Below are 57671 nucleotides of genomic sequence, written 5' to 3' on the forward strand. Positions count from 1 at the left end.
CAGCAAAATATCTGCCAAATTATTTAGAAAAAAAAGAAACGCCGGGGCGTTTCCTTAAGTGATTTAACTGTAACAACACTATTTGACGTAGAACCAATTAAATTAACCCTTTACTGCATCTTTCAATGCTTTACCTGGTTTGAATGCTGGAACTTTACTTGCAGCGATTTGAATTTCTTCACCAGTTTGAGGATTACGTCCTTTACGGGCTGCACGTTCACGGACTTCGAAGTTACCGAAGCCAACTACTTGAACTTTTTCACCTTTTTTAAGAGACTCTTGGATTACTTCGAAAAGAGCATCAACAGTTGTTGTAACATCTTTTTTAGTTAAACCAGTTTTTTCACTAACTTGTTCTACTAATTCTGCTTTATTTGCCATAGGTATTTCACCTCCTCAAATATGGTATTTTATAACCATATAAACTCTATTTGAGTGGTCCAAATAGACTTTTAGATGAATCTATCAATACAAGATTCGTTACTACTTTAGCACAAAAACACCGTTCTGACAATCATTTTCGTCATCTGTCATCCCTTTTTAAAAATAGTAAGATTATTATTAAAATTGTATGAGTATAACTATGACAATTCGTTTTAAAAGTAACAGTTATGTTCTTTCTCTTGTAATAACTTTAAGAGGAGTCCCGACAAAATCAAATGCTTGGCGTAGCTGATTCTCTAAAAAGCGCTCATAGGAGAAGTGCATTAATTCAATATCATTTACAAATACAACAAAGGTTGGCGGGTTAATCGCAACTTGCGACATGTAAAAGATTTTTAGCCGTCTTCCCTTATCAGTTGGTCCAGGATTAGTAGCAACTGCGTCTTGAACAACTTCGTTCAACACACTAGACTTCACTCGTTTCTTACGATTGTTAGCAATTTGAGTAATCAAAGGCAAAATCATTTTGACGCGTTGACCACTTACAGCGGAAACATAGACAATCGGAGCATATTTTAAATATTGAAAGTTCGTTCTGATGTCTTCTTCAAAGTTTTTCATCGTGTGATTGTCTTTTTCCAAAGTGTCCCATTTGTTGACAACGATGACGACTCCTTTGCCTTCTTCATGTGCAAGACCTGCTACTTTCTTATCCTGCTCTTGAATACCTTCTTCGGCATTCAGCACGATAAGGACAACATCAGATTTTTCAATGGCTCTTTTAGCCCGCAAAACACTATACTTCTCAGTTGTTTCTCTGATTTTTCCCCGTTTTCGAATCCCAGCAGTATCAATGATTTTAAACTTATCACCATCAGGAGTCTCAAAATCAGTATCGATAGCGTCTCTAGTTGTGCCTGCTATGTCAGAAACTATCACACGATTTTGTCCTAACAATTCATTAACTAAACTAGACTTCCCAACATTTGGTCTTCCAATAAGAGAGAAGGCAATCCTATCATCATTATCAGTTTCATCATCTTCTTTTGGAAGAGCAGCAAAAACGGCATCAAGTAAATCCCCGAGCCCTATCCCATGACTTCCAGAAATTGGAAAAGGTTCACCTAATCCCAATTGATAAAAATCATAGATATCCATTCGTCGCTCAGGATTATCTACTTTATTGACTGCAAGAATAATGGGCTTCTTTGTTTTCTTCAATAGACTAGCAATCATCTGATCATCGTTTGTTACACCAGATTGAGAATCAGTCAACATGATGATGACATTAGCTTCCTCGATAGCCACCTCTGCTTGAAATCTAATTTGAGCCATAAAGGGGGCATCTGAAAGCTCTATTCCACCTGTATCGATTACATTGAATTTCTTATCTAGCCAGGATCCTTCAGCATAGATTCTGTCTCTCGTAATACCTGGAATATCTTCAACAATAGCAATTCTTTCTCCAGATAAACGATTAAAAATCGTTGATTTTCCGACATTCGGTCGCCCAACGATTGCAATTGTAGGTGTCGACATATAAGTTCCTCACTTCTATTCTAATTAAAGAGAAAAGCTTGGAACTATAGTCCCAAGCTTTCGAATAATCAGTATGATTAATCTTCTGATTTAAAATCAGATAATTGACTACCTAATAAATCACCTAACGTAAATCCAGATTCGTCATCAGAAGCTTGTTCAACTTTCTTTTGAGTGTCACGCTTTACCTTTGGTGCTTTCGATGCAGCCGGTTCTTCTGGTTTATCTTCTAAAGCTTTGATGCTTAGAGATAAGCGTTGATCATCAGGGTTGATATCTAGAACTTTCACTTTGATATCTTGGCCTTCAGACAGTTTTTCATGAGGAGTAGCAATATGTTCATGAGATATTTGTGAAATATGAACTAAACCTTCAACTCCAGGTAACACCTCTACGAAAGCTCCGAATGAAGTCAAGCGTTTGACTTTACCATCAAGTACGTCATCAACGTGAATTTTGTCTTCTATATCATCCCAAGGTCCAGGAAGAGTATCCTTAATAGATAGTGATACACGACCTTTCTCTTGATCAACAGACAATACCTTTACTTTAACAGTTTGGCCAATTTCTAGTTCGTCAGCTGGACTATTAACATGATGATGTGCTATTTGTGAGATATGAACAAGGCCGTCAACATCTCCTAAGTCGATAAAGGCACCAAAATTGGTTAAACGAGCTACTTTGCCTTCAATGACGTCTCCTTCGTGAATGGATGCTAAAAATTCATCACGTTTTTTAGCTTGCTCTTTAGCAGCTAACTCTTTGCGTGATAGAATCAAGCGATTTTCACTTGGTTCGATCTCAACAATTTGAAACTCTAACTCTTTACCTTTGTAAGTTGAGAAGTCATCAACGTAGTAGTTAGCTACCATAGATGCAGGAACGAATCCACGTACACCTAAATCAACAACCAAACCACCTTTAACAACTTCTTTTACTGGTCCAGTAACAGTTTCGTTTTTGTCAAATTTCTCTTGGATTTTATCCCAAATTTTCTTTGCTTCCAAACGTTTACGGGAGAATAAGAAGCTTCCGTTCTCTTTATCTTTGTTTGGTTTGATAACGACTAATTCAAGCTCGTCGCCTTCGTTTATAATATCAGTGATATGTTCAAATGGAGTTGCAGATAGCTCATTACGAGGAACGACACCTTCTACACCACTTCCCAAAACACCTACAATGACCTGTTTGTCATCTTGTATAGAAAGCACTTCACCTGTTACAACGTCGCCAGTATTGACCTCTTGGACTTGTTCAAGTGCGGCTTCCATTGTTTGGGCATCATTTGAAGTGTCTTCAGTATTTTGTTCTAAATCTTTTGTTTCTTTGTCTGTCATTTAAAAATTCCTCCTAATAAGCAATTGCCTTGTTGAGTGACTCTATTCGAAATCAAAATGATTTTGGATAGTACCACACATGTAAATAGTTTAACATAATTCTAATGAATAGTCTAACTTTTACAAATTTTCGTCTTAAACTAGCTTTTTTGTTACTAATAGCTTTTTAATCTCAGCAACAACCTCTGGAACAGTCATATGAGAGGAATCTAATAGAATAGCATCATCAGCTTTTGTTAAAGGAGAATTTGCTCGATTCTGATCATATTCATCTCTCGTAGCAATTTGTTCTTTAATAGCCTCATAGTCACTCTTGAATCCGCGCTCTAAATTCTCTAAATGCCTTCTTTTTGCTCTTATTTCAACACTAGCGACCATAAATATTTTTAAATCTGCATTTGGCATAACAACAGTGCCGATATCTCGACCATCCATTACGATGCCCCCCTTGGTAATAAAAGCTTGTTGTTTTCTCACAAGCTCTTCCCGAACAGATTTGTAGGAACTCACTAGTGACACATTTTGACTAACAACTTCTGTTCTAATTTGTTGGGTGACATCCAAACCATTTAAAAATACCTTTTGACCATCATCACTAGTCATAAATTTGATATCTGCTGATTTAGCCAACTGCTGTAATTTAGTTTCATCCTTCAAATCAACCTTTTTACTTAACGCCAAATAAGTAATAGCGCGATACATAGCTCCTGTATCCAAATAAGTGATTCCAAGATCTTTCGCCAATAACTTGGCAACTGTACTCTTCCCAGATGATGCTGGGCCATCGATTGCAATGTTCATGGTTTCCTCCAAAAAAATATCGGAACGCTTAGTCCCGACATTCACTATTAGGTAATTTTTTATCTCTTTTTACTACTGTTTAACTTTCAGTTGCATACCAATTATCGCGTCATTTGATGATAATCCGTTAACTTGTTTGAGCTCGTCTAATGTCATGCCATGATTGACAGCGATACGATAAAGATTGTCGCCTGCCTGGACCGTATAAGAACCGAATCCAGCTGTATCTGTTGAATCGGTTGTTCCTTGATCAGTTTGATTAGATTGGTCATTAGACTGTTCATTAGGTTGATTACTAGATTGATCCTCTGTATTTGTGTCAGTAGAAGATTGATCCGCGGCATCTGTCGACCCTTGATCCGATTGTGAATCATTTGTGGCAGTCTCTTCTGATTCTTTTTGAGAATCATCAGTAGCCTTATCGGATTCATCCTCTGTCTTCGTCTCATCTGTAGTTGTATCTTCTTTATCAGACTCTGAATCGTCTGCATTTGCATCAGAATCATTATTCTGTTCGTCTTTTTCAGACTGATTGGCTTTAGAAATCAACACTGATTGATTTGATGCTGGTTTTGTCGCACTAGTGCGATCGATAACCATGGTATAAACAATCGGTGTGATAAAGATTAGTAGGAAAAACACCACCAAAATTTTTGTGATTGGTGCTGCGTCCTTTTTTTCATAATTTCTAGCTGAACGTGAAAACTGTCTGTTTTTCAGGTTCTCATCATCGCCAAAAGTCCGGGACCAAGGATTCTCTGTTTGTTTTTTATTTCGAGACAAGTGTATACCTCCCTTGCATGAATTTTCGTTATCATTTTATCATATTCAGTCTCCAAAACGTATGATAACCTAAAAGTTAAACAAATTTTAATGACTATTTTGTTATAAAAGAGCAATTTGACAACCATTAGTTGCCCTGAAATAGTAAATTAAACCTCTTTTTCCAATCATAATTTTCTAAAAATGGCTTTTGATCATTATTATCCTTCAACAGCGTTTCCAGTTTTTGAGTATTATTAACGTTTGTAGAAACTTGCCAACAGCCTGTTTTGAAATAGTCTACGAGTGTTCTATTCAGATCTGCCACTCCAGATAAAAGTGACATCATCTGTCTTAATTGCTCTAGTTTATAATCATACTGATTCTGAATGATTTTTTTTATTTCTTCATCTGCTAGACCTTCGTTCCTATAAAATTGGATGATTGTTAACAAATCTGGGACTTCCTCAATTTGATCAAGTCTAGAATGACTAGTTGATGTAATCGTTACAATATGTTCATATCGACTGATTAACCACTTGTAATAATCATTGTCGGTAAAAATCAATGCTTGGGCCTGTTTACCATCCCTTCCAGCCCTTCCTATCTCCTGGAGATAACTTTCTACGGAAGTTGGTGGGTAATAATGAATGATGGTTCGAATATCGTTTTTATCTATACCCATACCGAAAGCACTTGTTGCTACAATAACCCCTACTTGATTATTCTTAAACTGTGACTGAGTCTTATACCGGTCTTCTGCAGACATACCTCCATGGTATGGAAGTGCCCTATTATGATTTTCAGAAATGAGCGTCGCTATATACTCCGCATCCTTTCTAAAGGCCACATAAATGATGAGTGGCTTTCGAACAATTTTGACTAGAGCAAGGAGTAAGTCTATTTTCTGTGTTTTGTAAGAAGTTTTTTTTTGAAATCTATTTTCTATTATTCCATTAGATTTATCAGCTTTCTCCTGCTCTTTTAAACATGGCTCTTCTTTTTTGAGAACCTCTAATTGTTCTCCTATCATTTGAAAATTTTGTTCTTTCAAAAAGTACGGTTTGATATTTTGGGGCACCGTAAAGTAATCATCTACTTCTACTTGCTCATCCTTTTGATAAATCAGCCGAATCACATCATCTCTGACATATGGAGTTGCAGTAGCAGTAACTGCCAAGGTCTGAAGCAGGCCAAGCTCTCTTCGAAAGGTGCCTAACTTCAGATAATCTGGTCTAAATTCACGTCCCCAACCAGAGACACAATGTGCCTCGTCAATAACTAATAAAGGATTAGAAATTATTTTTAGTCGGTCAATGATCCGTTTATTTGTCAACAGCTCAGGCGTTAAAAAAATATAAGAATAATTACTCAGATTTTTCCAGATATATTTCTTCTCAATCGCTGATAAATCTGAGACAATAGCGACTGCTCTTCCGATATCTCTTTGATTAATTCGCTGTACTTGATCAAATATCAAAGACTTAAGAGGAGAAACCACTATTACTGGTCTTTTAAATGCATAACCAGCCAACTGGTAGATGAGGGACTTACCAGTACCTGTTCCCATGATTGCAAAAACGTTCATTCTTGCCTTCAATTGATTGATGATTTCTTCTTGATGTGGTCTAAATCCGTCATAAGAAAACTTTTCTTTTAAAAGTGTAATCAATGCCATGGGACACCACCTGTTAAACTTATTCTAGCAAATAATACATAACTATATGGAAGATTATCCCTTCCAATTCTCTTTTTTAAGTCACTAAAAAGCAATCGTTTCTTTGATTTTTGGCATTGTTCGATATACTGTCTGGTCTGTTTGATAAGCAAGGGATCATGATTGTTACGAAACGAAAAATCAGGGATCAATAAAGAATATAGGAAAAGATGTTCGACGATTGTACTAGCTTTCAATTGACGGAGCGTAGCTATTTTATCTAACGAATAACTCCTTTGATAAAGATCTACGCTCTTTTGATAAGTAACTGGAACTATTCCAAATACTTTGACAGCTTCAGCGAATAGGTTACTAATCAGTTGATTCTCTTGTTTTAATGATACCAATAGTTGCCAGTAGATATCTTCTAAATAAGAGGATGAGACTTTAAAATAAGTTGTCAGTTGCTCTGAAGTAGGATTGAATGTTTCTGGTCTGCCTACTAAACTAGCCATAAATATATCTGCTACTAAAGGTGGCAAGACTTCCAACTGACGATAGAGAGAAGTTAAATATTCTTGCAATCGATCAGCTGAAAGATACTTGATCCAGAAATCGCGAACGAAAGCTTGTAAAGCTTCATCCATAATATATGGCTCCGTTATTTTTACATCCGCTGAATAAGCAGAAATGTACTGATTGACCTGTACAAATGACTTCATAATAATCGATTTGAGATTATAGTATCGAGCTTGTTCATCACATCTAATCATTGGCCACTGACGACGATAAGAAGCCAAAAAACGTTTGCCTCTTTCAGTAATATCTATTAAATCACGATTATTCTTCTGACCATTCTGCTTGTTACAGGAAATCAATCCTTGCCTCTCCATGCGACTAATTTGCTGATTAAAGACATCTTGGGTCAGACTAGGGAATACAGCAAAAAAACTATACACATGAAGCTCCGCAAGCTTCACCCATTGATATGATGTGTTTTTACCCGTAACGATATGATACAATAACGATGAATTTAGCGGTGGACTTTCAGCTAGCGTCACTTGGTCTATTAATGACAAAAGTATGTATTCAGAATAATTCATCCCGTTCCCCTTCATCTAGAACTTATTGGAGTGATTAGAGTTGTATTGTAAAGTCAATCAAACTGAATGTATTGCATGTGGTATCTGTCAACTAGCTGCACCGAATCTGTTCGATTACACTAACGAAGGTATTGCCTACTTTGTACCAGATAATAATAGTGGTAGGCACCCCCTAAACCCTCAAGAACTGATCAAAATGAAAATTGCTTATCATAAATGTCCAACCGGAGCGATCAAACGATCGGTGACGCCTTTTCCAAACTCGTGAATGATAAATTGCCTTTTTTGCTTCTATAAGTTGTGTTTCAGTATAGCATAAATAGTGCTTCTATAATATTTGGTGTCGTAACTATTTGAATAACAACACCAAATATTATAGAAGCATTTAGATTTCTAGCTTTATAGTGTTGAGTTTAAGTTACTCAGTTTTGGCTATAGTTTTTTGGTTACAGGGTTTTGGTTATTAGATTTAGCATATTAGGTTTAAGATACTAGGTTTTAGACATTAGGTTTAAGATACTAGGTTTAAGATATTAGGTTTAAGAAACTAGTTTTACGTTGTTATCAGTTTAAATGACGCAAAAAGAGTGAAGGGCTGTGGTGGCAACCCCTAAAAGTTAGAGTTTTTATTATGCAGCTGATTGACTGGATTGAGTTCGGTATTCGACCGGACTCAGTCCAGTCAATTTTGTTTTTGATCGTTCGTGGTTATACCAGTAGATGTATTCTTCAATTCGTCGTTTTAACTCTTCATAGTTTACTAGTTTTTCCCCACAATACATTTCTTGCTTTAAAATGCCAAAGAAGTTTTCCATCAAAGCATTGTCTGCGCAGGTTGCTTTACGTGACATGCTTTGGAACATTTTATTTGCCTTTAATGTTTTCACCCATCGTTTGTGCTGATAATGCCATCCTTGATCCGAATGGATGGCAGTGCGGTAGGTTGCGTGATTTGTTATGATTTCTATTGTTTCCTCTAAGGGTTCCATGACGAGATTTAAAGTTGGGAATTTCTTGATTCCAAACGCAAGAATCTCTCCGTTATAAAGGTCAAGAATTGGATTTAAATACAGCTTCTCTTCACCCAAACATTTGAATTCGGTAATGTCGGTTACTAGTTTTTGAAGAGGGTTGGGTGTATTAAATCGCCGGGCTAATAGATTCTTCGCTATCTTTCCAACCTTCCCTTTATATGAATTGTATTTACGGGATTTGCGCATGAACTTTACACACTTTAATCCTAGCTCACGCATCAATCAATACACCTTTTTATGATTAATACAATATCCTAATTTTTTTAACTCATTGGTTATCCGTTTATAGCCATAACGTTCATGAAATGCCTGAAATAGGTGGGTAATGCGTTTTTTTAATTCGGTATCTGGATCCTCTTTTCCAAAGTTTTTGACATGATAGTGATAAGTTGCTTCAGGGATTCTCACAACCAAGAAAATATCCTTTAATCTGAATCCTTCTTCTTTGAGTTCGACTGCCAATTTTGTTTGTGCTTTTCGAGGAAGGCATTCGGATTTTCCCAAAAAGCTCTTAACTTTTTTAGATAAGCATTTTTTAATCTCAGTAGTTCATTCTCACGTTCCAATTCTGCTTCACGTGTTAACTTTATATCTTCTTTTTTCGTTTGTTGATTGGGTTTCTTAGACATAGAAGGTCGCCCCTTTGATTTTGGTTTCAGGCCTTCTATTCCTTGTCTATTAAACTCTTTCATCCAACGGTGAATTAATGAAGGATTATTTAATCTAAATTGATCAGCAGTTTCCTGATAAGAAGCATCCGTATCTAACTTAAATTGTATCGTATCTAATTTAAATTGAACAGAATAGACTTCCTTCACTTTTCTTCGTTTTAATCCGTTCACCCCTTGTGCTTTATAAGCCCTCTCCCAGTCTTGTAATGGTGTTTGAGAGGGTATATTGTATTTCTTAGCCAATAATTTATATCCCAGATTCCCATGCAAATACTCGATGACAAGCTTTATTTTAAATTCCTCACTATATTTAGCCATAAAAACACCCCCGAAAGTTAGATTTATTACTCTAACTTTCGGGGATCGGTACCTGTTTGCTTCACTCTTTTTGGATTATTATACCTCTTGAATTGCTTGTACTACTTATATTATTACGCCACAGTTGGCATCGGAATTGTGAGAAAAAAGAATCTACTTTGTAGGATTCGCATTCCCAGATTTTACAATTCTTTTCCGTTGTAGAACTGGAAGTAACCGCATCACTACGACTCCGCTCACTGCTGATACCAATACTCCCTTAACAAGATTGAATGGAGCTATCCCCATCAACACTAATTCATTGATTGGACCCATTTCGAAGTTCAATAGTTTTAAATACAGCGGCATAATAACGAACCAATTGGCTACTGACATAACAATTACTAAAGTTGTTGTGGCTATGATGCTAGCCCAAATATAGCGATGAAGTGTCAATTTATTTTTAATAACATAATAAAGTGGAAATATAAATGAGATAGTTGCCAGCAATGAGGCTAAATCCCCTATTGGGTAACCCATATCACCACCAGTTTGTATGTAGTGAAGAATTGTACGAATGACCGCTGCTCCCAAACCTACCCATGGTCCATAAAGCAACATCCCAACTAGTATTGGAATATCACTAAAATCAATTTTCAAAAAAGAAAATCCTGGAATGACAGGAAAGGTAATCATCATCAATAAAAACCCTGTGGCTCCCAAAATGCTCATACCGACTAATTTACGCGTGTTACTGTTATTCATTTTTCTCCTCCTGCGATTCTTCAACAGAATGGGTACAAAAAAACTCCATTTCACTTTCCAGGAAAGCAAAAATAGAGTTCACAAAAAACCCCATCTTCTTTATCCAGACTTTAACTGTCGGCATTGGAATCAAACCAATTCAGCTTACTCACGTAAGTTCGTGGGCTATACCACCGGTGGGGAATCACACCCCGCCCCTGAAGACGAATCATTTATTTTATTATGGTCATATTATAGCACAAAGTGATTGAAAATAAAATCGTTTTCACTTTTTTGAGGATAATTGCTTTAACTGTTGTACTTCATATGCTGATAATTGTCGGTAATCCCCAGGATGAGTTAATCCCTTTAACGTTAAAAAAGCCAATTTTTCTCTTTTTAATGCGTTTACCGGACAACCGATAGCCTCAAACATTTTCTTAACTTGATGATTCCATCCCTCATGTATTGTCAAAGATACAACTGCTTTTTGTTTCACTTTGTTAATTGAAATGACTTCTACAGTTGCGGGTCTTGTTTTTTTACCATCGATTACAACACCACGCTCTAACTGCTTTAATCCCTCTTCACTTGGTAATGCACTTAAAGTTGCAATGTAAGTTTTATCAATTTCGTGTTTAGGATGTGTTAATTCTTGCGTAAGATCACCATCATTGGTCAAAAGTAACACCCCTGTTGTATCAAAGTCTAACCTTCCTACAGGGTAGATTCTTCTGGTTTCAAATTGAAAAAAATCGGTCACAACTGGACGGTCACGATCATCTCTCACGGCCGATAATACATTTTTGGGTTTATAGAATAAGTAATAAACAGGAGATTCCTTGGTAATAGGGACACCATCTACCTTGACCTCATCCCCCTTTTTGACTTGAAAACCTAATTCAGTTATAAGTTCATTATTAACGGTAACTCGGCCAGCAACGATCATTTCTTCAGATTTTCTGCGAGAGGCAACACCAGCTCTTGCCATTATTTTTTGTAGTCTTTCCACGATTGAACATCATCCTATTCTTCGAGATTAAGTAGAGTCGTTTCTTCATTTTTAAGGGTAACAGATAGGCGAGGTAAATCATCTAGAGAAGATAAACCAAAGTAATCCAAAAAATAATCCGTTGTTTGATACAATTTTGGTCTCCCCGGTTGCTCTAAGCGTCCGGCTTCTTCAATCAATCCTCTTAATTCTAACTTTTGTACCATCGTTTGCGACTGTACTCCTCTGACCTGATCAATCACAACTTTAGTAACAGGCTGTTGATAGGCAATAATCATCAGAGTTTCCAATGCTGCTTGTGTTAATTTTGTCATTTTAGGGGCTTGAGCTAGCTTAGTCAAAATACCGACAAATTGTAGTTTAGTCATCAAACGATAGTGGCCTGCATAGCTATCAATAAATAGAGCTGTCTGTGTTGACTGGTATCTCTCTTTTAATGCCACTAAACATGTTTCAATCTGGCGATTATCGACTTCTAATACTTGAGACAATTCTGCTACGGTCAAGCCTTCCTCTCCAATGACAAAAAGAATCGCCTCAATCTTTAAGATCATTTCTTCTTGGTGATCCTCTACCATTGTCATTTATGTTGCTCTCCCTGTGCCTTTTGATTTTTAATCAATCGAATATCCGAAAACTGCTTCTCCTGTATGAAAAATAACTGGCCAGATTTGACCAGTTGTAACATTGCTAGGAAATAAGTGACAATCTGTGTTCGACTTGAACTCTGAATAATATCTATAAGATAGATTGGCCTATACTTACTTTCAATAGCTCGTTCAATTTTTTTGATACAGCCTTCTATTGAAACTGTTTCTCTTTCGATTGTTCTCTTGAGTGGCTGAGCCTCTTTCAATCGCTCTTCCATTTTTGCTATTGCATCTGTGAGATCGGTAAATGACAATTCACCAGGTTTTAATGGAATAACGTGTTGAAGCGGTGAAAGGTCTGCTTGCTCTCTTCCAGAAATTTGAGCTCTTTTTTCAGAGTACTCCCGCATCTTAGGAACCACTTCTTTGAAATTCTGGTAAAGTTCTAATGCATCAATCAACTGTTTCTTAGGATCAATGTCTTCATTTTCTGGATCCTCCAGCTGTACGACTGGTAATAATTCCCGAGCTTTGATTTCTAGCAACGTTGCAGCCATTACTAAATAATCACTTGCCACTTCTAGATCCATTAGTTGCATTGCCTTGAGATAATCGAGGTACTGAGCTACTATTGGGGTCATTTTCATCGTATGAATATCAATTTTGGCCGTCTTAATCAAATGAAGTAATAAATCAAGAGGACCAACAAACTGATCGATCTTGATATTCATCACATCGCTAGTTGACTCTTCTTGTTGGGACAGCTCTATAGATTCATCTGCAGATGCTTCTGAAAGCTGATCACCGTTTTTATTGCGATTTAAATAATCATCAGTCATCACTATCTTTCCCTTCCCAATGACTTAGCAATTGGCTAAGTTCAAGAGTAGCAGAAAGAGTATCTTGATGATATTTTTTTTGAATCTCGTCTAGCATCAAATGAGCAATACCTTCCGAACGAAAAGATGGTGATACTGCTAACTGGCGAATCACTGGCGTATATTCTGTCAGTTCTACTCCGATAATAGCTACAAAATTGTCAGTTTCTTCATCTTTCCATAAAAACAGCTTTCTGTTGTCCTTATCTTGATAGGAATTCCAGAGTTGCGTCAATCGATCGATATCTTTGTAATCAGGAATATAGGATAACAATCCCATCGCTATTTTTTTATGACTCTCAGTGCATTCTGCTAGCAAACGTGACACCTCTTTTTACTGTTGATTCTATCCTTTATTGCTACTCTTACTATTCATTACTAGAACATCTATAGGAGTTATCCTAACAAAACTGTCATCAGTTGACAAGACGTGTCTCCATTATCCATGTCGTATGGTGCCATTATACGATGAGCTATTTCCGATTATGGCCAAGCTATAGTCGTTATCTGGCTAGTCTACTTTTGTTAATGTTTTAACTGAAAGTCGTACCAACTTTTTGAAGATTTCTTTCACACGCTCGGTAGTTTCAACAACCTCTTCATGGTTCAAATTAAACTGCAATCCAGCCGCTAGATTGGTAATGCATGAAATTCCCAATACTTTAAGTCCTGAGTGTTTTGCAACGATTACTTCAGGGACAGTAGACATCCCCACTGCACTCGCACCAGCAATTTGAGCAAATCTAACTTCAGCTGGTGTTTCATATGTTGGCCCAGAAAAGCCCATATACACCCCTTGTTTCAGATCAATATGAGCTTTTTTAGCCTCAGTCTGAACTTTATCTAGAAACTCTCTATCATAAGCTTCACTCATATCAGGAAATCGTGTGCCAAAATCTTCCAAATTTGGTCCTATCAATGGATTTGTTCCCATAAAATTAATATGATCTGTGATTAGCATCAAGTTCCCAGGAGTAAATGTCGGATTGCATCCCCCAGCTGAGTTTGTGACGATTAGTTTTTCAATCCCAAGTTTTGCCATTACCCTTACTGGGTATGTGACAGTTGCCATATCATAACCTTCATAATAGTGAAATCGACCATCCATGATCATCACTGGAGTGCCTTCTAGTTTACCAATCAACAATCTACCATTATGACCCTTTACTGTCGATGATTTGAAATATGGAATCTCATCATAAGGAATGGCTATCTTTTCTGATAACTCATCACCCATGACACCCAAACCAGACCCTAAAATCAAACCAATCTTAGGTACTAAATCACTCTTTGACGTAATAAAATCAACACTTTCATTGATTTCTGCTGTTATCCCCATAATTGTCTCCTTAGCAAGCTTTTTTACAATATTATAACCAACTCTACTTAATTTAAATCCGCTAAAAAGCTCGTTCCATTTTCACTTTTTGGCACTCCAAAATTATCAGCAATAGTAGCTTGAAGATCTGCATAATATCCTTGTCTCAATGCAGTACCTTGTGTCAAACTCTTGCCATAAACCAGCAATGGGACATACTCTCTTGTATGATCTGTTCCCTTAAAGGTTGGATCATTGCCGTGATCTGCCGTTATAATCAAAAGATCATCTGGAGCCATTTGTTCCATAATCTCAGGCAGGCGTTTATCAAAATCTTCTAAAGCCTTTGCATAGCCCTCAGTATCTCTTCTGTGTCCATACAAAGCATCAAAATCAACCAAATTAGTAAAGCTTAGTCCAGTAAACGGTTCAGCCATTTTCTTCAACAACTGATCAACGCCGTCCATATTACTCTTCGTTCTAACGTAATCGGTGATTCCTTTACCGTTAAAAATATCATTGATTTTTCCCACTGCAATAACGTCATAGTGTGCGGCCTTCAGCTTATCTAATACAGTCTCGCCAAAAGGATCCAAGGCATAATCATGCCGATTGCTCGTCCGTGTGAAGTTTCCTGGTTGACCGATATATGGTCTTGCAATAATTCTACCAATCATATAAGGATCGTCCTTAGTTATATCTCTGACATATTGGCAGATACGGTATAATTCCTCAACTGGAATCACGTCTTCATGAGCTGCAATTTGTAGAACTGGATCTGCCGAGGTATAAACAATCAAATCTCCTGTTTCAAGTTGATGAGGCCCTAACTCGTCTATAATCGCCGTGCCACTGGCTGGTTCATTTCCCACGATACCTCTTCTGGAAAATGCTTTGATTTTATCCAATAGTTCGTCTGGGAAGCCATTTGGAAACACTCTGAAAGGTGTCTTTATTTGAAGTCCCATTAATTCCCAGTGGCCAGTCATAGTATCTTTTCCAACTGATTGTTCTTCTAATTTTGTATAGTAACTGTTTTTCGAATTCTTTGGTTCAATATGTGACAGTGGTCTAATTTTACCCAAACCTAATTCAGCAAGATTGTCCAAGGCAACAACCCTAGAATCAGTAATATGTCCTAGTGTGTCTGCGCCTACATCTCCAAAATTTGCTGCATCGGGAGCTTCACCTATTCCTACTGAATCCATTACAACGACATGTATTCTCTTAAACTTCATTCACAATTACCTCTTTCTAGATTTCCATCACATAAGTGTCTGATAGGTTTAAAAAGTAACATTTTCAGTCCTTTTCGGCTATCAAGAGTCTTTAACCCTGTGGTGATGCCCTCACTGTCTTGGGTGAGAGTTTTTATATATTTTTCTTAAATGAACTTGATCCAAGTGTGTATAAATCTCTGTTGTTGATATATCACTATGACCAAGCAGTTCTTGAATAATTCTCAAATCTGCACCATTTTGAATTAAATGGCTGGCAAAAGAATGTCTTAATACATGAGGTGAAACAACTTTTTTGATACCTGCTTTAACGACATACTTTTTTAGATTCTTCCAAATACCTTGGCGTGTAAAACCCTCGCCTCGTCTATTTAAAAAAAATATAGTCGATGGTTCACCTTTAGAACGACCCACTAAAGTTGGTCTAGAATCCTCCAAATAACGTTGTAGCCAAAACATCGCCTGATTAGCAATAGGAATTAAGCGTTCTTTGTTCCCTTTACCAATCACCCTGATAATTTGAGTATCTAAATGAACCTCACCAACTGTTAAGTGAGTTAATTCCGAAACTCGCAAACCAGTTGCATACATTAATTCAAAGATGGTGCGATCTCTTAAACCAATTAAATCACTAACATCAGGAGCCTTCAATAACGCATCAACTTCGCTTACTGTCAATTGTTTTGGTAATGGTCGTGCCTTCTTAGGAAGCTCAATCAACCGCGACGGATCATCACTTCTTATTTTTTCTTTCAAAAAATAGCGCGATAGCTGTCTCAAACTTGAAATAACTCGAGCACGAGAGTTTGGTGCTAAGTGTTTCAGTGTCAGATCAGATAAAAAAGCTTTAATGTCTAACACATCAAAAGTCATCAAATTATGGTTTGAGTTTTCAGTCAAAAAAGTTTGAAACTTTCTGATATCCCTCTCATAATTTTGGATTGTATTGACAGATAGGCCACGAACCACCTTTAAATACCGTATAAAGTCACTTAGGTAATCCTCTTCAAACTGATTCGACGATTCACTCATAGTGATTTACCTTGTTTTTTTGACAATCCTCACATATTCCATAAAAAGTTAACCGATGATCTAACACTTCAAAATGATATTTTTGTTTAATTGTATCCTCTACATTCAGCAATAAATCATCAGAAATAGTCTCAATCTTACCACATGAAAGGCATAGTAAATAACGATGAGCATGTTTGTTTTTACTTATTTTCAAATCATAACGAGCAAGTCCATCATCAAAAACAGACCTATAAGTGATACCCAATTCCGTTAAAATATCAAGTGTCCGATATACAGTTGCCAACCCTATATCTGGGTTTTTGCCTTTCAAAAGAACATATATTTCTTCAGCACTTAGGTGCTCATTTGCACGTTCAACCAACGTCATCAGAGTTAATTCTCGCTGAGGTGTCAGCTTATACCCTGCTTGTTGCAATATTTTTTTGACTGTTGTTAATGATTCACGTGTCATGCTGTCACCTCTACTATTTTTTCAATGCTATCCCATTAGGAATTTTAATCACTTGCCCTGTCTTAAGTAAATGACCGATTGCTCTTTTAAACTGTCCTTTTGAGATTCCGAAAAAGCTCTTGATATCATCTGGATCAGATTTATCGTGATAAGGCAGTTGATGAGTTGGCACATTATTCAGTAATGTCAAAATCATTTGGGCATCATCAGGAATTGCTTCAAAGGCTCTGGGCTTCAACGATATATTCAGCGATCCATCCTCTTTGACTGCAATAACTCGTCCTTTAATCAGTTCACCAAGTGTTGGCTCATTAAAGCGCTCAGATGGGTGAATAAACCCCCAATAGAACTCACTGGTTAAAACGTAAGTTCCCACTTTTTTAAGACGAACAACTGTTGCTTCAATATCCTTATTAATCATAGAATCTGGTGCTTTTTTTGCAAGCTGGTGGACTAACTGTTCATCCGCTAATTCGCCCCAGATTCGCTCCTCTTTATCCGTCGTAATGGTGATTAAGAGCTTATTCCCTTTTTTAGGCCATAAAGACGTCATTTCAGATAACAGATCCTTTGAAACCACAACATCCTTACCAGGCAGACCGATATCACAAAATACACCTAGGTCTTTTCTAACATCTTTTACAACTGCCCAACCATACTGTCCTGGTAAAATATCAGGAAGGATTGGGGTGAAAATATAGTGATGATCCATATTTTCATATAAGAATCCTTTGACCATATCACCTATCTGGTAACTGTTCTCAGTCAGTTGTTTGGGAAAATCGAATGTTCGACCTTTATATTGTACAAAGTAACTAGTGTCATTTTGATCGGTCACAAAACATGTTTCTACCGTTCCAAGCATATTTGACCTCCATTCATTTTATTAATTTTAGCTATTTCTTATTTATAGTCATTCTAGATTAATGCTTGCTTCAATCCATTTATAGATCAATCCTAGCCACTAAAATGAAAAAACATTCAAATTGCTTAACACAACTCATTTTACCACAATTATATCGTAATCACCTTATTTGATCTGGTTTCCTAGTTTATAATCATCGAACTCTCCAAAACTTTTTTCGGTCAAGAAAAAAATGGTTACAATATAAAAAGTTGGATCATTGCCCTTTAGTGGGTCGTGATCCAACTTTTCATTCAATGCATTAGCTACATTTTTGACTGACACTCTTATATGTTATTTACACAGTGTATAATCTATACACGCTATGTGTAAATGTTTTCTGTACATGCTTACCACTTTATTAGAGTAGTAGTCACTTGTATTAAAGAGCTTTAGTTGCTCCTCTATAAACGATACCACGACGTGCATCAATTGTAACAATCTCGCCATCTTCAATAACTGAGGTTGCATCTGTACTTCCAACAATCACAGGGATACCTAAATCAATGCCAACTACAGCGGCATGGCTTGTTAAACCGCCCTCTTCGGTTACAACAGCAACAGCTTGTTTCAAAGCATCAGTGTATTCAGGAGTTGTATCTCTAACAACTAGAATCTTACCTGGCTTCATTTTTTTATTAGCTTCATCAGCTGAATGAGCTACAACTGCTTCTGCAATAACGTTTTGACGGCCTATACCATTACCTCTAGTTAAGATAGTATTAATGGCTTGAACCTTCATGATATTAGTTGTACCACGTTCACCAACTGGAACACCGGCAGTAATAATGATCAAGTCGCCTTCTTTTGCATAGCCTTCATCAGTAGCTACAGTAGATCCTAGTGCAAACATTTCATCAGTAGAAGCAGGCTTTTCAGTGACATGAGGATAAACACCCCAAGAAAGAAGTAACCCACGTTTTTGACGTTGGCTGAATGTCAACGCTACGATATGCGCATTAGGACGGTATTTTGAAATCATCCGTGCAGTGTGACCAGATTCTGTAGCAGCCACGATTGTCTTAATCTTAAGATTTTTAGCCGTGTGACCAACTGAACGACCAATTGCTTCTGCAACATCGGTATCTGAGAATGCTTTTAGTCTGAAAGAATTTTCTCCAGTCAAGGCAAATTCAGTACGAACACAAATATTCGCCATTGTCCGAACTGCTTCGATAGGATAATCCCCAGCAGCTGTTTCTCCTGAAAGCATCACTGCGTCAGTACCATCAAAAATGGCATTAGCAACGTCACCAGCTTCAGCTCTTGTAGGGCGAGGATTTCGTTGCATAGAATCAAGCATTTGGGTAGCAGTGATAACTGGTTTAGCTAATTCATTACATTTTCTGATCAATGCTTTTTGAACAATAGGAACTTCCTCTGCAGGAATTTCAACACCCATGTCTCCCCGAGCAACCATCAACCCTTGAGAAACATTCAAAATATCATCGATATTATCGATTCCTTCTTGATTTTCGATTTTTGGAATGACTTGAACATGTGTCATATCATATTCTTCTAATATTTCTTTGATTTCCAAAACATCTGCTGCTTTACGTACAAAACTTGCAGCAATGAAATCGATGTCGTTCTTTAGTCCAAAGATAATATCGTTACGATCTTTTTCTGTAATACCTGGTAATTTTGTTTTAACTCCAGGAACATTGACACCTTTTTTATTTTTAATGACACCAGTATTTAAAATCTTTGTATGGATAACTTCTTTTTCAAGATCAACATCGGTAACTTGTAATTCTACTAAGCCATCATCTAATAAGATGTAGCTTCCAATATTGACATCATGGATCAATTCAGGATAGGTAATTGAAAATAGATCCTTAGTTCCTAAAACTTCTTTCATTGACACATCAACATTTTTTCCTTTTTCAAGTAAAATACTGCCATCTTTCATATCATTCGTTCTGATTTCAGGACCTTTAGTATCTAACATTAACGCAACTGTCGTTCCGGTGATTTTAGAAGCTTCGCGAATGTTCTTGATACGTTGTAAATGTTCGTCATGGTCTCCATGTGAGAAATTCAAACGTGCAACATTCATCCCAGCTTTAATCAATTCGACTAGTGTTTCAACGCTTTCACTTGCAGGACCTATCGTACATACGATTTTAGTTTTTTTCATTGTTTCACCTTTCCTATACCTAAGAATTATGAATAGACGATTCCACTTAAAACAACTATTTAGTGCCTCACTATACCATTTTATCAAAATAGTTTAGCAAATAGTCTTCTAAATTTTATCGAAGTACCATCACTACATTACCACATTTTCAGAAATAAATAAGTTATTTTCAGAAATAAGACAATTGTTCACAAAATATGAGCTTATCCCAATTTAATACGAGATTTCTTTGTTTAATTGATAAAGATTTAGTGCAGGGGTGTGTTTATTATTCTCAAGCGTTTCTATAATGTTGCCATAGGTGATTTCACCATGTTGAATCCCAACACAGACGCCACCAATGTCTTTTTTCAATAAATCAATTGCTTTAGCACCCATTAGGCTTGCCAAAACGCGATCTCTTGCCGTAGGGGCTCCACCACGTTGCATATGTCCTAAAACTGAAATACGTGTCTGATAATTTGGATCCTTTTCTTGTAGAAGTTTACCAAATTTTTCACCGCTCATTACACCTTCAGCTAACACGATAATCGTATGCTTTTTACCACGGTTACGACCAGCCTCAATTTCACTAACGATCTTATCGATGTCAAAGCGGTGTTCAGGAATAATGATTTGTTCAGCACCAGATCCAACACCTGCCCAAAGAGCGATGTCTCCAGCATTTCGTCCCATTACTTCAACAATAAACGTTCTAACATGACTCGTTGCAGTATCTCTAATACGGTCAAGTGCTTCTAAGACAGTATTGATTGCTGTATCAAATCCAATCGTAAAGTCAGTTCCAGCTATATCATTATCGATGGTTCCTGGGATCCCAACAGTTGGGAAACCATGTTTGGCAAGCGCAACAGCACCCTTGTAACTCCCATCTCCACCAATAACCACTAAACTGTCAATACCATATTTCTTTAATTGCTCAATCCCTTTGAGTTGCCCTTCTTCTTTTGCAAATTCAGGGTAACGTGCAGAGTACAAGAACGTCCCACCACGTCCAACAATATCACTCACATCGTGAATGCCTAGCTTTCTGATATCACCGGAAACTAAACCGGCAAAACCATAGTTGATGCCGTAAACCTCAAATCCTTCATAAATCCCTTTCCGAACTATTGCCCGGACAGCAGCGTTCATGCCTGGAGCATCCCCACCGCTTGTCAAGACTGCAATTTTTTTCATGTTTACCTCTCCTCACCTTGATAATGAACTTACAATAATGATACCAAAAATAGCTCACCGTGTCTGTTATTACTCAATTCTAAAAGCGTTTTCCTAATGAAATTCTTAATTTTTTATAATTTTTTCACTTGATTCAAGTGGAGAGCTAGCTACATAAAGGTTTTTTTCGCCAATTATTGCCGATATTTCACTCAATAAGACACTAGAAATAGTCACTTTTCGTATTCGACGATCATAAAACTTTCTGCGATCCGGCTGTCTAACAAATATCAGCGGACTTTCGCCACTATGTTTCTTAAATATTGCTATCAACTTTTCATAAGTAATCTTTTCAACATTATCTAAGTTTATGACCAATTTTCTCTCCCGCTCGATTGCTATCTTCTTGGCTTCATCATAGCTTATAAAGTTGGAGGCAATCACCTGTAATGCCATATCTTTGGAAAAGCTAGGCTTACCTTTTAAAACAATTTTTTTGTTTGGCTTCAAAAGACTGATATGTTGATAGTAAACCTTTGAAAAAACGACAACGGTCAGTTGCTTTGTTTCATCACTAACTGTCAAGAAAGCCATCGATTCTCCCTTTTTTGTTTTAATTTTTTCTACTGACTGGATGTAGACCAATCCTTCGAAAGACCGATCTTTATCTTTTAAGGACAGAAGAGACCTATAGCCCATCACATGAATTAAACGACGATCATTAGCTAATGGGTGGAAAGAAACAATAGTTCCTAATAACGCAATCTCATCGTTTAAGCGTTGGTCTAGTGGCATTTCTTCTGTATGCTGATAGCTAACCCCTAAATCCTGATTTAAATGATTGATTAGGTCTCCAAATAAAGAATCTTGCTCTTTAAGAACAGGAATTGTTTTCAACAAGCTTGCTCGATTGACGCCAAATGAATCAAATGCTCCTACACGAATCAATTTTTCAATCATACTGTCTGATTGTTTTTGCCCAACTCGTTGATAGAAGTCAATGAAGGAATGAAACTTTTCGTTCTTTCTTTTTGATAAAATTCGTTCTGAAAAAAGGGTTGATATCCCTTTGATTTGATCAAATCCTAAAAGCAATCCTTTTTTGTAGACGGCTATTAAATGCGTACTATTGTTAATATCTGGCCCGAATAAGTTAATTCTTTTAAAACGCATATCATTTAAGTATTGCTGTCCTTTAGTCGAATTAAGAGAAAGACTATTGATTAAGCTTGCAAAAAAAGCTGCTGGATAATGAACTTTCAAATAGGCCATACGATAAGCTAGTAATGAATAGGCCATTGCATGTGAACGATTAAATCCATAATCAGCAAATTTTTCGATATAGGCATAAACAGTTGTGGCTTCTTTAGCGTCATAACCAAGTTTTTGTGCACCAGATACAAAGCGCTTTTTTTCTTCCTCAATGATATCTTTTTTCTTTTTACTCATCGCTCTTCTCAGTATATCTGCTTGTCCTAACGTAAATCCCGCCATGGTAACTGCTACTTGCATGACTTGTTCTTGGTAGACCATGATGCCATATGTATTAGCAAGTATTTTTTTTAATGTGTCGTGTGGAAAATGAATGGGTTCCTCATGATGCTTTCGTTTAATAAAATGGTCAATCTGTTCCATCGGTCCCGGACGATAAAGGGCATTGACCGCTGTAAGATCCTCTAAACTTTGTGGCATTAGACGTTTGAGAACTTGTCTGATACCTGCTGATTCGAATTGGAATATGCCATCCGTATCGCCTTGAGAAAACAACTGATAAACGCTTTTATCGTTTAATGGGATAGCTGTTAAATCAAAATCAGGATCATCCACTTTAATAAAAGTCACAGCGTCTTGAACAATAGCTAAATTTCTAATGCCCAAAAAATCCATTTTCAATAACCCAATCTCTTCAACTGAACCCATTTGAAATTGTGTCAATGGTAACTGTTTGTTTCTCAAAAAAAGTGCTGTAAAATTAGTCAATGGTTGGTCACAAATGACGACTCCTGCAGCATGTGTTGATAAATGTCGGCTAAGGCCTTCAATTTGTTGAGCTATTTCAACAATTTTCTGACTTTCAGCTGATTGATCAACCAACTGTGCAAATTGTCGTGATTCGCGGTAAGCATCTGCTAGTTTTATTTTCAGTTTATTAGGAACCGATTTAGCTAATCGATCAACGACTGATGCTGAAGATTTTAGGACCCTACCAACATCTCTAATAGCAGATTTAGCGGCAAAAGTCCCTACCGTTGCAATTTGAGCAACATGATTCTCACCATATTTTTTGGCAACGTATTGTAATACCTCATCTCGTTTATTATCAGGTAAATCAAGATCGATATCAGGCATATTAAAACGTTCTTCATTTAAAAAGCGTTCAAATAATAAATTTTCTTTGATTGGATCTAATTCTGTAATTCCTAATAAATATGACGTCAGTGACCCAGCTGCAGACCCTCTACCTGGGCTTGTAACGATTTTCATGCTTTTAGCATAATCGATGACATCAGCTACAATCAAAAAGTAATCCGAAAAGCCCATCCGATCGATCACTGTCAATTCGTGGTCTAGTCTATCTCTATAGGCTTCGTCTTCCGTTAATGCTTTCTTCTCTAGTCCCTCATAACATAATTTCTTTAAATATTGGCTACTATCTTCATTATCCGGCGTTTTAAATTTTGGGAGATGAAGTGTTTTAAACAGAAGCGAAACTTCTACTTTTCGAGCTAAACTTTCATTTTCGTTTAAACTATCGTTTAGTATTGGATTAGTAGTAGGAAAAAATTGATTAAACTCTTTTTGAGAGGGTAGATAATAGCTTCCCGTAGATAGATCACTTTGAGACAGACCATCTTCCCTATCAATTGCTCTTAAGACACGATAGCCCTTTTGATAATGAGCGCTAGGATAGCGGACCTTTTCGCTTGCAATTGCCATAATGTCGGGATTGTGACTGAGCCAATCAGTGATAATGTTCAACTTTTCTTCCGAAAATTCTCTTGGATCAATCGCAATATAAATTTCCCAAGAAAAGTCACTAACAATCTGCTTAAGTGTCGACAAAACCTCAATAGTAAAATCATCATCCAAATGTAGAATAAAGGCTAAATGATCAGTAAGCTTTCGACTTTCTTGAAGAATAAGTCCCCATTCTTTATCTGTCGAATAAGTTGCAAGTGATAGCATCTTTTGGTAGCCAGTGTTGTCTAATGCGATAGCAGACAAAAGGATATCATACGGAGCTTTCACATTAATATGGGCTAAATTCAGATAGTGTGACACGCCCATAATAGGTTTGATTTGTTTTGCTAAACATTTTTGATAAAATTCAACTAGACCCATGGTACTGTCAAGATCGGCTAATACCAATGAAGTGTAACCAAGCTGACTTCCCAGCTCGGCATAGCGATCAATCGTTAAGGCACTACGCAAAAACGAATAGTCAGAAAAAACATTGAATGGTTGTCCCACGGAAACACTTCCTTTATCATATAGTTTGCGTTATAATAATCTGCAGAATAACAGAAAAGAGGTTCTAGAATGAAATACATTATAACTGGCATTTGGGCTTTTATTTTAACACAAATGACTTTTTTCTTGGGTTCGGCATTGATGAATTCTAAATATAGTTTCTTATCCGCATGCTTAACAGCTGTAATCGAGCTTGTTTTGGTCGTTTTGATTAGTGATATGTTAAAATTCTCAAATCACCTAAAAATTTCTGAAGATACTCCAGAAGTTTCAGATTCAAATAGTACAACTGAATGAATGAATGGATTATTGAATGACTTTTTGAATAGATAAATAAGAGAAAAATAGTAAGTCCCGAAAATTGTGTGACCTATTTTCAGAATAATCTCAAGAGTGGCCTGAAAAATGACCTATTAATAAGCTAAATGACCTTCATTAGAACTAAACTAATTTTGCTACTTCTGTAGTAGTTTTTAAGAATTAAATACAGTTAGAATAAGAATTAAATACAGTTAGAGGATGAGGCAACAGCCTCATCCTCTTTTTATGGTTACTTTTCTAAAAACATTGCGTCGCCAAAACTAAAAAAGCGATACTTTTCTTTGATAGCATGATCATAGGCCTCTAGAATAAAGGATCTTCCGGCATAGGCAGCCACTAACATGACTAATGTAGATTTTGGAAGATGAAAATTTGTAATGAAAGCATCAACAGCTTTAAACTGAAATCCGGGAGAGATGAAGATTGAAGTCCATCCACTCATTGGCTCAAGAGGTGTCGTTCTATCCTTTGTGACTGATTCTAATGTGCGAATAGAGGTGGTCCCAACAGCTACAATTCTTCTATTTTCGCTTCTGGCGCTGTTGATTACATCACAGGTTTGTTGGTCAATATGATAATACTCAGAATGCATGTGGTGATCAGAAATATTGACTGCTGACACGGGCCTGAATGTTCCTAAACCAACATGAAGTGTGACATAGCACAATTTAACACCTTTAGCTTTCAAGGCCTCTAAAATCTCAGTAGTAAAATGTAGGCCAGCTGTAGGTGCCGCAGCAGAACCTTCCTCTTTAGCATACACTGTTTGATAACGATTTTTATCTCTTAATTTTTCTTTAATATAAGGTGGCAAAGGCATCTCACCGAGTTGATCCAGAATCTCGAGGAAAACACCTTGATAGGAGAATTTAACGCGTCTTCCACCATGTTCAAGAACTTCAATGACCTCCCCAGTCAATTGTCCATCTCCAAAAGAAATCACTGTTCCAACCTTTGCTCTTTTTGCAGGTTTAACTAATGTTTCCCATACATCATCGTTTTCTTGGTGAAGGAGCAGAACTTCTAAGTGCCCACCAGTATCTTCTTTTGTGCCAAACAACCTTGCTGGCAACACTTTGGTATTATTCATCACTAAGACATCGCCACTTTTTAAAATTGATACGATATCCTTAAACGACTCATCTGTCATCGTGTGATCTGTCACGTTCAAATGTAACAGCCGAGAAGCAGAACGGTCTTTCAAAGGGACTTGCGCGATCAAATTCTCTGGCAAATTAAAATCAAAATCATTTACGGTTAATGGCAATTTATTCTCTTCTTTCTCATCAAATCAACTCTATTGGTATGATCCTTTTTATGTTTTTTATACTAGACTTATACTTTTTTATACTAGACACTAGTACTATTTTCTCGAATCGTCATCTTCCCGCTTATTTTGGTAATGGAATACCAAGATGATCATAGGCTTTTGGCGTCGCAACTCTTCCTCTAGGAGTTCTTTGGATAAAACCATTTTGAAGTAGGTAGGGTTCATACATATCTTCAATCGTTTCTCTTTCTTCTGAAACGTTTGCTGCCAATGCAGCCACACCTACTGGACCTCCTTGATAAAACTTAATCATCGTTAGTAACAAGCGACGATCTATCTCATCTAATCCCACTCGATCTACTCCGAGAATCTTAAGTGTTTTTTTCGTGACAGATTCACTAATAATCTCCTCTGTCTCAACTTGTGAAAAATCGCGAACGCGTCGTAATAATCGGTTAGCTATTCTTGGTGTTCCCCTAGATCTAAGTGCGATTTCAAGTGAAGCTTTTTGATCAATGTCGCATTCGAGCACTCTAGCAGTTCGGTTGATAATCAATTCTAAATCATCAACTGTATAGTAATCGATATGATCGATAATCCCAAAGCGGTCTCTAAGAGGTGCAGATAACGCTCCAGCACGAGTGGTCGCACCTATCAAAGTAAACGGTGGTAACGGAAAATGGATATGTTGTGCCGTAGCCCCGATGCCAGTCACGATATCGATAAAGAAGTCTTCCATGGCTGAATATAGAATTTCTTCTACAGGCTTTGGTAAGCGATGGATTTCATCAATAAAAAGAACATCTCCAGCATTCAAATCACTCAATATTGCAACTAGATCTCCGCTTCTTTCAATAGCGGGTCCACTAGTCGTCGTGATGTTTACATCAAGTTCATGAGCTATGATATGAGCTAAGGTCGTTTTTCCTAGTCCTGGGGGGCCATAAATCAAAATATGGTCCAAAGATTCCTCTCGTTGCTTTGTAGCCTTGATATAGATGTCTAGTTGGCGTTTTAGCTTTTCTTGTCCGATATACTCTCTAAGCCACTGCGGACGTAAGGAAAGCTCATTATCTCCATCATCAAACACATCTTCAGCTGAAACAATTCTTTCAGTCATTGTAAAATCCCTTTCGCTATTTTGACATGTATCTAGTAGGCCTTCCAAGATGCTAGATACATTGCCAAACTATCGTTTTTCTTCTAACAAATAGCATTATTTATCTAACAAGAGTTTGAACGCTCTCTTTAAAAGCTGTTCAGTACTTTCGTTACTCTCAGGTATCAAATTTTTCTTAATTTTGTCGATTTCTCTTTGTGAGTATCCTAAACCAGACAAAGCCAGTGCAACATCAGTAACATGTTCATCTTCTGCAGACTGCTTCTTAGTTGTCTTTTCTTCACTATCATAAGACCCAAGCTTTCCTTTTAGATCCAAAATGATTTGAGCAGCCGTTTTCTTTCCTACTCCAGGAAATCGTGTCAAGAATGTCTGATCAGCAGTTTCTACTGCCTTTATGAAGCCCTTTTGATGCTCACTAGCTAAAATTGATAAAGCACTTTTAGGACCGATACCGGATACACTAATTAATTGTTCAAACAAAGTCCTAGTTGGTTGATCTAGAAAACCAAACAATAATTCATCATCTTCTCTTACATGATGATGAACAAATAATTTGACTGTTTGATGTAGTGATGATTGTAGTTCGAAGGGATTGGCCATTAAAATTAAATACCCAATGCCATAAGATTCAATCGTGACAGACTTTGGTGTTATAGTAGTTAACTCGCCTTTAATGTAATCATACAACATATCAGTTATCCTTTTCGTTAAAAAGAACTTTGTAGTCCCCTAATCCCTCAGCATCCAGTTGATCGTAGGGAATAAATCGTAATGCAGCAGAGTTGATGCAATACCTTAATCCGCCTTGTTCCACTGGACCATCATTAAAAACATGACCTAAATGAGAGTCCGCTTTTTGACTTCGCACTTCGATTCTCTCCATCCCATGAGATTGGTCACGCTTTTCCGCTACAGCTTTTTTATCGATTGTTTTTGAGAACGACGGCCACCCACAACCAGCATCATATTTATCTGTTGAACTAAACAATGGCTCGCCACTTAGTATATCAACATAGATTCCTTTATCATAAAAGTCATCATACTCTCCCGAAAAGGGTCTTTCAGTCCCGTTATTCTGTGTCACGTCGTAAGCTACTTTAGACAGTTTGCTTTTATTTTTTTCAATCTCATTTTCATTGCTCATTGAGGTCACCCTTCTTTTACTTTATTTTATTCGTTAAATTCAGGATACTGCATGATTTTCCCTCTTTCCCCTAAATGACTAATCCAACGTCTTCAACTAGCATTTGGAACAAGGTGAAAAAGTGAGATGGTCATTACAAATCACATTATAACACGAACACACGTTCATAGTCATCGTGTTCAACTGTAACAAAATCAATGATCCTGTATTCGTTTAAATAATCTTTCCATATCATACGTTGAAAAATGAACAATGGTCGGCCTACCATGTGGACAATTGTACGGATTTTGAGTTCTAGACAAATCCTCTAACAATTTACGTGCTTCGTCTGGAGTAATATAATGATTTGCTTTGATTGATTCCTTACAACTCATCATGACTGCCGTTTTGTAACGAAGATCAATCACATTTTCAACCTCTTTTGACAGAATCAAATCGACAACTTGTTCGATATCAGATTGAACCTCCCTGCCTGTCATCCACGCTGGATAAGAATGAAAAATGATTGATCGTGGACCAAATGGTTCAAATTGCAAGCCAATTTTTTGAAATACAGATGCAAATGCTGTTATATTTTCCATTTGATCGGCACTAAGGGTGATGGTTAATGGGAGTAATAATTCTTGCTGCGATGCCTTAACTACAGACATTTTTTTTAGTAAATATTCGTAACGAATCCGTTCTTGCGCTGCATGTTGATCAATAATATAAAATCCGTCATTTCCTTGCGCGAAGAGGTAAGTCCCGTGTAATTGACCGAAATATTCTAATTCAGGAAAAGATGAATCGTGTATTGGATTATAGTCGTTTAACTTTTCGGCTACAGCTTCACTATCATTTTCAGGTCTGTCTAAGTATTCAGCCAGCTCGTAATCTTGACGTGTTGTTTGGTTCCTATTTTTAAAGATCTGCTCCGTAGCTTTTTGACCATGATCCTCTGCGACGGATTGTAGCAAATCGTTATTTTGTTTCTTACTAATGTCATGAGCAGATAAATCAGTTCCACGATCATCAGCAGATGATGGCTCATTGGCTATTTTATCCCTTTCATAACCTTTGTGATCCGTTATTTTATCATCATTTCTTAGATAAGATCGACCGAACCAATTCTTATGAGTTGGTTTACTGATTGTATCAAAAGAATCTACATCCTGTTCTTTTGGCTTTAATGGTAACTCAATTGGATGTCTCTTTTTAAGTTGTTTATCAACAACACTTTGACTATCTGGAATTCTATCTCTTTTTTGAACAGCCTTAAAAATTTCAGTTTTCAAGGCTTCTTGTAATTGTTCCGTCTTACTGAGGCGAACATCAAGCTTATTGGGATGGACATTAACATCTACCAATAAAGGATCTGCTTCAATATTCAAGGCCACTATTGGAAAGCGTTTAATCATTAAGGTACTCTTATAGCCAGCCAGAACAGCCTGTTGAATAGCAATGTTTTTAATATACCTATTATTGATAAAAATAGACATATAATGCCGATTGGCTCTCGAAAGTAGTGGCGGTGAAATGAACCCTTTGACTGAAAAATCTGCAGTTTCAAAATTTAGTGGGATCATTTGCCTTGCAATTGATGGTGAATATATTCCAGCTATTGCTTGCTGTTGGTCACCATTACCGACCGTTTTGAGCATCTGATTTCCATCATGCCATACTTCAAATCGGACAGCGGGATAGCTCATCGCAAGACGATTGAGATAATCAGTGATATGACTTAGCTCCGTAGGTAGTGATTTCATAAATCTTAAGCGTGCCGGCGTGTTGGAGAACAAATTTGTGACTGTAATTGTCGTTCCTTTGGCACGAGAAGTTGGCTTAGAACTTTCTAGATTGCCATAATGATAATGAACTTCTGTTGCCTCACTCCCATTACTAGTAGTAAGCAACACTTGACTTACAGCAGCAATACTCGGGATAGCTTCACCCCTGAAGCCTAATGTACGAATTCGGAAAAGTTCTTGTTGCTGGCTCAACTTACTCGTTGCATATCGTTTGAAACAGTTAAGAGCGTCTTCAGAATCCATGCCGTTGCCGTTATCAGCAACAGAAATACTGGTTAACCCACTTTCCTTTAGGGTAACTACAATCTCTGTACTATTAGCGTCTATAGCATTTTCCACTAATTCCTTTACAACTGAAGCAGGCCGTTCGATAACTTCACCCGCGGCAATTTGGTTGGTCAGTGCAACACTAAGTTCTTTGATTTTCGCCATCATTCTTCACCTCATTCTGTAAATCTGCTAATAGCGTAACAACCTCCAAAGGGGAATAATTCAAAACATCGATTGCTTCAACTCTAGCCTTTAGCTTTTGATAATCTACTGCTATCTCACTACTATATTCTTCATTATTGTTTTTAGTAGAATTTCTTAGCATAGACTCCTTATTTCCTGCTAAATCACTGTGATCGTCATCCATTGTTTCTTTTAACTTTTGTGCATTAGTTTCGAGTTCTTTTAGGATTACCTCCGCCCGCAGAATCACTCGTTCATCCATCTCAGCTAAACGCGCAACATGGACACCATAACTTTTATCAGCAGCTCCCGGCTTGATCAAGTGAGAAAAAACAATATCATTACCGGATTCAATTGCTTCAATATGAACATTTTTAATTGCCTCAAATTGTTGATCTAAATCAGTTAACTCATGGTAATGGGTCGAGAATAGGACATGAGCTGGAATCTGTTCTACTATAAACTCGATAATAGCTTGTGCTAGAGCCATACCATCGTAAGTAGCAGTACCTCTTCCGATTTCATCAAACAGAATTAAACTATACTGATCAGCGTGTTTAAGAGCATATTGCGTTTCCATCATTTCAACCATAAATGTGCTCTTCCCACTATAAAGATCATCCGCCGCTCCAATACGCGTAAATAACTTAGTAACGATTGGTAATTTGGCTACTTTAGCTGGTACATAAGACCCTATTTGAGCCATGATCGTGATTAAGGCAACTTGACGCATATATGTCGATTTACCAGCCATATTAGGTCCTGTGATAATTTCTACCCGATGATCACCACCTAAAGACACATCATTACTCACAAATTCACCCGGACCAAGTACTTTTTCTACTACCGGATGTCTCGAATGGGATAGCTCTAGCGTTCGGTCATGAAGTGATAAGCTAGGTTTACAATAGTCATTGTCCTCAGCAACTTTGGCTAAAGATTGAATCACATCAATTGTCGCAATGGATTTTGCAGTTTGTTGAAGTTTTTCACGGAAAGGCATAATGTCTTGCCTCAACTGTTCGTATAGTTCATGCTCTAGTACTAATGCATTCTCTTGGGCTTCTAGTATTTCCTGTTCGATTTCTTTTAGCTCAGGTGTAATATAGCGCTCTGCATTTGCCAATGTTTGTTTCCGATCAAAGCGACTCGTATCAACTTGTTGTGCTTGAGCTTTTGAAATCTCAATATAATAGCCAAATACTTTATTATACCCTACCTTAAGACTCTTTGCTTGAGTCAATTCACGTTCTTTTTGTTGAAGATCCGCAATCCATTGTTGTCCATTTTTCAAAACGTCCCTATAGTGGTCCAATTGCTCATTGTAACCATCACGAATCACACCGCCATTCTTAAAAGTGATTGGTGGATCGTCATCGATCGCCGCATCGATCAGTTGTTGCACCTGAATACTAACATTAGTGCTGACATTTTCTTCCGCAAAAATTTGGTCTTTATCTATCGCATTCAGTGTTTCTGTGATTAATGGCACTATACTGAGGGATTTTGACAACTGTTGATAGTCTCTTGGTCTGATAGTCCCCATTGCTAATTTCGTTACTAAGCGTTCAAGATCATAGACTTGATGAAGATATTCAGATAAAGCTGTTCTTTCAAGAAAGTTGTTGAGTAATAGCGAAACCCTCTCCTGCCTACTTTCAATTGTTGCTTGCTTGAGCAATGGTTTTTCTAGCCATTGTTTCAATAATCTTGATCCCATAGCGGTTTGTGTTTCATCTAGAATAGCTATTAATGCACCTTCTTTTTTGTGGCGAACTGATGTAATAAGTTCTAGATGACTTTTGGTTTCTTGGCTCATTTGTAAATAGGAAGTTGGTTCATAATAAGTGATTGCTTGAAGATGACTAAGCTGTTTTTTTTGTGTTTCAATTAAGTAACTCATTATTAGCCTATTTGCTTTATCTAATAGAATCTTCGAATTTTCTTCCAAAACGGGTAACTCATTTGACTCTATTGGAGGCAATAGCTCACTTTTTTTGGGCACAATAGTACTAAAAAATAAATCAGGAAAAATCTTTTGAAAGGACTCTTCAAATTCTGGTTCACAAACGATTTCTTGCGGGTGAAGACTAGCAATCTCAATAGCTAATTGATCTCGATCAACAACCGTAGCAGACCATTCTCCTGTGCTAACATCAACTGCACTAATTCCAAATAGCGTTACTTCTTTTGTCATTACATCAATTTTCGGATCACTTAAATAACTCGGTTTTCTGTTAGTAGTTAGTGATACTAAATAGTGGTTCGTCAACTGTTGATTAGCAGATTCATCGATATATGTCCCCGGAGTCAAGAGTTGGATAACTTCTCTTTTGACCATTCCCTTTGCTAATTTTGGGTCTTCCATTTGCTCACAAATGGCCACTTTATAACCCATTTTAATCAATGTTTTAATATAATCCTGTGCTGCATGATGCGGAACACCGCACATAGGAATCGGGTTCTTAGATTTTTTATTACGAGTGGTCAAGGTTATTTCTAATAATCGACTTGCCTTTAACGCATCATCTTCAAATAATTCATAAAAATCTCCAAGACGATAGAACAAAAAGGCATCTGGATACTGGTCTTTGATTTTATGGTACTGAATCATCATTGGTGTCTCATTGCTCATGTCCTTTTTACTCCTCTGAACACATTTTTCAATTACATCTATTCTATCAAAAAGAAGGAAGAAGTGACAAATGCCACTCCCTCCTTCTTAAGTTTATTTCGCGTATTCTACAGCTCTAGTTTCGCGAATCACTGTGATTTTAATATGTCCTGGGTATTGGAGTTCTTCTTCAATTTTATTTTTGATATCACGAGCTAAGATAATAGCTTTTGAATCATTGATCTTTTCAGGTTTGACCATCACACGTATCTCACGTCCGGCTTGGATAGCAAAGCTTTTCTTCACGCCATCCTCTTCATTAGCTAATTGCTCTAATTTCTCTAGACGATGGATATAGTTTTCAAGCGATTCACTTCGTGCACCAGGTCTCGCAGCAGATAATGCATCAGCAGCAGCAACGAGTACAGATATGATGGAAGTCGGTTCAACATCACCATGATGAGATGCGACAGCATTAATAACAACATCTGATTCATGATACTTTTGCATCAACTCAACACCTATCTCAACATGAGAACCTTCTACGTCACGATCAATTGCTTTACCAATATCATGTAATAGACCTGCTCTCTTAGCCAGTTGCGGATCTTCGCCAAACTCACTTGCCATGACGCCAGCTAATTTAGCTACTTCAATACTATGATTCAATACATTTTGACCATAGCTTGTTCTGAAATATAGACGCCCTAATAGTTTGATGATATCAGGGTGCAAAGCTTGAATGCCAACTTCAAATACTGCTTGTTCACCGACCTCACGTATACGGTTATCCATCTCTTTACGAGATTTTTCAACCATTTCTTCTATACGTGCTGGATGAATGCGGCCATCAGAAATCAATTTTTCCAAAGCCATCCGAGCGATTTCACGTCTAATTGGATCAAAGCCACTCAAAACAACAGCTTCAGGGGTCTCATCGATGATCACATCGATCCCCGTTAATGATTCAAGAGTTCTGATATTACGTCCTTCTTTACCGATAATTCTGCCTTTCATGTCATCATTAGGCAATGAAATAACAGAAACCGTTTTCTCTGCAACTATGTCTGCTGCAGACCGTTGAATAGCCTCCAAAACGATCTTTGTAGCACGTTCGTTTGCTTCTTCTTTCGTAATTTCTTCTGTTTCTTTGATTTTAATTGCTTTTTCACGTTGCAATTCTTGATCAAGCGTTGACATAATGATGTCACGAGCTTCATCTCGAGAAAGCATAGATATTCGTTCTAGTTCATCAGATTGCTTTGCGACAATTTTATCGACACTGCTTTCTTTTTCATTGACTATGTCGATCCTTTTCATCAAATCGGTCTCTTTCGTTTCCAGTAACTGCTCGCGTTTTTCTAAATTAGAATCTTTACGATCAAGTTTACTCTCACGCTGTATCAACCGTTTTTCCTGTAAGGTAATGTCTGTACGACGATCTTTTAGTTCTGATTCGATCTTGTCCCGATACTTATGATTTTGTTCTCGAGCTTCTATCAATGCATCCTTCTTTAAGCGCTTTGCATCTCGAGTTGCGTCGTTCAAAATAGTGGCTGCTGAACTCTTAGCACCCATTATTTCTTTTTCATGTTGCGATTTGCGTAACCAATATCCTAGGAGACATCCTAAAACCAAAATTATGATCGCGAAGGAAACTGACACTGGGTTGATATCCATGAAGTCACCTCCGTTTATATGATTTTAGTTGTTTTATTAAATGTCATATTATTTAATGATATGCACACTCTACATTCTATCTTTTTAGCTATGAACTGTCAATCAAGTGTATTTAATAGAAGTGACACAGTTGTTTGCTAAAAGCTATTAAAACAATGTTTATAGCATTTTAAGTAGCCATGCAAACGCTATAAAAAAACATGAATTATAACATGAGTGTTCTAAAGTGAACCCTTCAACAAAAAAAGAGCCACAATCCTTATAGATTGTAGCCCCTTTATCAAAGATCTTACTCATCACTTTCGTCGAGTAAATCCCCTTGCTCTTTATTATCGCCTTTAGCCTTAGCCGTCACTGCTTCTTTTCTCTCAACTTTTGGAATGCCATAGTGTTCTCTTACTAATCCGTCGATTTCATTAAAGACATCAGGATGGTCAACTAAATATGCTTTTGCATTTTCACGCCCTTGACCAATACGATCACTACCATAGCTATACCAAGCACCACTCTTTTTAATGATATCGAGATCACTTGCCATATCCACTAATTCTCCCGTTTGAGAGATACCTTTACCATACATGATATCTACAACTACCGTTTTGAACGGTGGAGCAACTTTATTCTTTACAACTTTGATTTTAGCTTTACTTCCTATAATATCCGTACCATCTTTGATTTGCTCAGCTCGACGAACTTCTAGTCGAACAGTGGCATAGAATTTTAAGGCGCGTCCACCAGGTGTAGTTTCGGGATTTCCAAACATAATACCAACTTTTTCTCTTATTTGGTTGATAAACAAACAAATCGTCTTCGTTTTACTGATAGAACCCGAAAGTTTCCGAAGGGCTTGAGACATCAAACGAGCTTGCAAACCAACATGGGCATCCCCCATCTCGCCATCAATTTCTGCTCGTGGTACCAATGCCGCTACTGAATCTATAACAACGATGTCAACGGCGCCTGAAGAAACGAGTGCATCTGCAATTTCCAAACCTTGCTCCCCAGTATCAGGTTGTGATAATAGCAATTCATCTATATCAACACCTAGATGCTGAGCATAGTCTGGATCTAAAGCGTGTTCGGCATCAATAAAAGCTGCCACCCCACCTTGTTTTTGAACTTCTGCTACAGCATGTAGAGCTACAGTTGTCTTACCAGATGATTCAGGTCCATAAACTTCTATGATCCTACCACGTGGATATCCACCAACACCAAGAGCTACGTCAACTTGCAAAGATCCACTTGAAATAGTTGATACTTTAGTATCAGCTTTCTCTCCGAGTTTCATTACTGCGCCTTTACCAAAGTTTCTTTCGATTCTTTTTAATGCGTCATTTAAAGCTTTTTCACGATTATCAGCTGCTGCCATAATATCCTCTTTTCTACATTTAATACAGTCAAGATACAGTCAAACACAACACAAATCTATTATTGAGTTTTGAGTATACCTCATCAGTTTTGAATATGTAATTATCAGAGTCACTCATTTAGAAATATACCCTTTTTACATATACTCATTTTTAAGTATTCGTGCTTATACATATAGTTACTTATAAATATAAGTTTTTATAAATATATGCTGTTATACACATACCCATGTATAAATATACTTACCTATAAATATACATATAGTCACTTAATTTTGTGTTCATCTTAAACTATTACAGTACATAAGTATAGTAACAGAAATCGCAGTAAAAAGCGAACATATATTCGCTTATGCGATAATGTTTTTAATCACCAAATTCAATGCCTCTTTTACTGCTTTCTTTCTTACCGCTACTCGAACTCCAGATAAATGTAATTCTTTCACTCTGACTGAATCGTCATAAGCTAATCCAATAAATACAGTCCCAACTTCTTTACCCTCTTGCGTTTCAGGTCCCGCTACTCCCGTCAATCCAACTCCAATATCACTACCCGTTTTTTCCTTCACACGTTTCGCCATTTCGGCAGCACATTCTGAACTGACGACTCCGAATGTATCAACTATTTCTTCAGGAATCCCAAGTAGTCTTTCTTTTTCAATAGTCTGATACGTCACCATACCACCTGTTAGGACTTTACTAGCCCCGGGAGCATCTGCGACCATAGCTTGAAACAAACCTGCTGTGAGACTCTCTGCTGCTGAGATAGTTAATCCTTTTTCGGTCAAATAGTAGACTACTGCATATTCTAATGATTCGAATTGATCATCGCTAAAACAGTACTCTCCAACTCTTTCCTTTATTTTTTTGCCGGTGTCACGTAATAATACTGCCGCACTAGTATCATCTGATGCATTTGCTGTGAGACGTAAGCTAACCTCATAATCATTGACATAGGAAGCAACAGTAGGGTTCACCTGTGATTCAATTATGTCCTGGATTTCGGTAGTCAGTTTTGATTCCCCAATACCATAAAAACGTAAAATCTTATTACGCATCACACCATTACTCTTGAATGTATCCTGCCAAATTGGCAGAACCTCCCTTTCAAACATCATCTTCATCTCACTTGGAGGTCCAGGTAATAAAATAACGGAGCTCCCATTATCTACAAAATAATCACCAACTGCTAACCCGTTATGGTTCTTTAGAATGCGACTGCCATCAATATATTCAGCTTGACGCCAATTGTTTTGCGTTATTTCTCTATTAAGCTTCTGATGAAATCTTCTAATATTTTCCGATGCTTCTTTGTCAACTCGAAGTTCTCTTCCTAAGCATTTTGCCACTACTTGCTTAGTGAGATCATCCTCAGTTGGCCCGAGTCCCCCTGTTAGTATGACTAAATCGCTCCGTTTCAAAGCTTGTTTGAACGTAGCAGCTAACCGCTCAGGATTATCCCCAACAATATGATGATAATATACATTTATATTATTTTCTTGACACTTTCGGGCCAAATAACTGGTATTAGTATTGACGACTTGACCCATCAATAACTCTGTCCCCACTGCAATCAATTCTGCTTGTACCATTTCTGCCTCCAATTTTATAGACGTCATTCTGGAAAAATACAACTTTTATAAATATTTTACTATCATTTTAAATCACCTTTATACTAAAATACAGGTAATTGATTGACTTCATCTGTCCATCATTGACATTTGATAATACGCATTAGTTATCAGACTCATAAACTCAACACTCCTATATAATACAGTTATAATGCAGTCGATTAATAGTCACGCAAAAACAATTAAAAAAGTGGCCGACATCGATCGACCACCACAACACTTAATCCGTTAAACTACCTATTTATTTCGTTTTACTTCTATATTTTTTGCCATTCTATAAACTATTTATCTTTCTATGCAACTTTGAAAATAATGATAATCTTCAAAAGATCTATCTCTCAAATAACCAAATTTTCAAATACGTGCTACATCGATCGACTGAATACTGACCAACTGTGCTTGAAGTATTCATAACCAGAATAAACTGTAGCAATCAATGCCAAGTATAAGAACACTTCTCCCAACGAGAACGGTAGAAATTGAAATGGCCAGTCATGAAGCAATAATAAAATGATTGAAATCATTTGGGTGACTGTTTTTAGTTTCCCTGCTTTTGCAGCAGCCATTACCTCGCCTTGTTCAACTAAAATTGTTCGTAAGCCTGTGATGGCTATTTCACGACACACAATAATAGTTACGACCCAAGCAGGAGCTTGATCCACACCAACTAGCATAATAAAAGCAGACATCACAAGCATTTTGTCAGCCATAGGATCAGCAAACTTGCCAAAATTTGTGACTAAATCATCTTTACGAGCGATATAGCCATCAAGCCAATCCGTAAAACTTGCCCCCACAAAAATAATAGTGGCAATAATTTGTAAAGCATTCAAACCCTCATTACTATTTTGAGCATTGATAGCCATCACTAAAATAAAGACTGGTATCAACAACATGCGAATGACGGTTAATTTATTCGGTAAATTCACTCTTTTATCCCCTATCATTTAGACTGATCAATCGATCTCAATATCAAAATATTGGGTGTTGATCGTTTTATAATCTTCTGGAAGTTCTAATGGTTTACCATCGATCGCAATTTCCGCACTAGGTGTAAACCCTATACTAAAGCTAATGTTCTTAGCTCCTGAAGGCAAATCTACTGATTGAGACTGTCCACTTTCTAATGTTCCTTCATAGGCTACTGCACCATCGATGCTAACACTGATCCAAGATCTGCCTCCCTCAACCGCTTTTAAGTCGACTTTGGTCGGTAACTTGATATCTGACGTTTTAAAAGACCCGCGTGTCCCATCGATACTAACGGTTGTCAAACTGATTGGCCCATCACTATTTTCTGTATCTGAGTCTTCTGAGTCAGTAGCCTCTTCTGTGTCATCTTGATTCGAATCTGAATCACTGTCGGATGGGTTCTCAGAATCAGCAGAGTCATTCTCATTATTGTTATTATCAGTCTCACCATTGTTTTGTGTCTCAGTTTGGGCAGGATCTTGCGTAATCAAATCCTCATTACTTTGAGATTTTAAATAAGCCATAACCATCAAGACTATCAAAAGGATCATAAACAACAACAAGAGAAATAATGGAAAGATGTTTTTACTCGTTTGAATCACATAATCAAATCTACTCTGCTGGCGATGTTTAGTTGATCTTGATTCATAAGTCGGTATGACACCCTCTATATCAGTTTCATTTGCAAAGGTATCGTCCAATGGATATTTTGCTAACAACCATTCTGGATCAATATCGACAGCTTCCGCATATTGGCGTACAAACGCTCGGATATAAAATTGACCTGGTAATTCCTGAAAATTATTTTGGTCGATTGCCCGTAAATAGCGCGATTGGATTTTAGTCACTTGTTCCAAGTCCGCGTAAGTATACCCTTTCTCTACACGTGCTTCTGCTAATATACTGCCAATTTTAGTCACATTATCACCCACCTAATCGATTTCATTGTATCATATTTGACGGAGAAATAGCTGGTAAAAAGGTGAGTTAATCACCCCAACCACCAGTGACTTTTATCACTTGCCCAGTTAAGTAATCGGACCTTTTATCAAAAATTGCACTGACCCAATACGAAATATCCTCTGGATCAGCTAATCGTTGCAGTGGTATCTCTTCTATAAGTTGTTGCCAGGCAGATTGATCCAGGAAATAGTTTGTCGGCGTCTTGACTGCACCGGGAGCTACACCGTTCACAGTTAAATCATTTGCAGCTACCTCCATCGCGTAACTTTTTATAAATGATTCCTGAGCTCCTTTTACCGCTGAATAAGTCGTTTCAAGGGCACTGCCATGACTAGCATATACTGAAGTAATAAATACAATCCTAGCATGTTTTGCTTTTAGAAGTTGGGCCTCAAAAAATTGAATAACTTCAATTGGACCAAATACATGGACTTTGAACAAATGATTAATATCAGTTGTTGTCTGATTTCTCAAAAAATCGTAGACCGTACCTCCCGAAGCAAAAACTAAACCACTAATAGGTAATATATTTGAAAGAATACTTTTATCTATATTAGAAAGATCAAATTGGATAATTGAAAAAAACTGATTAGGAAATTTTTCTTGAAGGCTTTGTCTCAAACTAGTTACCTGCTTTATATTGTCATTAGCATGTAAAGTGAGCGACCAGCCCACCTGTGCTAGATCTTTTGCGATTGCTCCACCAATAACCCCACTCGCTCCAATAATCAGTGCATGTTTTTCCATTTGAAATTAATATCCTTTACTTCGATTTGACATAAGTCGTGCCATTTGCAGCAGGACCTTCTGAGTTTCCGATAAACAGAACCAACACGATAATAGTTAAAAGATATGGTGCTATTTCTAACCAAACGCTAGGTATATCTTGAATAATCGGAATATAACTACCGATAACGCTCAAACTTTGTGCTAGTCCAAAGAATAGGGCCGCTCCCATGGCTCCAATCGGATTCCATTTACCAAAAATCATTGCTGCCATTGCTATAAATCCTTGCCCCGCAATCGTTGTAATCGAGAAATTAAGCGAAATAGACTGAGCAACTATCGCACCACCGATACCTCCTAATAATCCAGAAATCAAGACACCCGCATAGCGCATACCATAGACATTTATACCCAACGTATCCGCTGCTTGAGGATGCTCCCCAACAGATCTTAGTCGTAAGCCAAAAGTAGTTTTAAATAATACGATATAAGCAATTACGGCAACTACAATTGATAAATAAGCCGGTAAAGACGTTCCAGTAAAAAAGATAGGTCCGATAAATGGAATTTTGGATAGAACAGGAATAGTCGTTTTACCAAACCCATATTGGATCATAGCTGTTTGTCCATGGTTTTCATATAAAACTCTTGTCAAAAATATAGCTAAAGATGGGGCTAGCATATTGATCACAGTACCAGAAATAATATGATCAGCTCTGAAATTGACAGTGGCGAGTGCATGAATCAACGAAAATATGACTCCCGTTAGGCCACCAACTAATAATCCGAGCCACGGAGTACTTCCGCCTATGCTCTCGCCAAATGTTAGATTGAAAACGACTGATGAAAAAGCACCCATCACCATGATACCTTCTAAACCAACATTAACGATTCCAGATCGTTCTGAAAATGTGCCACCTAGCGCTGTAAAAACAAGTGGAGCAGAGTAAACAAGTGCTGAAGACACAACGATTGATAATAACGTTATGATATCCATATTAATCTCCCACCTTTGCTTTTACATTTTTTGCATTAAACTTATCGATAGCAAATCGTATCACGTAGCTACTACCAACAAAGAAGATAATTGATGCACTGACAATTCCGACAACTTCTGATGGGATTTGAGCACTTAACGGCATACTATTTCCGCCAACTCGCAATACACCAAACAACAAACCAGAAAACAAAATTCCGATTGGATTTCCAGCACCTAATAGTGAGACAGCTAATCCATCAAATCCAATACTTGGTAACGATCCGAATATAAAGATATTGCGGAAATTTCCCAATCCTTCCATAGAACCACCAAGACCAGCTAAAGCACCACTGATAAGCATGGATGTAATAATAACCTGCTTCGTGCTGATACCGGCATAGTCTGAAGCGTGCTTATTCAATCCAACTGCTTTTATTTCAAAGCCAAGGTTGGTTTTTTGCATCAGCCAGTACATGATCAATACCATCACTAAACTGATAAAAATTCCCATGTGCAAGGTTGAATTTTGAGTCATTTGAGTCAACCACTGTAATCTCATTGAGGCATTTTCTCCCACATGAGCTGTAGAATCAGCTTGTTCAGTCATTACATTCCTAACAATATAGTTGCTAACAAAAAAAGCGGTATGGTTAAGCATGATTGTAACGATAACCTCTGAGGTATTGAAATAAGCTTTCAACACACCAGCAATCCCGGCCCATATAGCGCCCGCAATCATACCAGCCATAATGGCTAGCGGTAGCAGTATGAACTTAGGTAGATCAGGAAACAAAAGGCCCACCCAAACACTAGCTAGCCAGCCACAAACAGCCTGACCTGATAGCCCTATATTGAAAAATCCTGCCGTATTAGCAACAGAAAATCCTAACGCAATGACTATCAGAGGGGCCGCGTTCCGTAAACTTTCACCGATAAAGAACGGTGTGCCAAAAGCGCCTTTTAACATAACCATATATCCATTTAAGGCATCGAACCCAAAGGAGTACATAATAATGGCTCCTAATAAGAGTCCTAATAAAACCGATAGAAGAGGTACCATAATTCGTTTTAATTGATTCACTTTAGACTGCCTCCTCTTCTGTCGCTGTCTCTTTATCCTCTTTTGAAGATCCTACCATCAGTAATCCGATCTCACTTTCATCTGTTTCAGATGCATTAAGAACCTTGACGATTTTGCCATCATACATAACAGCAATCTTATCTGATAGGTTGAAAATCTCATCCAGTTCAAAGCTCATCAATAGAACTGCTTTACCTTGATCTCTTTGCTCGATCAACCGTTTGTGGATATACTCGATTGCACCAACATCCAACCCTCTAGTAGGTTGAGCAGCAATCAAAAGGTCGGGGTTCTTATCCACCTCACGAGCAATGATTGCTTTTTGTTGATTACCACCAGATAGTGAACCAGCAATCGACTTCTCAGATGTGGTACGAACATCGAACTCATCGATCAGGCGTTTGGCATATTCTGTAATGGCTTGATCATTCAAGATACCATGTTTAGAAAACGGTGCTTTATAGTAACTTTCAAGCACCATATTTTTATCTAACGGCAACTGTAAAATCAGACCATATTTCTGTCTATCCTCTGGAATATGTCCAACACCTGACTCTGTAATAAAACGTGGGGATTGGTTTGTAATATCTATATCCTTAATTTTAATCGATCCGGTCGTCACACTTCTTAACCCTGTAATAGCTTGGATCAATTCAGATTGTCCATTACCGTCTATGCCAGCTAATCCGATAATCTCTCCACCTCTAATAGAAAGATCCAAATCATCAACCACAGTCACATTACGGCTATCTTTCACCGTTAAGTGTTCAATATCTAAAACAACTTCCTTAGGGTTACTAGGTTCTTTAACTGTCTTAAATTGAACTTGTCGTCCTACCATCATATCAGCAAGATTTTGAGTAGATACCTTATCCACATCTACTGTGTCGATAGATTTACCGCGTCTAATAACGGTACATCTGTCAGCAACTTGCTTAATTTCATCCAGCTTATGGGTAATCAAGATGATTGATTTGCCTTCTAAAGTCAATTGCCTCATGATTTGAATCAATTCATCAATCTCTTGAGGCGTCAACACTGCAGTTGGCTCATCAAAAATCAAAATATCTGCACCACGATACAAGGTTTTCAAGATTTCAACCCTTTGTTCCATCCCTACTGAGATGTCTCTTACCAAGGCATTTGGATTCACAGAAAGTTTATAATGATCAGATAATTCTTGTACTTTTTTCTGAGCCTTTTTGATATTGATATAACCAGAATGACTAATTTCTTTTCCAAGCATTATATTCTCAGTAACAGTAAACTTGCCAACTAGCATGAAATGTTGATGAACCATGCCGATTCCAAGTTGGTTAGCAACATTTGGTGAAGTGATTTTTACAGTTTCACCATTGATCTTGATTTCACCACTCGTTGGCTCTAATAATCCAGACAATATATTCATCAAGGTTGATTTACCCGCACCATTTTCACCTAATAAGGCGTGCACCTCACCTTTTCTGATTGATAAATTGATACCGTCATTCGCCTTAAAATTACCAAATTCTTTAGTAATGTCAATCATTTCAATCACGTTCTCATGATGTGTCAAAAAAGGTCGCTCCTTTTCAATTTATTAGACTAAGTATACCAAAAAATGACAAGACGCTTCTATGTTTTTTAAAAGTTCAGCCAAACAATAGCTACTATACCATTTTCAATTGTAAATTTTACGAATTGCTATCTTTGCTATTTTAGAGTATAGCAAAAGCGTCACCCCAAAGATGACGCTTTTACTCAATTTCACTATTGATTTATCTTTATGGTTTTTCTGGAACTTCTAAACTACCATCAATGATTTGTTTTTTGAAATCTTCAATTTGTGTTTTGGTGTCATCTGACAATTGCCCATCTGTCAAACCAACACCGTCATCAGCCAAACCTAATTCTTGGTGTTCTCCACCAGGAAAGTTTCCTTTAGCAGATTCTTCCGTCAAGTTTTTAACAGCAACACCAACACCCTTAGTCGTTGATGTCAGTGTAACGTTACGGTCTCCAATAACACCTTCATCAGTTTGGTCACGGTCAACACCGATAACCCAAATTTCACGAGATGGATCTGCTTTTACGATATCTTTAGCTTCTGAGAAGACTCCGTTACCCGAACCACCAGCAGCTTGATAAATAATATCTGCTCCATCAGCATACATTGCTGCTGCTAATTGTTTCCCTTTGGCTGCGTCCCCAAAGTCATTCACATATTCAACAACGATATCGATATCCGGATTAACTGCTTTAACACCAGCGACGAAGCCGGCTTCGAAACGATCGATAACAGGTGATTTAGCGCCACCGATAAATCCTACTTTATCAACTTTTGTTTCATTTGCAGCAGCTACTCCAGCTAGAAAAGCTGCTTCATTATCTTTAAATGTCACAGAAGCAACGTTATCGGCATCGATAACTTCATCGATGATTGCAAAATGTGTATCAGGATTATTACTTGCTGTTTCCTTAATAGCGTCGACTAATTTGTACCCAACACCAAATATCAGGTTGAAGCCATTACTAACTGCAGAGTTCAAATTGGTAATATAATCTGATTCAGAGTCAGATTGAATGTAGGCATAGCCAGAGTTGCCTTGTTCTTTGCCGTTTTCTTTACCCCACTCTGTAAGGCCTTCCCAAGCACCTTGGTTGAAGGATTTATCATCTACACCACCGACATCAGTTACAATAACTGCCGAAAAATTGTCTCCATCAGATTCCCCACCATCAGAGTTGTCATCAGAATCATTTCCACCATTTCCGCACGCTGCTAACAACAATGCCGCTGAAACCCCAACCGAAATTTTGCCAATCTTTTTCCAAAACGCCATGGATAAAGCCCTCCATAATTTTATTTTATTTCCTCTAATAGTTTAGCATATTCTTCATGATAAACAAATATTTTTTACACTATTTTGAAAAACGTTTGTGAATACGACAGTCATATCTACAATTATGGTTTTCCTACCTTTGTCCCACTAGTCACTAATCTCATCAGATCTTATCAACACTTTTCGTGGCTTACTCCCATCTTGAGGACCAACTACTCCATGTGCTTCTAAAGAATCAATCAATCTTGCCGCTCTGTTATAACCAATGCGGAACTTTCTTTGAATCATGGAGATGCTTGCCGTTTCTTGACCAGATACCATTTCCAAAACTTCTGGATAAAGTTCGTCTTCTGGTTCACTAGTAGTTGTCTCCGTTGGCTGATTCGGATTCATTTCTTCTACATAAGACACTTCTTCTTGTTTTTTAACGAAATCAACTATTCGCTCAACTTCTTGATCTGATAAAAAGGCGCCCTGAACTCTAATAGGTTTACTTTCCCCCATTGGAAGGTAGAGCATATCTCCTCTTCCTAACAATTTCTCTGCACCATTACTATCTATAATAGTCCTCGAATCGGTACCACTAGACACAGAAAAAGCAATTCTACTTGGAACATTGGCCTTTATGATTCCTGTGATAACATCTACAGAAGGTCTTTGTGTTGCCAATACCATATGAATCCCTGCAGCTCTAGCCATTTGTGCCAAGCGAATAATAGCGGCTTCAACCTCATTACTGGCCACCATCATTAAATCTGCTAACTCATCAACAATCACGACGATATAAGGTAGAAATTCTTGTTCTTCACCGCTCTCAGCTTCATAGGCCTTAGCTTCCTCGTTATAACTTTTCATGTTTCTGGCGCCTGAGGCAGCAAACAATTCATAGCGTCTTTCCATTTCTTCAACTACCTTATTGAGAGCTTGAGCAGCTTTTCTGGGATTAGTTACAACCGGCGTCAATAGATGTGGAATATCATTGTATACATTCAATTCAACTTTTTTGGGGTCAATCATCATCAATTTAACTTCGTTAGGTTTAGCCTTCATAAGAATGCTTGTGATTATACCGTTAATACAGACTGACTTACCACTCCCAGTAGCACCCGCAATCAATAAGTGTGGCATTTTACTTAAATCAGCCAAAATCGTATTCCCAGAAACATCGCGCCCTAATGGTATATCCAATGGTTCAAGAGACTTTAGAGCTGTCTCAACGACTTCCCTGAAACTAACCATATTGATTGATTGATTTGGTACTTCAATCCCAACGTATGGTTTTCCAGGTATAGGCGCCTCTATACGAATGTCCTTTGCCGCTAAAGCCAAAGCAATATCATCAGATAGATGAACGATCTTATTGACTTTGACACCAACAGCGGGCTTAATTTCAAATTTTGTGACAGCAGGTCCCAAATTAGCATTAACAACAGTTGCATCGACCCCAAAACTTTTGAATGTCTCTTCTAATTTAAGAATATTATGTTCAATAATATCGTACTCTCCTGTCTGGTCACTAACGACAGGAGGATTCAGTAAATCAAGACCTGGTAATTTATAGTTAATATTTTTCAGTTGTGTCGATAATGTAATATTGACTTCTTTACCGTCATCATCATCTGCTTCATTAGTTTCGTTGGTTTCACCAGATGGGCTGCCCAAATTAAACACATCATCTATAGTACCCTTACTTAAAGGGTGATCATTTCCCGAGCCATTTTCATTTTTCTGAGACAACGCTTTTTGATATGCCTCTCGGTCTTGCTTTAATTTTTCAATAGCATTCAAAGCTGTGGGACTAATCACTTCACCGTTATTGTCGACAGTTGTCCCTAACGGGAAACCGGAAACCTGTGCTTTTGAGTGCTGGGGATTATCCAGAGGTTGACCATAGTTTCCTAGATTAGCCTCATCTTCATCGATTGCACTATCCTTTTCTGATTTATCTGGAGTAATTGGTTCCACATCATCACTACTAGATAACAAACTTTTGAGCGAACGATTCAGTTTCGTTAAAACACCATTTTCAGCTTGTGCTTTATTTTTTGAGCGGCCATGATCAGAATCATTTGATTGACTAGAGCTAAACATTTTTTTAACTGCCGCGATCAATTCTTGCCAAGATATTCCTACAGTGAGCAAAACCCCAACTAGACCTATCACGGTTGCCATCATCAGTGATCCTAATGGTGCAATTAACCAAGACATTCCTTGAAAAAGTAAAGCCCCTAACACTCCAGTCCCTACACTTGGCAGTACAGTACGGGCTGCCCACATATTCCTTACGGCAGACCAAGTACTAGAAAAGCTGTTATCCCAATTAACTTGGAATTGTCGATTGACCGTATATTGCAATATAATGATTGAAGCAATAAAAAAACATAGTGCGGCATAGCTATAACGCGCATTTAGTTTTAGTTTATTTCCTTTAACAATCTTAACCAAAGAATAGCCAGTTAATGCAAGCAATGCTACCCAGTACAATTGGCCAACGACAGTCGCAATCGAAAATTGAATGATCCGACCTACAACACCTAAGCGCAACAAGCCTATAATGCTAATAATTGCTAGAACTAGTCCTAAAAATTCTGGGGACAACTTGCGGTGTTTGACAGCACTCCTCTTGGTAGTAGAAGCCTTTGTCTTCGTTTTCGGTTTTCTTTTCGCCATTCTTTCTATTCCTCTCTTCTATTAGCACAAGTATAACAGATTAATTGGTTATCGTATATTCAAAATCTCATGACACCTTGGTAATCTAAACACCCTTGATCACGACAACAATCTGCGCTTTGTGCTATGATGAATTAAAGACTAACAGTATTTTTCCATTCCAAGGAGGGATATCATGCGGTACGTAAAAATGACTGTTCACGGATTGGTACAAGGTGTTGGATTCAGATATATGGCAAAGTATCGTGCGGACGCTTTGCATATTAGTGGAACCGTAAAAAACTTAGCTGATGGGTCTGTGCAAATTTTTGCCTACGGGAAAAAAGAAGATATCGACCGCTACATTGACGTCATCAAATCATCGCCCTCACCTGCTGCAACCGTTGATGAAGTAATCATTGACGAATTGGATCCTTCAGAGGTTAAAAATCAGCAAAGCTTTCAAGTCATTTATTGAAATAGGACCTACTTTCCTTTAATATGGGAGTGTTATCTTAATTAATGGAGAGTGAACTATGAAAAAAATTAAAAAGTTCCTGAATGGAACGATCGTAAGGATTTCGCCATTCTTGATCCTTGCGCTTTTTTTGGCGGGTTGTATGCGCAGAGATGCAGATGGAAATCCTACTGGGTTTGTGTATCAGTATTTTGTCATCCCATCTGGCTATATTCTTGATCAACTAGCGTCTTTATTTGGTAGCTATGGTATCGCTATTATCGTTATAACGGTTGTTGTCCGTTTAGTATTGATGCCCTTGAACTTTAGCCAAATGAAAAAACAAATGATCCAACAAGAAAAAATGGCTTTAGTAAAACCAGAACTTGACAAAGTTCAAGCAGAAGTTAAAGCTGCTAAGACGATGGAAGAAAAAAATGCAGCATCTCTGAAAATGCAACAAGTTTATAAGAATAATGGCATTAGCATGACTGGTGGTTTGGGATGTTTACCACTTTTACTTCAAATGCCAATCTTTATCGGTTTGTACAACGCTATCGTACTTTCTGAAAGTATCTCACAAAGTACATTCTTAGGCATTAGTTTAGGAGAGCCAACATTAATTCTAACGATTCTCGTTGGTATCGTATACTTGGGACAAAGTTACCTGATGATGCAAGGAATTCCTGAAAGCCAAAGGGCTCAAATGAAAACCATGACCTATATAAACCCAGCTATAATGATCTTCCTATCCTTCTCTTCACCTGCTGGACTACAACTCTATTGGTTGATTGGTGGAGTGTTGGTTACACTGCAAACATTCTTACAAAACAAATTCATCAAACCAAAGATTAAAGCTCAACTTGATGAAGAATTCAAAAACAAACCACGTCCGGTTGTCTCAGATATTAAAGAAGCTAAGCCGGTCGTTCAATCCTCAAAAAAGCAAACAAAGAAAAAGGATACTGGAAGAAACCGCAATCAAGGAAGACAAAACCACAAGAAACACAGGTAATCATTAACAGTTGTCTTTTCTGAAAAATATCAGGATGATTGAATGATTTGATAAACCCTTGATCAACACTATGAGCACTATTTAGACTGATTCAAAAAGGACTTGGCAATCACAGCCAAGTCCTTTTTTAGATCATTTTTAAAACTCATATTCCCTATTTTCCGACTTACTACACTTACATTTACAACCTTACAACACTTACATTTACAACGCCGAGATTTAATCGCAATAATTCTTCTCCACAGAAAGCAATTTAGGAGATTCACTACATAGCAACTGATCAAACTCTGCTCTCAAAAGGGATCTTTTTCATAATAGGTAGCGACACTCTAAAAATAGAACCGTGATCTAGTACGCTTTCAACTGAGATAGTTCCACCATAACTTTCAACGAGTTGCTTTGCAATCGACAGTCCAAGTCCGTTGCCGCCCTTATCTCTAGCCCTAGCTTTATCAACGCGATAAAAGCGAGAAAAAACTTTAACCCGGTCTTCCTCAGACATACCCTCTCCAAAATCTTGGATTGCAATATTGACAGATCCATTATCTGAAGCCAAAGACACTTGAATTTCTTTTCGATCTCTTGAGTACTTTACGGCATTATCCAGAAAAATAATTAGAATCTGTTCGTAATGATTTTCGTAAATTTTGGCCTCAATCTCTGAGACTAAATCACTATCCAAGAAAATATCGAAATCTGGATAAAGCATTTTGAAGTTTTCGTAAATTCTTTTAGTTTTCTCGTATACCAATGTTGTTTTATCACGATACTGATCAACTGCCATATCGGCACGTTGCAAATCAAGCATCTCTTGAATCAATGATTTCATCCGTTGAATTTCAGCAAGGGATAGTTTGAGAGATTCATCTAAAACTTCGGGTTCGTCCTTTCCCCAACGATTCAGTAATTTCAGATGCCCTTCGACAATAGCCACCGGAGTCCTAAGTTCATGAGAAACATCTTCTACAAAGTGTTTTTGCTGATCGATATAAAAAGCGATGCGTTGTAGTAAATGATTCAAATGGTAGATGATATCTGAAAACTCATTCTCTTTATCCGGTTCTTTAATCAAAGTATTTTGGACATTTTCTTCATCCACAGCTGTGATGACCTTACTGATTCTTTCAACAGGTTCAAATAGTAATTTGCTTAAACCATAACCTAGCATGATAAAAAATAGCAATACAAACGGCATCGTCAAGAAGTATGTCAGCAATGCTTTTCGTTGCCATTTTAAAAAGCCACTCATAAAATTGACCACTTGGTAGTAGCCTAATAACTGGTTAGAATCTTTCTGGAATATTGGACCACGTATCACATAAATTTGTCGATTACCAAATTCTGTATCGACAGCCTCTGCTACCCCTGAAAAATTCATTTCTACTGGTTTAGTCAATGTTTCAAACACCACTTGTTTTGACCGATCAAATACCTGTGTTTCAATATCTTGATAGGAGATACTAGGATAAATTGTACCAGAATATGAATTTTCATTGATTAGTTTAAAATCGTCCGGTATATTTTGTGCTGTGATCTCGTTTAATTGATTAAGCATCAAATCGTTTAAATTCGCAACTTGCTTGGTTCGATCCATCTCTAATTGTCTTTTACTCGTTACTTGAAAATTGATTGCCATCGCACTAATGACTAGATAGATAAGAAAAAAAGCGACTGTTAATAACAGCCACCATTGTTTCTGTAATCTCTTCGACTTTTGGGGTTTATATTGATACCAGCGAGTTTCACTCATTGGTCATCCCTCATCACGTAGCCAGTTCCTCTAACTGTTTGAATATAACTTGGTTTCCCGGGAACATCGATTTTATTTCTTAAATATCTAATGTAGACATCAACAACATTTGTTTCAACTTCGTTTTTATAACTCCAAACCTTGTTAAGTAGAACTTCACGAGACAACACTACATTAATGTGTTCCATCAAAATCAGTAATAATTCATATTCTCGTTTCGTCAAGTCAATGACTTGATCCCCTCTTCTGACCGTCCGATTCTCTTTCTCAATCGTCAAATCTTTAAAGGTAACTAACGTTTGTTTGTTTTGACGTAAATCTTCTTCGATTTCGATTCGCCGTAATAAAGAACGCAAACGTGCTAATAATTCTTCAATAGCAAATGGTTTAACAATATAATCATCCGCTCCTTGATCAAGCCCCGAAACGCGATCAATCACTGAATCTCTAGCAGTCATTATTATAATAGGCGTATCTTTCACAGGCCTAATACGACGACAAACTTCTAACCCATTCAGCTCAGGTAGCATCAAATCAAGTAAAATAACATCCCAATCTTCGTCTAGAGCGCGTTCCAAACCAGAACGACCATTATAGCAGATTGCTGTCTCATATCCTTCATGTTGAAGTTCCAATTCGACAAATCGTGCTAAATTTTTTTCGTCTTCAATGATTAATATTTTGTGTTTATGTTCTGACATCTAGTCAACTCCTAACAAATCAATTAAAACCGAATACATCCACATAAATTATAGCATATCCTCAAAATAAATCACAACATTTTTTAATGTTATCTTCATTTTTCTAATGGATTTTGAACGTACTCATCTAAAGCCTTATGAGTAATTTTCAGCAAAAAAACACTACGGAGACTCTTATCAGTCTCAATAGTGCTTAGAGTTGCTCACTACTGTTTAGTAGTAACCTCATTAATAACAGTTACTAGCAAACGTTTCAGCATAATCATCTGAAATCAATCAGAAGAAATAGATACTATAAAGTGATTTCTTGATCATTTTGCCAGTCAAAGTGAAATGTGCCTGGTTTATCAATTCGTTCATAAGTGTGTGCTCCGAAATAATCCCGTTGCGCTTGGATCAAATTAGCTGGCAGAACAGCTGTGTGATAGCCATCGAAATATGAAATTGCAGAACTCAAGGTAGGTGCAGGAATTCCCGTCCTTACTGCTAAACTAACGACCTCACGAACTGATTCGTGGTACTTTTCTGTTATTTTTTTGAAGTAATCATCAAGTAAGAGATTGTTAAGATTAGGTTGTTCTTCGTAAGCATCAGTAATGTGTTGCAAGAATTGTGCCCGAATAATACAACCAGCACGGAATATTTTAGCAATTGCACCATAATTTAATGACCAGTCAAAATGGTCACTAGCTTGTTTCATTTGTGCAAATCCTTGGGCATAACTCATAATTTTACTGAAATACAATGCTTGGCGGATTTTTTCGACCCACTCTTTTTTCTCATCGTCAGACAATTTAATTTTAGCCAACTTAGGAGCATTGACGCTTGCTGCAACTCTCTCATCTTTTTGTGCAGATAAATAACGAGAAAATACAGACTCAGTAATCAATGTTAGTGGAACACCGAGATCAAGCGAGCTTTGAGATGTCCATTTTCCAGTTCCTTTATTGCCTGCCTTGTCTAAAATGACGTTGACGAGATGATCATGAGTATCAGGATCTTTTCGGGTCAAGATATCCGCTGTTATATCAATCAAATAACTATTAAGCTCTCCAGCTCGCCATTCGCCAAAGATATCACCAATCTCGTCAATAGTGAAGTCTAATGCTCTATGAAGCAGATCAAACGATTCAGCTATCAATTGCATATCGCCATATTCTATGCCATTATGGACCATTTTCACATAGTGTCCAGCGCCGTTTTCACCGATATAAGTTACACAAGGTTCCCCATCAGTGGCTTTAGCAGCGATTTTCTTTAAAATAGGTTCGACAAGATCATAAGCATGCTTTTGCCCGCCCGGCATAATTGCTGGTCCTTTCAAGGCGCCTTCTTCACCGCCAGAAACACCCATTCCAATAAAATTAATCCCCGAGTTAGCAAGTTCATTACTTCTACGAATAGTATCTTTAAAGAAGGTATTTCCACCATCAATTAAAATATCTCCCTTGTCCAAATGGGGTAAAAGAGATTGAATGGTCAAATCAGTTGGTTTTCCAGCTTTGACCATCAGTAAGATTCGTCGTGGTGTTTCCAAAGAATCAACAAATTCCTCCACCGAATGGGTTGGAACTAGTTTTTTTCCTGGATTTTCAGCTACAACATCATCTGTTTTCGAGGTCGTACGATTGAAGATAGAAACAGAATAACCATTCCGTTCAATGTTCAACGCAAGATTGCGACCCATTACTGCCATTCCGACAACGCCTATTTGTTGTTTACTCATTCTATTTGGCCCCTTTTCATCTCTGTTTTATAATCATCAATAAAACTGTTCCAAAAGAGTTGTACATTTTCTATGTTCAATCCTTTTGGACTCTACTAAATAGTACCCTTATTCCTATTCGCTTTTCTATAAAAACACCATGATCACTTTAAGTGTTGCTATTTTTACGATTTACAGTAAAATATGTAACGAATAGCAAAAAGGAGGAAGTTATGTCACACAATAAAGAAAAAAGAAATTTAACCAAAGCAGAAAAGATCACTCGTGTGGTCGTTTGGCTAATGCTAATTGCCACAATAGGTACATTGGTTTTATCTGCTGTTGGTGCTATTTATTTTCAATTAACAAATTAAATGATTCGATACTGAAGTTGAGATGCGATTCTCAACTTTTTTTATATAAAAAAGTGCTTGGCAGTTAGCTTTTAGGCTATTCTGGCTTTTCTCCTTTTACTTTACCGTCCCAAGCAGCAAAACCTGATTTTAAGATTTCAATGTCGGAATAACCGTTTTTCTTTAAAATCCTAGCTGCTTTTCCAGCAAGAAAAACGCCATCATCATACAATCGAATTTTTTGATCCTTACGCAACTCATGATAACGTTGTTTAAACTGTGTATAAGGAATGTTTCGTGCACCCAAAATATGTCCCTTGTGAAATTCAGTGGTTTCACGCACATCGACTACTTGTGTTTTCCTAATATCATCACCAAATACTTCACTTGAGACCAATTTGGCTGACTTTTTTCTAAAGTAAAGTTGGACTAAATAATAGATTCCAAAAATGATAACAACCGTTAACAAAATTATATTGATGATAGTTAATGGACTTAATTTAGGCATTGTTTTCAACTCCTACCTTTACTAAATAAGCGGCTCCCAGTATCCCAGCATCATTACCTAGTTGAGCTAGTCTTAATTCTGTTGAATCTCTCACTTGTTTAAAACAATTATCTTTAAATGTTTGATTAGTGATATCTAGCAAAAAAACTCCTGCTGCAGATACGCCACCGCCTATAACAATAAAACTAGGATTTAATATGTTTGCAAGATGGCTGGCTGCTAACCCTAGATATTGTCCAACGTTTTTGGCAACAATAACGGCCAACTTATCTTCAATTTTTGCTAAATCAAACACGTCTTTTGCGGTTACTTCCTCACCATCATCAACAGCTTTTTTCAAATCTGATTCACCAGCAAAAAGTTGTGCATGATAACGTGCAAGGTTCACGATACCAGTCGCACTCGCTACTGTCTCTAAACATCCTTTTTTGCCACAAGTGCAATCAAAGGGATGATCTAATTCTACTGTGATATGCCCAATCTCACCTGCTACATTTTTGGCACCATGCAGTAATTCCCCATTAGCAATAATACCGCCACCAACACCTGTTCCAAGTGTCACAAAAACAACATCATCAGCTAGTGAACCAGCGCCCATCCACCGTTCACCTAGTGCGGCAACATTAGCATCATTGTCAAGAAAGACTGGAAGATTTAAAGCGTTTGTTAGTTGTTCACCAACATATTGCTTTTCAACCCAATCAATATTATAAGCACCTATCACTGTCTTTTCTTTGTCATCCACTTGACCAGGAGATCCCATACCTATCCCTAACAACTCATCAGACGGTAATTCCAATTGGGCGATTCTTTCCTTTATAGATTCAATAATCTCCGGAACTATATGGATGCCATCATCTAAAACATTTGTTTTGATTGTCCATTTATCCTGTATTTCACCTTCAGGAGTCACAATAGCAATCTTGACAGAGGTACCGCCTAAATCAATTGCCAATATCTTTTTAGCCATAATTATCATTTTCCTCTTTTCCAATAATAAAATCTGAAGTCCATAAAACTAATACTTAAAAACTTAAAGCATTAAAGTTAAAGCATTAAACTTAAAGCATTAAACCTAAAGCATTAAGCTTAAAGATAGATTTATAGACTATATCCTTCTTTTTCTTGACGCATGCGCTCCGCAGCCAGTGGCTAATCTAAATCAGTTATCAGTTCATTATCTTAGTTTTGAGAAGCAACCCGTACTAAGCCAAGCCAGTATAACAGAATAAATAAGCCTATTAACCCGATTGTAAGACCTACTCTCAATAGCGGACTCACTCGATTGCTCTTTAAAGGAACAATTAACCAAGCCAACATTAAGCCGGAAATCAAACCACCTAAATGCCCAAAGTTATCGACTCCTTGATTTAAAAAGCCAAAGAAAACGTTGACTAACACTAGTAATTTAAACTGCTGGCTTAAACTTCTAACTATATGCTGCTCCGGAAAAATACGGCCAAATGCCACCAATAAACCAAAAAGGCCGAATAATGAAGTACTTGCACCAGCTGAGATTGAGTTATTGAAAGCAAAGCTAGCTACGTTACCAAACACACCAGTCAGCAAGTATATTATAGCAAATTTTGCTGAACCAATTAGTGGTTCTACCAAAATTCCCACGTAATACAGCGTTAAACTATTTAAAAGTAAATGTGTCCATCCAATATGGATAAAAATAGGAGTAATCAAACGCCACCACTCACCATTAGCTATTAAGACATTGACCTTAGCTCCATATGTTGCTAGGACGAACGTATTAGTTGATCCACCCTGTAGCTCTAACCATAGAAAATAAACAACCTGAATCACTAATAAACACTTAGTTACTAGATCCCTATCCCATTTTAAAAAAGATCGCCCTTGCACCAAATTCCTCCCTCTCTGATATCTATCTCTAACCACCATTCTATCTCACTATTAATTTATAATTAGGCAACTATTAATCTAGTTAACTATTCATCTAACTAACTATCATTTATCTAACTACAATTCTATCATTACTGTAATATCTCAAATTTTAAAGCCCTGATGACGTCATTCATAGCTTCATTTATGTCTTCAACTATGTCTTTTTTAATGACTTGACTTATACTAACAGGCTAACAATTACAGGCTGACAATACCAAAATAACAAGACGAAACAACCACTAGCAACTCAAAACTTTATATTAATAAAAAAGTTGGACCAAATGTCCAACTTTTTCAAAACTTTATTTTTTGACTTCGCGATGTAAAGTTACACGACGATCTCTAGGACAGAATTTTTTAACTTCTAAACGATCAGGATTGTTCCGTTTATTTTTGTTAGTCAAATAGTTTCTTTCACCACATTCTGTACACTCTAAATTGATATTGACGCGCATCTGCTAACCCCCCCAGCTCATTACTATAACAGGGCATAGCCCTTAACTCGTATAATTATACCATGATTTAGCTATTATATCCAACTATTTTTCTTATCTTTCGACCTCTATCTCTGATCCTATTTCTAATGATAGACATAAAATCATTTAAAAAGATTGAATTACCACTATCACTAGATTATCATTAAGACATCAACTATTTGAAAGAGGTGTAAATATAATGGAATGGACAATTATTATTGTTCTTTTAGTTTTCGCTATTCTCTTTCTGCTAATCTCATTATTCTTGAAAAATAGGACTAATGATGCTGAAACAGAGGCGTTGGACCAACAAATTTTGGACCAAAATCGCGAAATCTATCAATTGAAACGTCATATACAAGAGCTTGAAGATGAAAAGCGTGAACTGACAAAGGAAAAAGTTGATATACCAGTAGAATCTAATTCTGTAGAACACTCTAACCCTTCAACCGAAGATTATGACCGTTATGATGATTATGACGATGATGATCATCAATATGACTATTCATATAATGAAAGACCTGCTTCAAGCCCAATGCATGGTTTGACTAAGCAACATATAGTAACGCTTTATAATCAAGGCGAAACTTTAGACGACATTGCTGAGCAATTGAATGTACCTGTTACAACTGTTCAGTTAGTAGTAGATAATTACTTAGAAGAACGTTCGCTATCCTAGGAGGGAAACA

53 protein-coding genes and 1 riboswitch are annotated in these 57671 nt (G+C 37.3%); of the genes, 6 read left to right on the plus strand and 47 right to left on the minus strand.

Going from position 1 to position 57671, the window contains the following annotated elements; all coding sequences use genetic code 11:
* Positions 1 to 102: 102 nt before the first annotated feature.
* From H541_RS0101445 to H541_RS0101475, 7 genes are all read right to left on the minus strand, one after another.
* Positions 103 to 381: an HU family DNA-binding protein gene (locus tag H541_RS0101445; protein WP_022795580.1), complete on the minus strand. Its 279-nt coding sequence runs from the start codon at positions 379 to 381 to the stop codon at positions 103 to 105.
* Between the two features lie 228 nt (positions 382 to 609).
* Positions 610 to 1923, minus strand: coding sequence for a ribosome biogenesis GTPase Der (gene der / locus H541_RS0101450; RefSeq protein ID WP_022795581.1), 1314 nt, complete (start codon positions 1921 to 1923; stop codon positions 610 to 612).
* 77 nt (positions 1924 to 2000) lie between these two features.
* Positions 2001 to 3260 carry a 30S ribosomal protein S1 gene (gene rpsA / locus H541_RS0101455; RefSeq protein ID WP_022795582.1) on the minus strand — a complete coding sequence of 420 codons (1260 nt, stop codon included), beginning with the start codon at positions 3258 to 3260 and terminating at the stop codon, positions 2001 to 2003.
* 135 nt (positions 3261 to 3395) lie between these two features.
* Positions 3396 to 4061: a (d)CMP kinase gene (gene cmk / locus H541_RS0101460; protein WP_205617793.1), complete on the minus strand. Its 666-nt coding sequence runs from the start codon at positions 4059 to 4061 to the stop codon at positions 3396 to 3398.
* Between the two features lie 72 nt (positions 4062 to 4133).
* Positions 4134 to 4844: a LysM peptidoglycan-binding domain-containing protein gene (locus tag H541_RS13740; protein WP_022795584.1), complete on the minus strand. Its 711-nt coding sequence runs from the start codon at positions 4842 to 4844 to the stop codon at positions 4134 to 4136.
* A 127-nt stretch (positions 4845 to 4971) separates the two neighbouring features.
* The gene (locus H541_RS12670; RefSeq protein ID WP_022795585.1) at positions 4972 to 6501 is read right to left on the minus strand and encodes a DEAD/DEAH box helicase; all 1530 of its coding nucleotides are present in this window, start codon (positions 6499 to 6501) and stop codon (positions 4972 to 4974) included.
* On the minus strand, positions 6492 to 7583 hold the full coding sequence (locus tag H541_RS0101475; RefSeq protein WP_022795586.1) for a helix-turn-helix domain-containing protein: 1092 nt from the start codon (positions 7581 to 7583) through the stop codon (positions 6492 to 6494). The genes H541_RS12670 and H541_RS0101475 overlap by 10 nt, the downstream gene beginning before the upstream one ends.
* Before the next feature lie 40 nt (positions 7584 to 7623).
* Here H541_RS0101475 and H541_RS0101480 point away from each other — a divergent pair, with 40 nt between their 5' ends.
* Positions 7624 to 7851: a ferredoxin gene (locus tag H541_RS0101480; protein ID WP_022795587.1), complete on the plus strand. Its 228-nt coding sequence runs from the start codon at positions 7624 to 7626 to the stop codon at positions 7849 to 7851.
* 361 nt (positions 7852 to 8212) lie between these two features.
* Here H541_RS0101480 and H541_RS12465 read toward each other — a convergent pair whose 3' ends face one another.
* From H541_RS12465 to H541_RS11210, 16 genes are all read right to left on the minus strand, one after another.
* A complete protein-coding gene (locus tag H541_RS12465) occupies positions 8213 to 8836 on the minus strand; it encodes an IS3 family transposase (protein WP_084684486.1) in 624 nt (207 codons plus the stop codon).
* A 3-nt stretch (positions 8837 to 8839) separates the two neighbouring features.
* On the minus strand, positions 8840 to 9079 hold the full coding sequence (locus H541_RS13355) for an IS3 family transposase (RefSeq protein WP_240470883.1): 240 nt from the start codon (positions 9077 to 9079) through the stop codon (positions 8840 to 8842).
* Positions 9043 to 9606, minus strand: a complete 564-nt coding sequence (locus H541_RS0101490) for a helix-turn-helix domain-containing protein (RefSeq protein ID WP_022795588.1) — start codon at positions 9604 to 9606, stop codon at positions 9043 to 9045. Before H541_RS0101490 ends, H541_RS13355 begins: the two co-directional genes overlap by 37 nt.
* Before the next feature lie 153 nt (positions 9607 to 9759).
* Positions 9760 to 10350: an ECF transporter S component gene (locus H541_RS0101495; RefSeq protein ID WP_022795589.1), complete on the minus strand. Its 591-nt coding sequence runs from the start codon at positions 10348 to 10350 to the stop codon at positions 9760 to 9762.
* An 88-nt stretch (positions 10351 to 10438) separates the two neighbouring features.
* Positions 10439 to 10559, minus strand: a riboswitch (FMN riboswitch).
* A gap of 56 nt (positions 10560 to 10615) precedes the next feature.
* Positions 10616 to 11341, minus strand: a complete 726-nt coding sequence (locus tag H541_RS0101505) for a pseudouridine synthase (protein WP_022795590.1) — start codon at positions 11339 to 11341, stop codon at positions 10616 to 10618.
* Between the two features lie 14 nt (positions 11342 to 11355).
* Entirely contained in the window at positions 11356 to 11925 is a 570-nt protein-coding gene (gene scpB / locus H541_RS0101510) for an SMC-Scp complex subunit ScpB (RefSeq protein ID WP_026501525.1), read from the minus strand.
* The gene (locus H541_RS0101515; RefSeq protein ID WP_022795591.1) at positions 11922 to 12770 is read right to left on the minus strand and encodes a segregation/condensation protein A; all 849 of its coding nucleotides are present in this window, start codon (positions 12768 to 12770) and stop codon (positions 11922 to 11924) included. The genes scpB and H541_RS0101515 overlap by 4 nt, the downstream gene beginning before the upstream one ends.
* Entirely contained in the window at positions 12763 to 13128 is a 366-nt protein-coding gene (locus H541_RS0101520; protein ID WP_022795592.1) for a GNAT family N-acetyltransferase, read from the minus strand. Before H541_RS0101520 ends, H541_RS0101515 begins: the two co-directional genes overlap by 8 nt.
* A gap of 192 nt (positions 13129 to 13320) precedes the next feature.
* Complete coding sequence (locus H541_RS0101525; RefSeq protein WP_240470885.1) at positions 13321 to 14151, minus strand: purine-nucleoside phosphorylase; 831 nt, start codon at positions 14149 to 14151, stop codon at positions 13321 to 13323.
* A gap of 44 nt (positions 14152 to 14195) precedes the next feature.
* Complete coding sequence (gene deoB, locus H541_RS0101530; RefSeq protein WP_022795594.1) at positions 14196 to 15365, minus strand: phosphopentomutase; 1170 nt, start codon at positions 15363 to 15365, stop codon at positions 14196 to 14198.
* A gap of 111 nt (positions 15366 to 15476) precedes the next feature.
* Positions 15477 to 16397: a site-specific tyrosine recombinase XerD gene (xerD, locus tag H541_RS0101535; RefSeq protein WP_022795595.1), complete on the minus strand. Its 921-nt coding sequence runs from the start codon at positions 16395 to 16397 to the stop codon at positions 15477 to 15479.
* Positions 16390 to 16851, minus strand: coding sequence for a Fur family transcriptional regulator (locus tag H541_RS0101540; RefSeq protein WP_022795596.1), 462 nt, complete (start codon positions 16849 to 16851; stop codon positions 16390 to 16392). The genes xerD and H541_RS0101540 overlap by 8 nt, the downstream gene beginning before the upstream one ends.
* Before the next feature lie 13 nt (positions 16852 to 16864).
* The gene (locus H541_RS0101545) at positions 16865 to 17716 is read right to left on the minus strand and encodes a CvfB family protein (protein WP_022795597.1); all 852 of its coding nucleotides are present in this window, start codon (positions 17714 to 17716) and stop codon (positions 16865 to 16867) included.
* Positions 17717 to 18137: 421 nt separating this feature from the next.
* Positions 18138 to 19895, minus strand: a complete 1758-nt coding sequence (gene pyk, locus H541_RS0101555; protein ID WP_022795599.1) for a pyruvate kinase — start codon at positions 19893 to 19895, stop codon at positions 18138 to 18140.
* A gap of 213 nt (positions 19896 to 20108) precedes the next feature.
* Complete coding sequence (pfkA, locus tag H541_RS0101560; RefSeq protein WP_022795600.1) at positions 20109 to 21074, minus strand: 6-phosphofructokinase; 966 nt, start codon at positions 21072 to 21074, stop codon at positions 20109 to 20111.
* A gap of 105 nt (positions 21075 to 21179) precedes the next feature.
* Positions 21180 to 24524 (minus strand): DNA polymerase III subunit alpha, encoded by a 3345-nt coding sequence (locus tag H541_RS11210; RefSeq protein WP_022795601.1) that lies wholly within the window; start codon positions 24522 to 24524, stop codon positions 21180 to 21182.
* A gap of 69 nt (positions 24525 to 24593) precedes the next feature.
* Between H541_RS11210 and H541_RS12675 the strand changes: the two genes are divergently transcribed.
* Positions 24594 to 24821, plus strand: coding sequence for a DUF2929 family protein (locus tag H541_RS12675; protein WP_022795602.1), 228 nt, complete (start codon positions 24594 to 24596; stop codon positions 24819 to 24821).
* Between the two features lie 253 nt (positions 24822 to 25074).
* Here H541_RS12675 and queA read toward each other — a convergent pair whose 3' ends face one another.
* The 17 genes from queA to H541_RS13745 form a co-directional block, all read right to left on the minus strand.
* Entirely contained in the window at positions 25075 to 26112 is a 1038-nt protein-coding gene (gene queA, locus H541_RS0101575; protein WP_022795603.1) for a tRNA preQ1(34) S-adenosylmethionine ribosyltransferase-isomerase QueA, read from the minus strand.
* Positions 26113 to 26236: 124 nt separating this feature from the next.
* Positions 26237 to 27235 (minus strand): Holliday junction branch migration DNA helicase RuvB, encoded by a 999-nt coding sequence (gene ruvB, locus H541_RS0101580; protein WP_022795604.1) that lies wholly within the window; start codon positions 27233 to 27235, stop codon positions 26237 to 26239.
* 96 nt (positions 27236 to 27331) lie between these two features.
* A complete protein-coding gene (gene ruvA, locus H541_RS0101585) occupies positions 27332 to 27925 on the minus strand; it encodes a Holliday junction branch migration protein RuvA (protein ID WP_026501528.1) in 594 nt (197 codons plus the stop codon).
* Positions 27926 to 27929: 4 nt separating this feature from the next.
* On the minus strand, positions 27930 to 28382 hold the full coding sequence (msrB, locus tag H541_RS0101590; protein ID WP_022795606.1) for a peptide-methionine (R)-S-oxide reductase MsrB: 453 nt from the start codon (positions 28380 to 28382) through the stop codon (positions 27930 to 27932).
* Between the two features lie 194 nt (positions 28383 to 28576).
* Complete coding sequence (mutL, locus tag H541_RS0101595; protein WP_022795607.1) at positions 28577 to 30601, minus strand: DNA mismatch repair endonuclease MutL; 2025 nt, start codon at positions 30599 to 30601, stop codon at positions 28577 to 28579.
* Positions 30579 to 33257 carry a DNA mismatch repair protein MutS gene (gene mutS / locus H541_RS0101600; RefSeq protein ID WP_022795608.1) on the minus strand — a complete coding sequence of 893 codons (2679 nt, stop codon included), beginning with the start codon at positions 33255 to 33257 and terminating at the stop codon, positions 30579 to 30581. Before mutS ends, mutL begins: the two co-directional genes overlap by 23 nt.
* A 93-nt stretch (positions 33258 to 33350) precedes the next feature.
* On the minus strand, positions 33351 to 34916 hold the full coding sequence (gene rny, locus H541_RS0101605) for a ribonuclease Y (protein ID WP_022795609.1): 1566 nt from the start codon (positions 34914 to 34916) through the stop codon (positions 33351 to 33353).
* A 289-nt stretch (positions 34917 to 35205) separates the two neighbouring features.
* Complete coding sequence (gene recA / locus H541_RS0101610) at positions 35206 to 36285, minus strand: recombinase RecA (protein WP_022795610.1); 1080 nt, start codon at positions 36283 to 36285, stop codon at positions 35206 to 35208.
* A gap of 348 nt (positions 36286 to 36633) precedes the next feature.
* The gene (locus tag H541_RS0101615) at positions 36634 to 37875 is read right to left on the minus strand and encodes a competence/damage-inducible protein A (protein ID WP_022795611.1); all 1242 of its coding nucleotides are present in this window, start codon (positions 37873 to 37875) and stop codon (positions 36634 to 36636) included.
* 404 nt (positions 37876 to 38279) lie between these two features.
* Positions 38280 to 38843 (minus strand): CDP-diacylglycerol--glycerol-3-phosphate 3-phosphatidyltransferase, encoded by a 564-nt coding sequence (gene pgsA / locus H541_RS0101620; protein ID WP_022795612.1) that lies wholly within the window; start codon positions 38841 to 38843, stop codon positions 38280 to 38282.
* A gap of 27 nt (positions 38844 to 38870) precedes the next feature.
* Positions 38871 to 39806 carry a helix-turn-helix domain-containing protein gene (locus tag H541_RS0101625; protein WP_022795613.1) on the minus strand — a complete coding sequence of 312 codons (936 nt, stop codon included), beginning with the start codon at positions 39804 to 39806 and terminating at the stop codon, positions 38871 to 38873.
* A gap of 67 nt (positions 39807 to 39873) precedes the next feature.
* Entirely contained in the window at positions 39874 to 40596 is a 723-nt protein-coding gene (ymfI, locus tag H541_RS0101630) for an elongation factor P 5-aminopentanone reductase (protein WP_022795614.1), read from the minus strand.
* 16 nt (positions 40597 to 40612) lie between these two features.
* Positions 40613 to 41572: an ABC transporter permease gene (locus H541_RS0101635; protein WP_022795615.1), complete on the minus strand. Its 960-nt coding sequence runs from the start codon at positions 41570 to 41572 to the stop codon at positions 40613 to 40615.
* Between the two features lies 1 nt (position 41573).
* Positions 41574 to 42635 (minus strand): ABC transporter permease subunit, encoded by a 1062-nt coding sequence (locus H541_RS0101640; protein ID WP_022795616.1) that lies wholly within the window; start codon positions 42633 to 42635, stop codon positions 41574 to 41576.
* A 1-nt stretch (position 42636) separates the two neighbouring features.
* Positions 42637 to 44190 carry an ABC transporter ATP-binding protein gene (locus H541_RS0101645; RefSeq protein WP_022795617.1) on the minus strand — a complete coding sequence of 518 codons (1554 nt, stop codon included), beginning with the start codon at positions 44188 to 44190 and terminating at the stop codon, positions 42637 to 42639.
* 208 nt (positions 44191 to 44398) lie between these two features.
* Complete coding sequence (locus tag H541_RS0101650; protein WP_022795618.1) at positions 44399 to 45457, minus strand: BMP family lipoprotein; 1059 nt, start codon at positions 45455 to 45457, stop codon at positions 44399 to 44401.
* A 147-nt stretch (positions 45458 to 45604) separates the two neighbouring features.
* Positions 45605 to 48127 carry a DNA translocase FtsK gene (locus tag H541_RS13745; RefSeq protein WP_022795619.1) on the minus strand — a complete coding sequence of 841 codons (2523 nt, stop codon included), beginning with the start codon at positions 48125 to 48127 and terminating at the stop codon, positions 45605 to 45607.
* A gap of 175 nt (positions 48128 to 48302) precedes the next feature.
* Between H541_RS13745 and H541_RS0101660 the strand changes: the two genes are divergently transcribed.
* Both H541_RS0101660 and yidC read left to right on the plus strand, forming a co-directional pair.
* Positions 48303 to 48584: an acylphosphatase gene (locus tag H541_RS0101660; protein ID WP_022795620.1), complete on the plus strand. Its 282-nt coding sequence runs from the start codon at positions 48303 to 48305 to the stop codon at positions 48582 to 48584.
* 58 nt (positions 48585 to 48642) lie between these two features.
* A complete protein-coding gene (gene yidC, locus H541_RS0101665) occupies positions 48643 to 49578 on the plus strand; it encodes a membrane protein insertase YidC (RefSeq protein ID WP_022795621.1) in 936 nt (311 codons plus the stop codon).
* Positions 49579 to 49858: 280 nt separating this feature from the next.
* Here yidC and H541_RS0101670 read toward each other — a convergent pair whose 3' ends face one another.
* From H541_RS0101670 to gndA, 3 genes are all read right to left on the minus strand, one after another.
* Positions 49859 to 51328, minus strand: coding sequence for a HAMP domain-containing sensor histidine kinase (locus H541_RS0101670; protein WP_022795622.1), 1470 nt, complete (start codon positions 51326 to 51328; stop codon positions 49859 to 49861).
* Positions 51325 to 52029, minus strand: a complete 705-nt coding sequence (locus tag H541_RS0101675; RefSeq protein WP_022795623.1) for a response regulator transcription factor — start codon at positions 52027 to 52029, stop codon at positions 51325 to 51327. Before H541_RS0101675 ends, H541_RS0101670 begins: the two co-directional genes overlap by 4 nt.
* Before the next feature lie 292 nt (positions 52030 to 52321).
* The gene (gene gndA, locus H541_RS0101680) at positions 52322 to 53755 is read right to left on the minus strand and encodes an NADP-dependent phosphogluconate dehydrogenase (RefSeq protein WP_022795624.1); all 1434 of its coding nucleotides are present in this window, start codon (positions 53753 to 53755) and stop codon (positions 52322 to 52324) included.
* Between the two features lie 212 nt (positions 53756 to 53967).
* On the opposite strand from gndA, the gene H541_RS12895 reads away from it, so the two are divergent.
* Positions 53968 to 54108 carry a DUF4044 domain-containing protein gene (locus H541_RS12895; RefSeq protein ID WP_022795625.1) on the plus strand — a complete coding sequence of 47 codons (141 nt, stop codon included), beginning with the start codon at positions 53968 to 53970 and terminating at the stop codon, positions 54106 to 54108.
* A gap of 76 nt (positions 54109 to 54184) precedes the next feature.
* Here H541_RS12895 and H541_RS0101690 read toward each other — a convergent pair whose 3' ends face one another.
* From H541_RS0101690 to rpmG, 4 genes are all read right to left on the minus strand, one after another.
* Positions 54185 to 54595 (minus strand): rhodanese-like domain-containing protein, encoded by a 411-nt coding sequence (locus H541_RS0101690; RefSeq protein ID WP_022795626.1) that lies wholly within the window; start codon positions 54593 to 54595, stop codon positions 54185 to 54187.
* Positions 54588 to 55565, minus strand: a complete 978-nt coding sequence (locus H541_RS0101695) for an ROK family glucokinase (RefSeq protein WP_022795627.1) — start codon at positions 55563 to 55565, stop codon at positions 54588 to 54590. The genes H541_RS0101690 and H541_RS0101695 overlap by 8 nt, the downstream gene beginning before the upstream one ends.
* A gap of 212 nt (positions 55566 to 55777) precedes the next feature.
* Positions 55778 to 56464 carry a rhomboid family intramembrane serine protease gene (locus H541_RS11220; RefSeq protein ID WP_022795628.1) on the minus strand — a complete coding sequence of 229 codons (687 nt, stop codon included), beginning with the start codon at positions 56462 to 56464 and terminating at the stop codon, positions 55778 to 55780.
* Positions 56465 to 56808: 344 nt separating this feature from the next.
* Entirely contained in the window at positions 56809 to 56961 is a 153-nt protein-coding gene (rpmG, locus tag H541_RS0101705; RefSeq protein WP_022795629.1) for a 50S ribosomal protein L33, read from the minus strand.
* Between the two features lie 220 nt (positions 56962 to 57181).
* On the opposite strand from rpmG, the gene H541_RS0101710 reads away from it, so the two are divergent.
* Positions 57182 to 57661, plus strand: a complete 480-nt coding sequence (locus H541_RS0101710; protein WP_022795630.1) for a helix-turn-helix domain-containing protein — start codon at positions 57182 to 57184, stop codon at positions 57659 to 57661.
* Positions 57662 to 57671 lie beyond the last annotated feature (10 nt).

The sequence above is a fragment of the Bavariicoccus seileri WCC 4188 genome (genome assembly GCF_000421665.1).
GTDB classification, from domain to species: Bacteria; Bacillota; Bacilli; order Lactobacillales; family Aerococcaceae; genus Bavariicoccus; species Bavariicoccus seileri.

Coding starts and splice junctions, on each gene's coding strand:
- H541_RS0101445 (WP_022795580.1), bottom strand. CDS start 381: ATGGCAAATAAAGCAGAATTAGTAGAACAAGTTAGTGAAAAAACTGGT.
- der (WP_022795581.1), bottom strand. CDS start 1,923: ATGTCGACACCTACAATTGCAATCGTTGGGCGACCGAATGTCGGAAAA.
- rpsA (WP_022795582.1), bottom strand. CDS start 3,260: ATGACAGACAAAGAAACAAAAGATTTAGAACAAAATACTGAAGACACT.
- cmk (WP_205617793.1), bottom strand. CDS start 4,061: ATGAACATTGCAATCGATGGCCCAGCATCATCTGGGAAGAGTACAGTT.
- H541_RS12670 (WP_022795585.1), bottom strand. CDS start 6,501: ATGGCATTGATTACACTTTTAAAAGAAAAGTTTTCTTATGACGGATTT.
- H541_RS0101475 (WP_022795586.1), bottom strand. CDS start 7,583: ATGAATTATTCTGAATACATACTTTTGTCATTAATAGACCAAGTGACG.
- H541_RS12465 (WP_084684486.1), bottom strand. CDS start 8,836: ATGCGTGAGCTAGGATTAAAGTGTGTAAAGTTCATGCGCAAATCCCGT.
- H541_RS0101490 (WP_022795588.1), bottom strand. CDS start 9,606: ATGGCTAAATATAGTGAGGAATTTAAAATAAAGCTTGTCATCGAGTAT.
- H541_RS0101495 (WP_022795589.1), bottom strand. CDS start 10,350: ATGAATAACAGTAACACGCGTAAATTAGTCGGTATGAGCATTTTGGGA.
- scpB (WP_026501525.1), bottom strand. CDS start 11,925: ATGACAATGGTAGAGGATCACCAAGAAGAAATGATCTTAAAGATTGAG.
- H541_RS0101515 (WP_022795591.1), bottom strand. CDS start 12,770: ATGACTGATGATTATTTAAATCGCAATAAAAACGGTGATCAGCTTTCA.
- deoB (WP_022795594.1), bottom strand. CDS start 15,365: ATGAAGTTTAAGAGAATACATGTCGTTGTAATGGATTCAGTAGGAATA.
- xerD (WP_022795595.1), bottom strand. CDS start 16,397: ATGAGTGAATCGTCGAATCAGTTTGAAGAGGATTACCTAAGTGACTTT.
- H541_RS0101540 (WP_022795596.1), bottom strand. CDS start 16,851: ATGACACGTGAATCATTAACAACAGTCAAAAAAATATTGCAACAAGCA.
- H541_RS0101545 (WP_022795597.1), bottom strand. CDS start 17,716: ATGCTTGGAACGGTAGAAACATGTTTTGTGACCGATCAAAATGACACT.
- pyk (WP_022795599.1), bottom strand. CDS start 19,895: ATGAAAAAAACTAAAATCGTATGTACGATAGGTCCTGCAAGTGAAAGC.
- pfkA (WP_022795600.1), bottom strand. CDS start 21,074: ATGAAAAAAATTGCAGTCTTGACAAGCGGTGGGGATGCTCCAGGCATG.
- H541_RS12675 (WP_022795602.1), top strand. CDS start 24,594: ATGAAATACATTATAACTGGCATTTGGGCTTTTATTTTAACACAAATG.
- ruvB (WP_022795604.1), bottom strand. CDS start 27,235: ATGACTGAAAGAATTGTTTCAGCTGAAGATGTGTTTGATGATGGAGAT.
- msrB (WP_022795606.1), bottom strand. CDS start 28,382: ATGAGCAATGAAAATGAGATTGAAAAAAATAAAAGCAAACTGTCTAAA.
- mutL (WP_022795607.1), bottom strand. CDS start 30,601: ATGGCGAAAATCAAAGAACTTAGTGTTGCACTGACCAACCAAATTGCC.
- mutS (WP_022795608.1), bottom strand. CDS start 33,257: ATGAGCAATGAGACACCAATGATGATTCAGTACCATAAAATCAAAGAC.
- rny (WP_022795609.1), bottom strand. CDS start 34,916: ATGGATATCAACCCAGTGTCAGTTTCCTTCGCGATCATAATTTTGGTT.
- recA (WP_022795610.1), bottom strand. CDS start 36,285: ATGGCAGCAGCTGATAATCGTGAAAAAGCTTTAAATGACGCATTAAAA.
- H541_RS0101615 (WP_022795611.1), bottom strand. CDS start 37,875: ATGGTACAAGCAGAATTGATTGCAGTGGGGACAGAGTTATTGATGGGT.
- ymfI (WP_022795614.1), bottom strand. CDS start 40,596: ATGGAAAAACATGCACTGATTATTGGAGCGAGTGGGGTTATTGGTGGA.
- H541_RS0101635 (WP_022795615.1), bottom strand. CDS start 41,572: ATGGATATCATAACGTTATTATCAATCGTTGTGTCTTCAGCACTTGTT.
- H541_RS0101650 (WP_022795618.1), bottom strand. CDS start 45,457: ATGGCGTTTTGGAAAAAGATTGGCAAAATTTCGGTTGGGGTTTCAGCG.
- H541_RS13745 (WP_022795619.1), bottom strand. CDS start 48,127: ATGGCGAAAAGAAAACCGAAAACGAAGACAAAGGCTTCTACTACCAAG.
- H541_RS0101660 (WP_022795620.1), top strand. CDS start 48,303: ATGCGGTACGTAAAAATGACTGTTCACGGATTGGTACAAGGTGTTGGA.
- yidC (WP_022795621.1), top strand. CDS start 48,643: ATGAAAAAAATTAAAAAGTTCCTGAATGGAACGATCGTAAGGATTTCG.
- H541_RS0101670 (WP_022795622.1), bottom strand. CDS start 51,328: ATGAGTGAAACTCGCTGGTATCAATATAAACCCCAAAAGTCGAAGAGA.
- H541_RS0101675 (WP_022795623.1), bottom strand. CDS start 52,029: ATGTCAGAACATAAACACAAAATATTAATCATTGAAGACGAAAAAAAT.
- gndA (WP_022795624.1), bottom strand. CDS start 53,755: ATGAGTAAACAACAAATAGGCGTTGTCGGAATGGCAGTAATGGGTCGC.
- H541_RS12895 (WP_022795625.1), top strand. CDS start 53,968: ATGTCACACAATAAAGAAAAAAGAAATTTAACCAAAGCAGAAAAGATC.
- H541_RS0101690 (WP_022795626.1), bottom strand. CDS start 54,595: ATGCCTAAATTAAGTCCATTAACTATCATCAATATAATTTTGTTAACG.
- H541_RS0101695 (WP_022795627.1), bottom strand. CDS start 55,565: ATGGCTAAAAAGATATTGGCAATTGATTTAGGCGGTACCTCTGTCAAG.
- rpmG (WP_022795629.1), bottom strand. CDS start 56,961: ATGCGCGTCAATATCAATTTAGAGTGTACAGAATGTGGTGAAAGAAAC.
- H541_RS0101710 (WP_022795630.1), top strand. CDS start 57,182: ATGGAATGGACAATTATTATTGTTCTTTTAGTTTTCGCTATTCTCTTT.